Source organism: Flavobacterium hydatis, assembly GCF_000737695.1.
In the GTDB taxonomy this organism is placed as follows: domain Bacteria; phylum Bacteroidota; class Bacteroidia; order Flavobacteriales; family Flavobacteriaceae; genus Flavobacterium; species Flavobacterium hydatis.
Genome location: NZ_JPRM01000027.1, coordinates 57,672 through 115,342, shown reverse-complemented (window position 1 = coordinate 115,342; position 57,671 = coordinate 57,672). Strand labels below are relative to the sequence as shown.

37 protein-coding genes (2 of these 37 cut by a window edge) are annotated in these 57,671 nt (G+C 33.1%); 22 read left to right on the top strand and 15 right to left on the bottom strand.

The window, feature by feature from the left end; all coding sequences use genetic code 11:
- From IW20_RS16690 to IW20_RS16635, 12 genes are all read right to left on the bottom strand, one after another.
- Positions 1-1,592 carry the 5' portion of an efflux RND transporter permease subunit gene (locus IW20_RS16690; RefSeq protein WP_035625014.1) on the bottom strand. It extends 1,522 nt beyond the left edge of the window, so 1,592 of the gene's 3,114 nt are visible here — the first part of the coding sequence; the start codon lies at positions 1,590-1,592; its stop codon lies beyond the left edge, outside the window.
- A 344-nt stretch (positions 1,593-1,936) separates the two neighbouring features.
- Positions 1,937-3,034, bottom strand: a complete 1,098-nt coding sequence (locus tag IW20_RS16685) for an efflux RND transporter periplasmic adaptor subunit (protein WP_035624824.1) — start codon at positions 3,032-3,034, stop codon at positions 1,937-1,939.
- A gap of 674 nt (positions 3,035-3,708) precedes the next feature.
- Positions 3,709-5,094, bottom strand: coding sequence for a sensor histidine kinase (locus IW20_RS16680; protein ID WP_035624820.1), 1,386 nt, complete (start codon positions 5,092-5,094; stop codon positions 3,709-3,711).
- Positions 5,091-5,771, bottom strand: coding sequence for a response regulator transcription factor (locus IW20_RS16675; protein ID WP_035624817.1), 681 nt, complete (start codon positions 5,769-5,771; stop codon positions 5,091-5,093). The genes IW20_RS16680 and IW20_RS16675 overlap by 4 nt, the downstream gene beginning before the upstream one ends.
- A 320-nt stretch (positions 5,772-6,091) precedes the next feature.
- On the bottom strand, positions 6,092-8,062 hold the full coding sequence (locus tag IW20_RS16670) for a protein-disulfide reductase DsbD family protein (protein ID WP_035624814.1): 1,971 nt from the start codon (positions 8,060-8,062) through the stop codon (positions 6,092-6,094).
- A 306-nt stretch (positions 8,063-8,368) separates the two neighbouring features.
- Positions 8,369-8,851, bottom strand: coding sequence for a TlpA family protein disulfide reductase (locus IW20_RS16665; protein ID WP_035625013.1), 483 nt, complete (start codon positions 8,849-8,851; stop codon positions 8,369-8,371).
- Positions 8,852-9,000: 149 nt separating this feature from the next.
- Positions 9,001-9,360: a hypothetical protein gene (locus tag IW20_RS16660; protein ID WP_089052172.1), complete on the bottom strand. Its 360-nt coding sequence runs from the start codon at positions 9,358-9,360 to the stop codon at positions 9,001-9,003.
- A gap of 310 nt (positions 9,361-9,670) precedes the next feature.
- Positions 9,671-10,477, bottom strand: a complete 807-nt coding sequence (locus IW20_RS16655; RefSeq protein WP_035624808.1) for a hypothetical protein — start codon at positions 10,475-10,477, stop codon at positions 9,671-9,673.
- Positions 10,478-10,480: 3 nt separating this feature from the next.
- The gene (locus IW20_RS16650; RefSeq protein WP_035624806.1) at positions 10,481-11,008 is read right to left on the bottom strand and encodes a heavy-metal-associated domain-containing protein; all 528 of its coding nucleotides are present in this window, start codon (positions 11,006-11,008) and stop codon (positions 10,481-10,483) included.
- Position 11,009: 1 nt separating this feature from the next.
- Positions 11,010-11,498: a TlpA family protein disulfide reductase gene (locus IW20_RS16645; protein WP_035624804.1), complete on the bottom strand. Its 489-nt coding sequence runs from the start codon at positions 11,496-11,498 to the stop codon at positions 11,010-11,012.
- A gap of 242 nt (positions 11,499-11,740) precedes the next feature.
- The gene (locus IW20_RS16640; RefSeq protein ID WP_035624802.1) at positions 11,741-12,103 is read right to left on the bottom strand and encodes a heavy-metal-associated domain-containing protein; all 363 of its coding nucleotides are present in this window, start codon (positions 12,101-12,103) and stop codon (positions 11,741-11,743) included.
- Positions 12,104-12,264: 161 nt separating this feature from the next.
- Positions 12,265-12,621 carry a hypothetical protein gene (locus IW20_RS16635; protein WP_035624799.1) on the bottom strand — a complete coding sequence of 119 codons (357 nt, stop codon included), beginning with the start codon at positions 12,619-12,621 and terminating at the stop codon, positions 12,265-12,267.
- Positions 12,622-12,889: 268 nt separating this feature from the next.
- Between IW20_RS16635 and IW20_RS16630 the strand changes: the two genes are divergently transcribed.
- The 14 genes from IW20_RS16630 to IW20_RS16565 all read left to right on the top strand — a co-directional run bounded on the left by IW20_RS16630 (position 12,890) and on the right by IW20_RS16565 (position 42,165).
- A complete protein-coding gene (locus tag IW20_RS16630) occupies positions 12,890-14,992 on the top strand; it encodes a glycoside hydrolase family 97 protein (RefSeq protein ID WP_051885835.1) in 2,103 nt (700 codons plus the stop codon).
- 373 nt (positions 14,993-15,365) lie between these two features.
- On the top strand, positions 15,366-16,331 hold the full coding sequence (locus IW20_RS16625) for a type I phosphomannose isomerase catalytic subunit (protein WP_035624796.1): 966 nt from the start codon (positions 15,366-15,368) through the stop codon (positions 16,329-16,331).
- 487 nt (positions 16,332-16,818) lie between these two features.
- Complete coding sequence (locus IW20_RS16620; RefSeq protein ID WP_035624792.1) at positions 16,819-17,829, top strand: LacI family DNA-binding transcriptional regulator; 1,011 nt, start codon at positions 16,819-16,821, stop codon at positions 17,827-17,829.
- A gap of 311 nt (positions 17,830-18,140) precedes the next feature.
- Entirely contained in the window at positions 18,141-21,230 is a 3,090-nt protein-coding gene (locus IW20_RS16615; protein ID WP_240478503.1) for a SusC/RagA family TonB-linked outer membrane protein, read from the top strand.
- 16 nt (positions 21,231-21,246) lie between these two features.
- Positions 21,247-22,761 carry a SusD/RagB family nutrient-binding outer membrane lipoprotein gene (locus IW20_RS16610; RefSeq protein ID WP_035625008.1) on the top strand — a complete coding sequence of 505 codons (1,515 nt, stop codon included), beginning with the start codon at positions 21,247-21,249 and terminating at the stop codon, positions 22,759-22,761.
- Between the two features lie 496 nt (positions 22,762-23,257).
- Positions 23,258-25,246 (top strand): beta-mannosidase, encoded by a 1,989-nt coding sequence (locus IW20_RS16605; RefSeq protein ID WP_035624791.1) that lies wholly within the window; start codon positions 23,258-23,260, stop codon positions 25,244-25,246.
- A 316-nt stretch (positions 25,247-25,562) separates the two neighbouring features.
- A complete protein-coding gene (locus tag IW20_RS16600) occupies positions 25,563-27,839 on the top strand; it encodes a GH92 family glycosyl hydrolase (protein ID WP_035624788.1) in 2,277 nt (758 codons plus the stop codon).
- 207 nt (positions 27,840-28,046) lie between these two features.
- Entirely contained in the window at positions 28,047-30,332 is a 2,286-nt protein-coding gene (locus tag IW20_RS16595; protein WP_035624785.1) for a GH92 family glycosyl hydrolase, read from the top strand.
- 4 nt (positions 30,333-30,336) lie between these two features.
- Positions 30,337-31,797 (top strand): glycoside hydrolase family 125 protein, encoded by a 1,461-nt coding sequence (locus IW20_RS16590; protein ID WP_035625006.1) that lies wholly within the window; start codon positions 30,337-30,339, stop codon positions 31,795-31,797.
- Between the two features lie 176 nt (positions 31,798-31,973).
- Positions 31,974-32,876, top strand: a complete 903-nt coding sequence (locus tag IW20_RS16585; protein ID WP_035624782.1) for an ROK family protein — start codon at positions 31,974-31,976, stop codon at positions 32,874-32,876.
- 121 nt (positions 32,877-32,997) lie between these two features.
- A complete protein-coding gene (locus IW20_RS16580; protein ID WP_035624780.1) occupies positions 32,998-34,002 on the top strand; it encodes an isoaspartyl peptidase/L-asparaginase family protein in 1,005 nt (334 codons plus the stop codon).
- 573 nt (positions 34,003-34,575) lie between these two features.
- Positions 34,576-37,947: a hypothetical protein gene (locus IW20_RS16575; RefSeq protein ID WP_123869498.1), complete on the top strand. Its 3,372-nt coding sequence runs from the start codon at positions 34,576-34,578 to the stop codon at positions 37,945-37,947.
- A 2-nt stretch (positions 37,948-37,949) separates the two neighbouring features.
- Positions 37,950-41,552, top strand: a complete 3,603-nt coding sequence (locus tag IW20_RS16570; RefSeq protein ID WP_051885833.1) for a DUF6443 domain-containing protein — start codon at positions 37,950-37,952, stop codon at positions 41,550-41,552.
- Positions 41,539-42,165, top strand: a complete 627-nt coding sequence (locus tag IW20_RS16565) for a hypothetical protein (protein ID WP_035624774.1) — start codon at positions 41,539-41,541, stop codon at positions 42,163-42,165. Before IW20_RS16570 ends, IW20_RS16565 begins: the two co-directional genes overlap by 14 nt.
- A gap of 508 nt (positions 42,166-42,673) precedes the next feature.
- On the opposite strand, the gene IW20_RS16560 is transcribed toward IW20_RS16565, so the two are convergent.
- Positions 42,674-44,143, bottom strand: a complete 1,470-nt coding sequence (locus IW20_RS16560) for a glycoside hydrolase family 130 protein (protein WP_035624772.1) — start codon at positions 44,141-44,143, stop codon at positions 42,674-42,676.
- Positions 44,144-44,469: 326 nt separating this feature from the next.
- On the opposite strand from IW20_RS16560, the gene IW20_RS16555 reads away from it, so the two are divergent.
- From IW20_RS16555 to IW20_RS16540, 4 genes are all read left to right on the top strand, one after another.
- On the top strand, positions 44,470-45,684 hold the full coding sequence (locus IW20_RS16555) for a TMEM143 family protein (RefSeq protein WP_035624770.1): 1,215 nt from the start codon (positions 44,470-44,472) through the stop codon (positions 45,682-45,684).
- Positions 45,685-46,029: 345 nt separating this feature from the next.
- The gene (locus IW20_RS16550; RefSeq protein ID WP_035624768.1) at positions 46,030-46,500 is read left to right on the top strand and encodes an Mpo1 family 2-hydroxy fatty acid dioxygenase; all 471 of its coding nucleotides are present in this window, start codon (positions 46,030-46,032) and stop codon (positions 46,498-46,500) included.
- A gap of 81 nt (positions 46,501-46,581) precedes the next feature.
- Complete coding sequence (locus IW20_RS16545; RefSeq protein WP_035624765.1) at positions 46,582-47,490, top strand: hypothetical protein; 909 nt, start codon at positions 46,582-46,584, stop codon at positions 47,488-47,490.
- A 111-nt stretch (positions 47,491-47,601) separates the two neighbouring features.
- Positions 47,602-50,184, top strand: coding sequence for a CotH kinase family protein (locus tag IW20_RS16540; protein ID WP_035624762.1), 2,583 nt, complete (start codon positions 47,602-47,604; stop codon positions 50,182-50,184).
- A 213-nt stretch (positions 50,185-50,397) separates the two neighbouring features.
- Here IW20_RS16540 and IW20_RS16535 read toward each other — a convergent pair whose 3' ends face one another.
- On the bottom strand, positions 50,398-51,447 hold the full coding sequence (locus IW20_RS16535) for a helix-turn-helix domain-containing protein (RefSeq protein WP_051885831.1): 1,050 nt from the start codon (positions 51,445-51,447) through the stop codon (positions 50,398-50,400).
- A gap of 170 nt (positions 51,448-51,617) precedes the next feature.
- Here IW20_RS16535 and IW20_RS16530 point away from each other — a divergent pair, with 170 nt between their 5' ends.
- The 4 genes from IW20_RS16530 (at position 51,618) to IW20_RS16515 (ending at position 56,687) form a co-directional block, all read left to right on the top strand.
- Entirely contained in the window at positions 51,618-54,203 is a 2,586-nt protein-coding gene (locus tag IW20_RS16530; RefSeq protein WP_051885829.1) for a TonB-dependent receptor, read from the top strand.
- Between the two features lie 9 nt (positions 54,204-54,212).
- The gene (locus IW20_RS16525; protein WP_035624760.1) at positions 54,213-55,529 is read left to right on the top strand and encodes a hypothetical protein; all 1,317 of its coding nucleotides are present in this window, start codon (positions 54,213-54,215) and stop codon (positions 55,527-55,529) included.
- A 160-nt stretch (positions 55,530-55,689) separates the two neighbouring features.
- A complete protein-coding gene (locus IW20_RS16520) occupies positions 55,690-56,121 on the top strand; it encodes an N-acetyltransferase (RefSeq protein ID WP_035624755.1) in 432 nt (143 codons plus the stop codon).
- 2 nt (positions 56,122-56,123) lie between these two features.
- Positions 56,124-56,687, top strand: a complete 564-nt coding sequence (locus tag IW20_RS16515) for a Crp/Fnr family transcriptional regulator (RefSeq protein WP_035624743.1) — start codon at positions 56,124-56,126, stop codon at positions 56,685-56,687.
- A gap of 473 nt (positions 56,688-57,160) precedes the next feature.
- On the opposite strand, the gene IW20_RS16510 is transcribed toward IW20_RS16515, so the two are convergent.
- Positions 57,161-57,671 carry the 3' portion of an EamA family transporter gene (locus IW20_RS16510; protein WP_035624733.1) on the bottom strand. The gene runs 335 nt beyond the window's last position, so only the last 511 of its 846 coding nucleotides appear in the window; its start codon lies off the right edge, out of view; its stop codon occupies positions 57,161-57,163.

Below are 57,671 nucleotides of genomic sequence, written 5' to 3'. Positions count from 1 at the left end.
GCAAATACCTTTTTGGGAGTCTTCATTATTTTTAAAATCCGATTATGATAGGCATTCGTCAGTTTATCCAACCACTTATTATGATACATTTTTTGTGGTTTGCGATAGATAAAATATGCTAATCCCGGAATAAGCAACAACGCCACCAATAATGCTCCAAAAAGAGCATAACCAACTGTAAATGCCATTGGAGTGAATAGTTTTTTCTCTACACGTTCAAAAGCAAATAGGGGTAAGTAAGCAGTAATAATAATCAAGGTGGCAAAAAAGATAGGTCGAGCAACACTTTTTACCCTCTCTGCAACGCTTCTTTCAGTGAGTTCTTCCTCTTCATTATCCTCTCGTTTTTTCAGAATAGTTTCCATCATTACGATTGCTCCATCTACAATAATTCCAAAATCGATTGCTCCTAACGAAAGTAAATTGGCAGGAATATTGGTTAATTTCATTAAGATAAAAGCGATTAAAAGTGAAATCGGAATTGTAATAGCCACCAATAAAGCACCTCTCCAACTACCCAGAAAAACAATTAATACAATAATAACCAATGCCATTCCTTCGAGCAAAGTATGAGAAACGGTTGTAAGTGTTGTATCAACCAAATCGGTTCTGTCTAAAAAAGTATGAATCTGAACACCTTCGGGAAGGTAATTTTTGTTTAAATCATCAACAGCTTCGTTTACACCTTTTAATACAACAGATGGATTTTGGTTTTTTAGTAAAAGGATAATTCCTTCAATATTATCCGAATAATCAGCACCACGTTTGTCTGAATATCCTAGAGCACCTTTGCGCTCAAGATTTCCGTATTTTAATGTGCCAATATCATTGAGATAAATAGGAACACCATTTACCGATTTCACCACAATACGCCCAATATCCTTCAGATTTTTTACCAAACCTATTCCGCGTACAACATACGATTGATCTCCTCGATTAATAACACTTCCGCCCACATTGGCATTATTTTTTTCGATAGTTTCGGTTACTTCACTTAGTGATAAACCATATTGTTCTATTTTACGAGGATCAAGTTCCACTTGATATTGAGTAGTGATTCCACCAAAATTTGTCACATCGGCAACACCCGAAACCTGTTTTATTCTTGGGATAATCGTGTATTCTTGTAATTCGCTTAATTCTCGTAAATCATGACTTTTACTCTCAATAATGTAGCGATAAATTTCACCCGTAGGAGAGGTAAGCGGATCTAAACCAGGAGTTGCTCCATAAGGTAATTCGACATCGTTTAAGCGCTCCTGAATTCTTGTTCGAGCAAAGTAATCTTCGACACCATCATCAAAAACAATGGTTACCATAGATAAACCAAAAGTGCTTTTGCTTCGCATAACATGCATTCCGGGTAAACCATTTATAGCACGTTCTATCGGAATAGTAATTTGTTGTTCTACTTCTTCGGCTGCCAACCCCGGAACTTGTGTTACCACTTGCGAGGTTACATCGCCAATGTCAGGATAAGCTTCTACCGAGAGTTGTGTCCATGAATAATACCCAAATAAGGAGAGTAGTAAAAATAACGCTAGAATCAGCCAGCGTTTTACAATTGTTGTTTCAAATATATTTTGTTTCATTTTTTTCTTTTTAAGGTTCAAAGGTTCTTTTAAAGGCACAAAGGTTCAAAGGTGCTGAGGAACTAAGGTTCTAAGGCTGAGTGCTTTTTTATTATAGATATTTCGTCTCGGTTGTCATTTCGACGAAGGAGAAATCTTCGTGAGAAACTCCATAATCATTGTCGAGCCACTTATAGAGATTTCTCCTTCGTCGAAAAGACAATATTGGAGATAAACTTTGCGAGCTTTCCGTAAACCTTTGCGTCCTTTGCGGTTAATTTTTTCTTTAACTGATTAAAAGATTTATTGTAAAGTTTAAGGTTCTGAGACTGAATACTAGTACTGAATACTTATACTGAACACTTTTACTTCGCTTCAAGAAGATAAAAAGCCCCTTCACTTATAATTGTTTCATTTGGTTTTAATCCAGATAATACGGCTATTTTTCCTTTGTTAGAAATTCCAGTTTCTACGTAACGTCTAATGTATTTTCCTTTGGAAATCTGTACAAGCACAAAACTTTTGTCGTTAAATTGTAGTACAGATTTAGCGGGAACAAACAAAGTGTTTTCTGGGGTATCGATAAATTTTGCAGTTACATACATTCCAGGTTTCAAGGTATGGTTATCATTAAGGCATTCGATTAGAACCTGTACACTTCGGGTGGATTCATCGACCATTTCGTCGACATGGTAAATTCTCCCTACAATTATCTTGTCGGGATAGGAAGCAATCTGAATTTCGGCACCATCTAATTTTTGTATAAACCGAATGTCTTTTTCTTTGACTTGTCCTGCAACCCATACCTTTTTTAAATCGGCAACTTTTGCTTTAGGAGCATCATCTGCTTTAATGTATTGTCCCATTACAACTTCATTGGTTATAACTTCTCCTGCAATGGGAGAGGTGATTACGAGCGGTTGTCCAAAAACTAGTTTGTTTACATTTACGCCAAATATTTTTAGACTTGCAATTGCATTTTGATATTCTTTTTCGTTGACTTCAAAGTTGGTTTCAGCTTCTTCTAAATCTTTTTGTGAACCAACTCCATTACTTTTTAAATCTTGCTGACGTTTTAAGGAGAGTTTAGCAACTTGATAAGCTGATTTTGCTTGGAAGAAGTTCTTTTGCGCATCGATAAAATCAGGCGAAACCATTTCAAAAAGTGGTGTCCCAGCTTGAGTTTTCATTCCTAGTTTTAAATATACTTTGGTAACTCTGCCAGAAAAAGGAGGCGCAATTTCGGCATAAAAATTCGGAATTGCTTTTACAGTTCCAGCAGTGATTAATTCTAATTGGTAGGATACGTTTTTAATCGTTTCTAGTTTTAGTTTGGGCGCAATTGTAGATGTTGCAGGAACAATAATCGTATCGCCTTTTAGAGAATAATTTTCATTTTCAGTTGCAGTTTTTTTATCATTACAAGCGGTGAAAATTGTTATCATCATCAGAAAAAATAGCATATTCAGATATTGTAATTTTCTGTTTAAGCTTTTAAATATCTGGGTGTTGAGGTTGAGGTTTCTTTTAAGGATCATAGTAGTTTTTATTAATATATTTTACGAATTGTATTAACAAGCGATAACAGCGTTGTATCTCAAATAAAGGAGAGAAACAAGTGAAATTAAAGATTGGCGTTGGAGATTTTAATGCTAATTTTTAATCAGCATTTAATTTTTTTGGTGAAGTTTTAAAGAAGATTTTCGACATGATTTTTTGATTTTAATTCGCTGCTGCGAAAAAGTCAATGACATATCAGCAGAAGCGAAATTTATAATTTTTGTTTACAGAGAAGTGGAGGAATGTCCATTTTAGATTGTATTGAATAAATTATTTTCCGTTTATAATGCTGCAAAAATAAAACAACCCCTGAAGAGGGGCGGTTAGAGATGTTTTAGAAAAAAATTAGAATTTTATTAGAGACGGTATCTTATGAAGGGACGCGGATGACGCGGATTTACACATAGATTGCTAAAAGATTAACGTCAAATAAAGGAACGCGGATGCCGTGGATTTACAAAAGTAAAGACGCGGATAAAAACGGATTTAAAAGATAACAATAGAAAAAAATCCGTTTTTATCCGCGTTTTCGCGATAGCGAATCTGCGTCATCCGCGTTCCTTAATAGGCTCCTACTTTAATCTGTAGTATTTTTGATGTCATGGTAAAGCACAACGGTAAATATAGTACCTGATTTTTTATCAGATGTAACAGAGATAGTCCCTTTATGTAGTAAGATAATTTTTTCGGTTAAGGACAATCCAATACCATTTCCGTCGGCATAAATTTTATTTAGACCTCGGTAGAATGGTTTAAAGATATGTTTTAAATCTTCTTCTAAAATACCAATTCCATTATCGATAAATTGCAGAATAATTTTATCATTTTGGAGCAAAATATTTACTTTACTTTGGTGATTGTCTGAGAATTTACAGCCATTTTCGAATAAGTTTAGAAAGGCGACTTTTAATAGATATTCATTTCCATTAATCGAAATTTGATCGTCGTCTTCAAAATCACTTTCAAAATGAATGGAGATATTATAATCAAGATTTGCTTTTTGAACTTGCTGGCAGGCATCTAGTAAAATTTCATCAATGCGAACTTGTCTAAATGCTATTTTTGACGGATCATAACTTGCTTTGGCAAGATCAAGAATGCTATTAGATAGTTTGGCTAATTTGGTAGCATCTTGTAAGGTATTTAAAATAACAACTTTATATTCCTCGTTATTTCGTTCTTTATTAGTTGAGATTTCCAGTTCTGTAATAATAGCAGAAAGAGGTGTTCGTAGTTCATGAGAGATATTAGAAACAAACTGCTTTTGTGAATCAAAGGAGTTTTCTAAGCGGTTTAGCATCTTATTAAAAGTAGTTGCCAACTCAGAAATTTCATCTTTGCTTTCGTTTGTATCAATGCGTGATTTAAGATTTGTTGCAGAAATATTTTGCGCTTGATTTGTCATTCTAACAATAGGTTCGAATGCTTTTTTTGAAAAGAAACGACCAACCATATAAAGAAGCAAAATAGATATTATGAAAACAATAATGCAGGTTTTAAGCAAATTATGTAATTTGATATACCCAAATCCATCGTAAGCCGCAGCAGTAACAATATATTCCTTTTGCTGAAATTTATATTTAATTCCGATTATTTGCCAATCATTTTGATAAAATTGTATTTCGCTTTTTTTTGCGATTTCATCAATCATTGGTTTGGTTTCTTTTACAACATCAATGTCTACTGCATCATGATATAATAATTGAAATGAAGTTGTATAAATAGCAACTTCTACTTCGTTTAATGTTTCTCTATTATTTCTGTAAATGTTTTGTAGCGTCTTACTATTTACTTTGGCATTAAAGAACAAGTTAGCTTTTGTAATTGCTTCTTTTTTTAATAAAGCATAAAATTCTTTCTCTCTATTTTCTTTAGCAGAAATCAATATAATAGCAGCAAACACTAATAAGATAGTGGCTGTTATTAAAGTAAATAATATGGTTAATCGGGTTCGGATTTTCATTCTACTTTCAAAATAAATCCCATTCCTGATCGTGTATGAATGAGTTTTTTATCAAAATCTTTATCAATTTTTTTTCTCAGATAGTTTATGTACACATCAATAAAATTGGTGCCAGTATCAAAATGTGTATCCCATACTTTCTCTGCAATCTCTGTTCGTGATAAAACACGTTCAGAGTTTTGCAGCATATATTCTAAGAGTTTAAATTCCTTTGGAGTAAGGTTTATTTCGGTTTCATTTCGTTTTATGCTTTTGGTTTGCAGATTCATTTCAAGATCGGCATATTTCAGGATAAACCCAGTATTATTGATGTTGTTATTACTGCGTTTTAATAAAGCTCTTATACGTACCAAAAGTTCCCTCATTTCAAAGGGTTTTGTCAGATAATCGTCTGCTCCGGCATCAAAACCTTCTACTTTATCGTCGGTTGTACCCAATGCAGTTAGCATTATTATAGGTAAATCGGGTTTTACTAAACGTATTTCTTTGCATAAATCTAAGCCATCGAGTTTTGGCAAAATAATATCTGTTATAATCAAATCGTACTGATTATTAAGGGCTAACTTTTTTCCTGAGCGACCATCATAAGCGATTGTAGGTATAAAACCGTGTTCTTCAAGTCCTCTTAGGATTAGTTCGGCTACTCTTTGGTTGTCTTCTATTACTAAAATATTCATCGTTATAAAGTTACTATTTCCTTTTTTTAGTTTAGCCTTCAAATATAAAAAATAAGATACTTTTTGTGTATGACTATTTTGAAACTGATTTTATTGCAAAAAAGGCTTCCCAAAATATTTTGGGAAGCCTTTTTTTAAGGTACAAAGGTTCAAAGGTACAGAGGTACAAAGGTTCTGAGACTGTGTACTTGTACTAAATACTTTTTTAACCACTGATTTTAAAACTTAGCGTACTTTGCGTAACCCTTTGCGAACTTTGCGTTTAAATTTTAGCCACAGATTTTAAAACTTAAAAAACTTTGCGGTTAAATTCCCTAAAACTACTTTTTAAATCCCTCGATTCCAGATTTCAACCATTGCTCATATTCTGTAATATTTGGTGTATATCCAGTAGGTTTATTTAAGCTTTGCTCATTGGTATCTAGTATAATATAATACGGTTGCGCATTTGCTTTATAACGGGTAATCTGAAAATCACTCCATTTGTTCCCTATTGATTTTATCTTTTTACCAGTTTCTTTTGAGGTATATTGTTCCTCAATTGGCAATTCTCTTTTATCATCAACATATAGCGAAATCAAAACTACTTCATTATTTAGTATGGATAAAATACGTGGATCAGACCAAACGTAATCTTCCATTTTTCGACAATTTACACAAGCAAATCCTGTAAAATCTAAAAGGATAGGTTTGTTTACACTTTTGGCGTAAGCCAATCCTTTTTCATAATCGGTAAAAGCCATAATATCATGCGGACCTTTGTGCGCTCCGTCTGGTAATGCTATTGCCGATGCAGTTTGTTTGCTTGTGCCACCCACACCATAAGGAGATTCGCTATACGTCATAGGAGGAGGGAAGCCACTAATAAGTTTTAAAGGCGCACCCCATAATCCTGGAATAAGATATATTGTAAATACCAATACAACCAATCCCATAGACAATCTTCCTACCGAAATAGAAGTTATAGGAGAATCATGTGGCAAGGTTATTTTCCCGAATAAGTAGAATGCTAATGTACCGAATATCGCTATCCAAATGGCTAAGAAAATTTCTCTTTCAAACCAATGTAATTGCAATACCAAATCGGCATTTGATAAAAACTTAAATGCTAAAGCCAGTTCTAGGAATCCTAAAAATACTTTTACTGTATTTAACCATCCACCAGATTTTGGTAATGTATTTAGCCAACCTGGGAACATAGCAAATAACATAAATGGTAATGCTAATGCAGATGAGAAACCTAACATACCTACAATTGGAGCAATTCCACCTTTAGAAGCTGCTTCTACCAGTAAAGTTCCTATAATTGGTCCAGTACAAGAAAAAGAAACAATGGCAAGTGCTAATGCCATAAATACGATTCCTAATATTCCACCTTTATCCGCTTGACGGTCAACTTTATTTGCCCAAGAATTAGGCAACATAATTTCGAAAGCACCTAAAAAGGATAAAGCAAATACAACCAATAACACAAAGAAAATTATATTAAACCAAACATTGGTGGATAATGCATTTAGGGCATCGGCACCAAATATTAAGGTAATTACACTTCCTAGAAATACATAAATTAAGATGATAGAAACGCCATATATAATGGCATTTTTGATTCCTTTGGCTTTAGTTTTACTTTGTTTTGTAAAAAAACTTACCGTCATTGGGATCATCGGGAATACACAAGGTGTAAGCAATGCTGCAAATCCAGATAAGAAAGCAATAAAGAAAATCATGTACAAACTAGAATCTGATTCTTTAGGTTCTGCTTTTTTTTCTACCGTAACGGTTGCGTCTGTTTTGGTCGTTTTTTCGTTTACAATAGCTGCAGCTTGGATTTCTTTTGCTTCAAGCGTTTTAAGATTAAACTCAAAATATTTTGTTTCGCTAATGCAATTTTCTTTACAAACTTGGTAAGAAAGTTCTACTTGTATGGTTTCTTTTTCAGGATTAATTTGTTTGATTAATTGAGTAAAAATTACTTTATCTGAAAAGAAGATTTCATCTACACCAAAGATTTCATTAAAGGCTCGTTTCGTTTTGCTTTCAGTTGCTTTTCCAATAAGTTCATAATTGTTTTTGTTATCATGAAAAAGAAATTCGGCAGGTAGCGGACCATCTTCGGGAGTGAATTGAGAATACACATGCCAACCTGATTCGATAGCTCCTTTAAAAGAAAGTAAATATTCAGAGTCGGACTTTTTCTCAATTGAAGCTTCCCATTTCACAGGATTTATAATCTGTGCCTGGACTTTTGCAAAGGCAAAAATCAGTAATAATAAATATAAGATTTTCTTCATTTTATAAGTTTAATCAGAACGAATTGTTCTGGTGATAATTTGATTTTTATTTAGTGTTTTATACTGATATAATTAACCCATTGGTTGCAATTAATTTTAACACATAGAAACATAGGTTTTGTACATGCAAAAAAGACGTTTCACTTGTTTTAAATGCACATAGCTAGCCTAGCTATGTGAAAGAAATATATTTCTTTTGTTCTCTTTTTTTATACATAAAACCTATGTTTCTATGTGTTAAATAATTTTTTTAAGACCTGAACGAAGCGAATAGACGCAGTAATTGCATCCAACGGGTTGATATAATTATTTCTTTTTGATTTGAGCAATTATTTGTGCTTCCGTCGGATTGATGGCTATTAATTTTCCTGAAGTATTAAAAAGATACGTACTAGGTATTCCTTTTACTCCAAAGAGTGCTACCGATTTGGCATCAAATCCATTTGGATCAATTAATTGAGGATGTTTTAGATTATCAATCTTAATGGCTTTTAACCATTTTGCTTTATCAATATCTATGGATATCCCAACAATCTCAAAATTTTGACTTTTGTATTTATCATATAATTTCACCAAATCTTTATTGGCTATTCGACAATACGGACACCAAGATGCCCAAAAATCGACTAAAACTGTTTTTCCTGTATAAGAATTTAGTTTAACTGTTTTATTCTTATCATTCTGTAATTGGATATTTGGGAAAGAATTACCTTTTTTAATTTGTGCATTAACGGAAGTGATAGCTAATAATAAGGTTATTGCTATCAATGTATTTTTTATTGAATTCATTGTTTTTGTAATTTTGAAAGAGTTAATTCCAAGACATAACAGAAACATAACAAATACTGTTATATCCTGAATAGAATTGGTTTTTTTAATGATTTGCAGCTTTAAAATGGTTCTGAACAAAACGCATTTATGGCTGTCGCAAAAGGAATCTAGCTTATTTTTGGCGGAAGCCAAATAGAACGGAAATCTGAAGAAATAAAGATTTCTGAATAATAATAGTTTTGCTTTCTTTCAGAAAAATTAAAAAAAGAATGATTGTCTGTTTGAAAAGAAATTATTGGTGTATAATAACTACAGTAAACCACAGTGCAATCGTCAGAACTTTCTATACAACCATTAGCACATCTGTGTTCTTTTGTTTTAAAATCTGTCTCTTTACAAGAGGCTTTTAAGGATGTTTTGTTTTTAAAACATATCTTTTCTATTTTAATTCCACGTGCAAAATTAAGCGTTGGTCCCATAAATAAACCAAACGTTATAATTAATAGTATGTAGAATTTTTTAGTCATAAGAAACACGAAAATAAAATTTAATTATCAGATGGGTGTTAATTTTGATGTAAATGTTATACGTTTTAGACTTTTATAGAAATAAACCTAACAAGTTTTAGAAACCTGTTAGGCCTGGAATGAGACCTTATTTTTTTGAGTAAAACGACCTTTTACACTACTAAAAAGAGATCTCTATTTTATTTTTTCTAACTAAAGTTTTTTTGTTTCACGCAGATCTTACAGATTAAAGCAGATTAAATTTAGGTTATAAATAAATCTGCCTGTATCAGCTTAAATCTTTTTAAATCTGCGTGAAAGTCTCAAAATCTTATTTAGTCACGTTAAAAAATGTATATTCTAGTTTTAAGAAAACACCATCAGATGCTGCACGTTGCATCGAGCTATACAATTCTTTTTTGTAAGCAAGGTCTATTCTCGCCTGACTATTAATGATAAACTGAATAGATGGAACTACATCTAGATACGACTTTCCGTTTTCGGTAATTGTTTGTCCCGTAAACTCCAACATTGCATTAATATTGGTTTGTTTGTAACTCGTATACTTTTTAGGATACATTAATTTACCTACCGAAAAGGTATAGTTTACAGCATTTTTACCCAAAGCATCTGGAAAACTATAATCTGGATTATTAAGTGCACGCACATAACTTACAGATGAACTTAGCGCCACTTTATGAATTAACTGAGTTGCAACTAAACCAGCTTCGTAACCTGAATTTCCGTTGGCTAAGTCTATCGCTTCCTGATTAAAAAACGAGTTATTATAACTGTATCGTCCAAAGGCAGCCATTCTGAAATGACTCTGTAAATCATCTACAGAAAAAAATCTGTATTTGGCATAAAAACCACCACCTTTAAGACCCAATCCGTTTTCTTGGTTGCTTAAAAATGCCGAGGTACGAACCATCAGGTTTTTATTTATTCCCCAAGTAACTTCAGGTGTTAAATTGTACATAGAGCCACTTTCGTGTTTGTTATCCATGATTGATTGCCCAACACGAACCCCAATAGATCCCGCCGGAGCGTTACTAGCGGGTTCGGTTACTACAAATAATTCTTGGGCATCTATATTGTATGAAATAAAGAAGATGAAGATTAATGATAGATATTTCATTTTTTATAATGCTTTTAAGTAATAATCATCTTCATTTTCTGTAGCATAACCAGGATACTTAGAATATGATTTAACTAGTTTTTTGTACTCTTTTTGGGTTACAAAACCTTTGTCCAGCACTCTGTATTTTGCTTCAGCATGAGCTACAGGATTTTTAATATCGATAAAAGTATATGTAGCATCATCAACTTTTAGGGTTGTATTATCCTCAATTGTTGGTGTATGAAACTTGGCTGTTAAAACCAGTGAACCTACAAAGAAACCAGCTTTTTCAACTGCTTTTTTCAATACTTTAGGTTGTAATGAATTATCTTTTTTAAAGTAAACTGTAAACGTGTTTGTGTTTAAGTCTGTAGCAATGCTATCTACTTCTGTAAAAGATTTTAATTGCTTGTTTATGGCATTAGAGCACATAGAACAAGTTAATCCTGTAGCCATTATTTCGGCTTTAGAAATTTGAGAATATGATTTTACACCAGTTAATAATAGTACAAGTGTAACGGTTATGAATTTTATATTTATGGTTTTCATTTTATTTTTTGTTTTTTTTGATTTGTGTAATTATTTGCGCTTCAGTTGGGTTTATAGCAATCAGTTTTCCTGATGCATCAAAAAGATAAGCCGATGGCAAAGCATCTACTCCAAAAGTTACAGCCGTTTTAGCATCAAAACCTTTAGGGTCAATTAATTGCTGGTGCTTTAGTTTATCTTTTTCGATAGCTTTTAACCATTTAGTTTTGTCGATATCTATTGATATTCCAACGATTTCAAAGTTCTGACCCTTGTATTGGTCATATAGTTTTACCAGTTTTTTATTGGCCACTCTGCAAGGAGCGCACCATGAAGCCCAAAAGTCTACCAAAACTGTTTTTCCTTTAAAAGAATTTAGTTTAACGGTAGCATTCTTATTGTTTTGAAGCTGAGCATCTGGAAAAGAATCTCCTATTTTTATTTGAGCACTTGCTACAGAAACTGTTGCAACAAGAGTAATTAATGTGATTATGTTTTTTATTTTGAACATGATATTTTTTTTGATACTTGACTGTGTTGGGTTACATATTCTGTTTTAAGCCACAGAATATAAAGAGTAAAATGCAAACAAACTTTACAATTTGATTAACTTAATGTAGGACAAAAAGCTAACCATATAAGTAATACAAGTCCATTTAAGAGAAGTGTCTAAAACTTATATTTTCTTAAACGACTTATATGGTTTAATCTGCACCCCAATCAAACATGTTATTTAAATGATTTTGATTAAGATTATTGTGCTTTTTTAGGGCTTACTTCTCTATCATATTGGCAACATCCGTGTAGTTCATCATAAACTGTAGTTGGAGCTGTAAATTTTTCATTATCATATCCTGCATCAGCAACACGTTTTAGTATAGCATCAAGATTGGTTTTCTTGTTATCATAAGTAACAGTTGCCACTTTAGTATTTTCATTCCAGTTTACTTTAGCTTCCTTATTAACGTTTGCTGCAGTTTCGATAACTTTTTTACACATACTACAGTTTCCACTAATTTTTACAGATTCGGTAGTTTTATTTTTTATTTGTGCGCTGGCGTAAGTAACTGATAGTAATAGAGTCATTACCATCAATAATTTTTTTATTGAGTTCATTGTATGTAATTTTTTTTGGATGGATTAATCCTAAAATACAACAGAGACTATAGCAAATACAGCTATTTCTGTGAATAGAATCGGGATTAAAAAAAGTTTTTTGTTTTAAAGTCTTAAAATGACTTTGGATTAGACAGACTTATGGCTGTCAGGAAATAAATCTAGCTTATTTTAGGTGGAAGCCAGATAGAACGGAAATCTGAAGAAATAAAGATTTCAGAATAATAATAATTTTGTTTTCTTTCAGAAAAACTAAAAAGTGAATTGTTTTCTGTTTGAAAAAGTGCCATTGGCGAAAAACCACAGCCACCAGTTGCAGAACCACAAGAGTTTCCTAAACAACCTTTATCGCAATCGTGATCTTTCTTTTTAGAATCTTTTTTCTTGCAACAGTCTTTTTCTGTAGATTCTTTTTTACAACATGACATTTCTTTTTTTGTTCCATGCGCATAAGTAAGCGTTGGTCCCATTAGGAAACCAAGCGTAACAAGTAGCAATATGTAGAACTTTTTTGTCATAGTTAGGGGCAAAGATACTTTTTCTTGGCTGTCGTAGTTGTTAATTTTTTTATAAACCTTTTAGTTTGATTGATTTTTGGTACCGTTTAACGCTTGGGTTTAGGTATGTAATTGTTCGCAAGTTTTTGATTAATAATAAGATATATTCTTGTTTTTATACGGGATTAATTATTTTATAATCATAAATTTTAGATTAAGTATACAAGTATAACATTTTTTATTATGTTTGCTAAATCGATTTAGCAATTTATGTAACTTTCTTAAAATTATGAAAAATATACTTTTTATCTGCTTTTTTATTTTTGTTTCAACTGCTTTTATGAATGCTCAGGAACTTAAATCGCCCGATGGAAATTTGACTTTAGTGTTTCATTTAAATGCCGAAGGAACGCCAATTTATTCTTTGAGTTACAAGAATAAAGAAGTGATTAAGGAAAGTAAATTGGGTTTTATTATAAAATCGGATATTATGCTGAATAAAGGTTTCCAGATTGCAGAGACCAAATTTCTGTCAGAAAACAGTACTTGGAAACCAGTTTTAGGAGAACAAAAAGAAATACAAAATCACTATAACGAATTAAAAACTGACCTTATTCAGGAGAAAAGCAAACGAAAAATATCAATTTATTTCCGTTTGTTTAATGATGGTTTAGGCTTTAGATATGAATTTCCTGTGCAAGATAATTTGCGTCATTTTATTATTCAGGAAGAAACAACCGAGCTTAACTTAACTGGAGATCATAAACTTTTTTGGATTCCGGGCGATTATGATACAAACGAATATAGCTATACAACTTCTAAAATATCCGAGATGCAATCTTTGGTTTACGATGCAACACATGTTTCTCTTGCAGCACAAACCACTATCAAGAATTTAGCCACGCAAACGCCTTTAATGATTAAGACGGATGCTGGAATTTATATTAATATTCACGAAGCAGCTTTAAAAAATTATCCTGCAATGTGCCTTAATGTCGATGATAAAACATATTCGTTGAGTTCGCATCTTGTTCCAGATGCTGTGGGCAATAAAGGATATATACAAACGGGAAGTTTTACACCATGGCGAACAATTGTAGTAAGTGATGATGCGAGAGATATCTTGGCTTCAAAAATGATATTGAATCTTAACGAACCTTGCAATTTTGAAGATACTTCTTGGATAAAACCAGTAAAATATATTGGTGTTTGGTGGGAATATTTTACAGGAGGTGGATCTACTTGGGCATATTCTGATAATCAAGATGTAGTTATTGGTTCTACCGATTTCTCTAAATTAAAGCCTAATACTACACATGGAGCAAATACGAAACATATAAAAGAATATATAGATTTTGCTGCTGCAAATGGCTTTGATGCCGTTTTGGTCGAAGGTTGGAATGAAGGTTGGGAAGACAATACCGCCTTTAAGAAAGAACGTATTTATAGTTTTACTAAAGCTTATCCCGATTTTGATGTAAAAGATTTAAGCGACTATGCGAGTAAAAAGAAGGTAAAAATTGTGATGCATCATGAAACTACATCTTCAACTGCCGAATATGAACGACAACTAAATGACGCTTTAAATTTTATGGTTGATAATAATTATAATGCGGTTAAAACAGGATATGTTGGTCCAATTATCCCGAGGGGAGAACACCATGACGGACAACAAATGGTAAATCATTATACGTATGTAGCTAAAGAAGCGGCGAAACACAAAATCATGGTAGATTCTCACGAAGCCGTTCGACCTACAGGGTTACACCGAACGTATCCTAACTGGTTTGCACAAGAATCGGCACGAGGAACAGAGTTTGAAGCTATGGAAGGAATTCATCCTGATCATACTACAATCTTACCTTTTACCCGACTTATGGGAGGGCCAATGGATTATACACCTGGTATTTTTCAGGGAGATTTATCGGTTTACGGATCCAAGAAGAACAAGTTAAGTACAACATTAGTGAAACAATTGGCATTGTATGTTACTATGTACAGTCCGTTGCAAATGGCTGCCGATTTACCCGAAAATTATATGCGTTTTAAAGATGCATTTCAGTTTATAAAAGATGTTGCTTTAGACTGGGACGAAACGTATATCCTCGAAGCTGAACCTGGAGATTATATTACCATTGCCAGAAAAACCAAAGGAAAACAAGAATGGTTTGTTGGCGGAATCACAGATGAAAATCCACGTATAGCTACGATTGATTTTAGTTTCTTACCTGCAGGAAAATCATACACAGCAACGATTTACGAAGACGGAAAAACGGCAGATTACAAAACTAATCCGCAATCATATAACATTCGTAAAGTAACTGTAAATAGTAAAACTAAATTAAAGCAAAAATTAGCTGCAAGTGGTGGTGTGGCTATTTCTATAAAGTAAACATTGTTTGTGAATGGAACGCGGATGATACGGATTTCCTAAAGGAAAGACGCTGATAAAAACGGATTTTATAATCTGCTCAATCTGCTAAATCTGCGAGAGAAAAGTATAGCCACAGATTAAAAGGATTAAAGAGTTTTTTGTTTCACACAGATTTACTTCGTCTGTTCGCTATCGCTCGGGTGGCAGATTGAGCAGATTTAAGTTAGATGAAAAATAATTTGTGACAATTCGTGAAATTAGTGGCAAAAAATATAAAACAAAGTATTGTTTTAAAATCCGTTTTTATCCGTGTTTTTGCGATAGCGAATCCGCGTCATCCGCGTTCCCTTTTAGACAATCCAAAAAAAACAATAATTTAAAAAACATAAAAATGAGCATAAAAATTTACCCTTTACAATTTGAACCAATCTTAAAAGAAAGAATCTGGGGAGGCGAAAAACTAAAAACGGTTCTTAATAAACCTATCGTTTCTAAAATAACAGGTGAGAGTTGGGAATTATCTACAGTAGAAGGAGATATAAGTATTGTTGCCAATGGCGAATTAAAAGGAAAATCATTAACAGAATTAATAGATGAACAGCCAAACGAAATTTTGGGAACGTCAGTTTATAACCGATTCGGAAAACAATTTCCATTACTTTTTAAATACCTAGACGCTCGCGAAGATTTATCGATACAAGTACATCCTAATGATGAGTTGGCAAAAGAGCGCCATAATTCATTTGGTAAAACCGAAATGTGGTATGTAATGCAAGCTGATGCCGATGCAAGGATTATTGTAGGTTTTAAGGAAGATTCAAGTAAAGAAGAATATTTGGAGAACTTAAATAATAAAACGTTGGTTTCTATTCTTGATGATGTAAAAGCCAAAGTGGGTGATGTGTTTTTTCTGGAAACAGGAACAGTTCACGCTATAGGAGCAGGATTGGTTGTTGCAGAGATTCAGCAAACATCGGACATTACGTATCGATTATATGATTTTGATAGAGTAGATGCACAGGGAAATAAAAGAGAATTACATGTTGATTTAGCTTTAGATGCTATCAATTATAATAAAGTTGATACATACAAGAAATATGAAAAGACTGTAAATGAGTCTAATGTAGTTGTGGATTGTCCTTATTTTACAACAAATTTTATTCCGTTAAACGGAGGTGTGAAAGTAAATAAAAAAGGAGATACTTTTACAGTCTATATGTGTATTGAAGGAGCTTTTGAAATTAGACATGAAAATGTAGTGTATCAATATAAAAAAGGAGATACAGTTTTAATCCCTGCAGCAATGGATGCTTATGTGTTAAATGGAGAAGGAGCAATTTTGGAAATAACTATTTAGAAGTTCAGAGGAGCAAAGGTTCAAAGAGGCAAAGGTTCTGAGGTACTAAGACGCTAAGGTTCTGAGTGAGAAAGGTTCAAAGTGACTAAGATGTTAAGGTTTAAAGAAATAAACGGTGATTAAACGCTTTAACTGTCACTGAAACTGCGACTAAACACTGATACTGAATACTGATACTGAATACTGATACTGAATACTGATACTGAATACTGATACTGAATACTGATACTGAATACTGATACTGAATACTGAATACTGAAACTGAATACTGAAACTGTATACTGCGACTAAACACTGAATACTGAACAACACTAAGTAAATATGCTAATTAATCGGTAAAGACTTGTAATCACTGATGATAATACTTGGAATTGTCTATAAAATAATGTTTTATTCAAAAAAATAATTACAAAATCGTTTTAGTAACTATTTTTATATATATTTGTGATATAATTAATAACAGCTTAATAAAAAATTAACTCGCCAAATGAAAAAGATTACTATTAAAGATATTGCCACAGAGGCGCAAGTATCTATATCTACTGTATCTTTTGTCATTAATGATAAAGGCGAAAAAATGGGAATTAGTCCTGCGGTAATTAAAAAAGTGCAAGAAGTTGCAGATAAACTTAATTACAGACCTAGCATGATTGCGACAAGTCTTAGAACAGGAAAGACTAGATCTATCGGACTTATTGTTGAAGATATTTCGAATCAGTTCTTTGCAGATCTTGCCAGAGTTATAGAGGACGAAGCTAAGAGAATTGATTATAGAGTTTTTTATTGTAGTACAGGTGGTGATGATGAACGTTCAGAAGAATTGATACATAGTCTTTTGCAGGCTAATGTGGATGGTTTTATAATTACACCAACAGAAAAGTTGGAAAAAAGTATAGACCTACTTTTAAAATTGCAAAAACCTGTTGTATTAATAGATAGATATTTTCCTAACCAGAAAGTGAGTCACGTAGTAATGGATAATTACGAAGGTTCTCACTCTGCAACTAAATTTTTGTTAAGTAAAGGAAGAAAAAATATTGCAGTTGTAAATACTAATTCTGGAATGATCCAGATGAAGCTTAGAGAAGACGGATATAGAGATGCCTTGAAAGAAGAAGGTATTTATGATGATTCCCTTGTTCTTCATATGGATTACAATAGTAGCGAAGAAAGTAAAATTGCCGATATATTTAGCTTTTTTACAAAGAACCAAAAAATCGATGCTGTATTATTTTTGGCGAATTATATGGGATTAGCAGGACTTCAGGCTTTTAGAGGAATGAAGTTTAGGATTCCAGAAGATGTTTCGGTTATAAGTTTTGATGATCACGATAGTTTTAGATTGCATACACCGACCATATCAGTTATTGCTCAGCCAATTAAAGAAATAGCCGAGAATGCAATAAAATTATTGATGGATCAAATGACAGGAATTAAGCCTGTTGTTATTGAAGGAATACGTAAAAAAGGAAATTTAATAATAAGAGAATCGGTATAACATAGATACAATGCCATTTTCTAAAAAAAAAGAACAAAGGTAGCTTTGGCTTTTTTTTAGTTTTTTTACTAAATCGTTTTAGTAAGTTTTAATTTATCAAAAAGCAAAAATCACTAAAATTTTTTGATGAATTTACTATATCGATTTAGCAAAATAAAGAAAGTTTCAAATAGGTGCTAATCAATGATATTCTTGGATTAGAGGCTAGGAAAGACATATTAAAATTGAGTTCAAATTTTTTATTAATATTTAAAACAAAAACAAGTCAAACACAAAAACAAATCAAAACAAATAAACCAAAACGAATGCGTATGAAACAAATTTTAGCAGTGTTAGGAATGGTATTGTTGACCAGCTTAGGAGCTGTGGCACAAAATCGATCAGTAACAGGCGTAGTAGCAGATGCAGATAACAAGGGAATTGTTTCTGCCACAATTAAGGTAAAAGGAAAATCCATTAGTGCTATAACGGATACCGACGGACGTTTCTCAATGACAGTTCCAGAAGGAAAAATTAGTATAACAGTATCATCTATTGGTTATGTTACACGATATATTGAAGTTGGAGAGAAAGAAAATACGATTAATATTTTATTATTATCTAGTGTAGAAGAATTAAAAGATGTTGTTATTACTTCATTTGGAGTAAAAAAACAAAAGAAAAGTTTAGGATACGCAGTTGGAGAAATTAAAGGAGAAGATTTAACTAAAACCAAAGAAATTAACTTGGGAAATGCACTTCAGGGAAAAATTGCTGGGGTAAATGTTTCTGCACCAGTTTCTGGACCATCAGGTTCAAGCCGTGTAGTAATTCGTGGAGCAACTTCGGCTTCAGGACTTAACCAACCTTTGTATGTAGTAGATGGTATTCCTATTGATAATAGCCAGCAAGGGAATGCAGGAATGTGGGGAGGAGCAGATAAAGGAGATGGAATGTCATCATTTAACCCAGACGATATCGCATCTATGTCGGTATTAAAAGGTAGTGCGGCATCTGCACTTTATGGATATAGAGGTTCCAATGGTGTTATCTTAATTACAACCAAAAAAGGTAAAGCTGGAAAAGGAATTGGAGTAGATTTTAGCACAAACGCTACATTTAATACTCCTGTAAGTTTATTAAAATGGCAAGACCAATACGGAGCGGGGGCACCAGTAAATGGAGTTGCTACAAGATTTAATAATTTACAAGAACTTAGAGATTCTTACTATTTTGCTTGGGGAGATAAATATGACGGAACACCTTCACTTTCTCTTGATGGACAAACAAGACCTTACCAAGCCTACGGAAAAGATAATGTGAAAAACTTTTACAGAACAGGATTTTCTTTCAGTAATACTTTAGCAGTGTCTGGTGGTAACGAGAATACAAATTTCAGATTATCATTCGGAAACACAAAAGATGAGTCAATCCTACCAGGAACAGATTTTGGAAGAAGCAACGTTGCTTTGAGTTTAAACTCTGCAGTAAATGAAAAAGTAAGCATTGAAACTAATGCACAATACATTTCTGAGAAAAGTCATAACAGACCTTATTTGAATGATTCACCAAGAAACCCATCTTTCCCTACTACTTTTTTAACGCCAGGATCAGACATTAGATGGTTAAGTAACGGATATGATGCAAACGGAGGAGAAGCAGATTATTTTGGTTCAAATACGTACCAAACTAATCCATATTTTGCAACACAAGAAACATTAAACGATGACCTTAGAAAACGTTTTATTGGTTCTGCCAAAGTAAATTATAACATTACAAATAAAATTTACGCTAAGGCAGTAATTGGTATTGATGATATTAATTATGAATATACTGAAATCGAACCTACAGGAATCAATTATAATCCAGGAGGATCTTATGAAAACAGAATAGAAAATCGTTCAGAAGTTAATGCATCTGGTTATTTAGGATACAAAGGAGATATTACCAAAGATATTTCATTAGATGCTTTTATTGGAGCAAACCGTCAGCATAACAGATATAGTGGTATTAAAATGAAAGGGAACAACTTTATCGTTCCGTTTAAATACTTTTATGGAAATACAATGCCAGATAAAACAGAGAAATTATACTCAGAAAGTGAAGTAAACTCTCTTTTTTATTCTGCCGACATAGGATATAAAAATTTCCTATATCTAAATGTTACAGGACGTGAAGATTGGTTTTCTACTTTAAATCCTGCTAATAACAGTACATTTTACCCATCTGTTAGTACAAGTTTTGTTTACTCAGAAGTTATCGATTTCCCAGAGTGGATGTCATACGGTAAGTTTAGAGCAGGTTGGGGTAATGTAGGAGGAGCATTGCCAGAAGCGTATGCTTTAGCTTTAACATATACAGCACCAGACGGACAAACAGAGGCTCAAGGACAACCAATTTTAGGTGTTAACGGAGAAACTGTTCCTAACAAATTCCTAAAACCTTATAACGTAAGTACAATCGAGTTTGGTTTCGAAAATACATTCTTTAAGAATAGAGTTAGTACAGATTTAACTTTCTATTACAAGAAAACAACAAATGATATTACCGATGCAGATATTTCTCAAAGTTCAGGTTACAGAACAACCAAGATTAACGTAGGTGAGATTTTAAATAAAGGAGTTGAGTTTGCTGTAAATGTAAAAGCGATAAAAACAGAAAACTTTAGTTGGAATGTAGGTTATAATTTTGCTTACAACCATAGTGAAGTATTGAACTTGTCAGACAAAATTACTACCAAAACATTAGAAGGAAATAGAGATTCCAGAGCATCAGTAGTATTAGAGAAAGGGCAACCATTTGGAGTAATCAAAGCGTATGATTATTTAAGAGATGATAAAGGAAATATTTTATTAGATTCTAATGGAAAATTCATGAGAGGAGATTTAATCATCGCAGGACAAGGAGTAGCTCCAACATCTATGGGATTCTCAAATGATTTTACTTATAAAAACCTAACACTTTCGATTTTTGTAGATGCTAAATTTGGAGGAGAAATCTATTCGGCGACAAATCAGTTAGGAACACGTTACGGATTGTCAGATAAGACGCTTGAAGGACGTGAAGGAGGAATTGCTGTACAAGGTAGAGATCCTGTTGGGAACATCATAGACGAACGACTTTCTGCATATGATTATTGGAGAAGTTATAGTGATGTAACATCTAATTTTGTTTATGATGCCGATTTTGTTAAGCTAAGAGCAGTTTCTTTTAGCTACAATTTCCCAAAAGCATATCTAGCACATTCACCATTTCAATCTATTAGTTTAGCATTTTCTGCTCATAATTTATGGACAATTTATAGTGCTACGCCAAACATTGACCCAGAGTCAAATTATTCTAATAGCAATGCGCAAGGACTTGAAAGAGCTTCTATGCCTTTAACTAGAAATTATGGTGTAACCCTTAATGTCAAATTCTAATAATAAAAATAGAAAGATGAAAAATAAATATATAAAAATATTCTGTATCGCTATTGTTAGTGCAATGACATTCACAGCATGCGATGAAGGATTCGAGGATTTAAACAAGAATCCAAATGCATTAACAGATCCAGCACCAAAATCGATGTTCACACTTGCTGAAATATATATCGACGGACAAGATTATTCTAACACAAGAGGAAATAATGGATATGCTGCTCAAATAGTACAACAATTTTCTTCATTAGGAGGGCCAGGTTCTAAATATACCTACTCATCAGAGTATTCAGGATCTTTATTTGGAGAATCTTACGGAAAAGGATTGAATCAAATTTTTCAGTTGATGTCTGTTTTACCAGAAACGGCAGAAAACTCAAATATGATTCAGGCATGTAGAATTATGAAAGTATTTATGTTCCAGAAACTGACAGATACGTATGGAGAGATTCCGTATTTTGAAGCAGGACAGGGATATAACGGAAATATTTTTGCTCCTAAATACGACACGCAACAAGTCATCTACAATGATTTATTAAAAGAGTTGGATGAAGCAGGAGATGCATTAGATGCAAATAAACCTTTTGTAGGTAATGCAGATTTATTTTACCAAAGTGATGTAGCAAAATGGAAAAAGTTTGCAAACTCATTAATGTTAAGAGTTGCGATGCGTTTGTCTAAAGTAGATCCGGCAAAATCAAAACAATATGTAGAAAAAGCTTCTGCAAAAGGAGTTTTTAATTCTAATATTGATAGTGCAGTATTAAAACACGATGCAAGCCCGCAAGGAGTTAGAACAAACCCAATAACATCATCTTGGGTAAGAAATGACTTAAACGGAGGAGAATCAAATATAAAATACAGCAAAACTTTTATAGACTTATTAAAGAATACAAACGATCCGCGTTTAAGAGTTTATGCAAAATTAGAAGCTTCAGGAAATAATAATCCTGCAGATCAGCAAGGGCTTGCAAATGATGCAAAAGAGTTTCCTGGTGGAGACAAAAAACTTTTCTCAGATCCTAATACTTCTACCGTATTACGTTTAGACGCACCAACTCTAATCATGTCTTATGCCGAAGTAGAATTTTTATTGGCAGAAGCAGCAGCAAAAGGTTGGAATGTATCAGGAACAGCTCAGCAACATTACGAAGATGGAGTAAAAGGAGCAATGCAAATCCTGTCTATTTTTGGAGACAAAGTGCCAGCAGTTACCATTGCAGAGTATAACGATTATATTACAGCACATCCATTTAAAGCTACAGGAACAGAAGCACAAAAAATAGAGCAAATTATTACTCAAAAATGGATTGTTTTACTATTTAATGGTTTCGAAGCATTCTCAGAGTGGAGAAGAACTGGATATCCTGTTTTAGTACCAGTAAATGATCCTTTAGGAGAAACAGACGGTACAATCCCAAGAAGATTAATTTACGATCAATCGGAGTTAATTACAAACGGAGCAAATTACAAGGCAGCAATACAACGCCAAGGGTTGGATTTAATGACAACTAGAATTTGGTGGGATAAATAATAATTAATTTGGTTGATTAGTTAGAATAAGTCGGGTAGGAATATCCTCCCGGCTTATTTTTAAGTTTCTATTTTGATTTTTTATAAAAAAAACATTTGTTATAAAGAGGTTAATATATTGTTTTTTAGTACCTTTTTTTTCGCAATCAGAAAAATTACTTTTTGCTGAAAAAGATGGAATTACTTTCCAAAGATCTTAAAATAAATAAATGATTTTTTGAGCAATCTAAAATCTAATCCTTTCCCAACGTTTCGGGATCGGAACTAAAATCACCAATCTAAAATTAATATAAGTTTGGCAGCCGTAAAAAAGGAAATAATGTCTAGATATTTTTGTTAGTTACTCTTATTCTAGGAAATAAAACCTAAAAAGAGAAGGAGTTAATTGTGAAAACAATTACCCTTCTCCCACTGCCAACGGTTAAATTACCTTTTGCTATTTGCAAAAAGCATACTTAAAAATTAGACATAAATAATAATTTTATTACTCAGTAAAAATGGAATGTAAAAAAAGCTTTTATTGGTTTGTCGGCATCTGTCTTGCAAGTTTTTCATTTGCAGTAAATGCTCAAAATATAGATATAAAAAAAGATTGGCAATATCGGGAAACCAAAACCACAAAATGGTATCCGGCAACAGTTCCTGGAGAGATTCATACCGATTTGTTAAACAACAAATTAATCCCAGACCCATTTTATAGGGACAATGAGAAAAAACTAGAATGGATAGAAAAGAAAGATTGGGAGTATAAAACGACCTTTCAGGTTACGCCAGCAACGTTTAACAAAAAGAATGCAGAACTAGTTTTTGACGGATTAGATACTTACGCAACAGTTTACTTAAACAATCAATTGGTTTTAAAAGCCGATAATATGTTTCGTCAATGGAGAGTTGATGTAAAGAAAATAATCAAATCGGGTAATAATGATTTGGTAATCGTATTTAAATCGGCACAAAATGTAGTCGATTCGCTTGCCAAGAAAGATTTACCATTTGTAATTCCAGACAATCCTCGTGCTTATGTACGTAAAGCGCAGTACCATTTTGGATGGGATTGGGGACCAAAATTCACTACTTGCGGAATTTGGAAAACACCACGATTAGAAGCTTACGATGAAAAAACGCCTGAGAAACCGTATGTACTTAATCGTAAGATAGAGTTAGTACAACAACCAGATAGTTTAGGTAAATCATTTTACTTTAAAATCGACGGAAAGCCAGTGTACATGAAAGGCGCCAATTATATTCCTTCGGATGCATTTCTTTCTAGAGTAACCAAAAAAGAATACGAAAAAGTAGTTGGCATGGCAAAAGATGCCAATATGAATATGCTGCGTATTTGGGGTGGAGGAGTTTATGAAGATGATTATTTTTATGACTTATGCGATAAATACGGAATTAATGTTTGGCAAGATTTTATGTTCGCAGGTACAATGGTACCAGGAGATGATGCTTTTTTTGACAATGTAAAAAAAGAAGTACAATACCAAGTAAAGCGTTTACGTCATCATCCGAGTATTGTATTGTGGTGCGGAAATAACGAAGCCGACGAAGCATTTAAGAACTGGGGTTGGCAAAAAAGCATGAATATGTCCAAACAAGATTCAACGCGTTTATGGAAAGATTACGTTCGTTTGTTTCAGGATAGTATCCCAAAATGGGTAAAAGAAGTCGATAATAAAAGACCATATATTAGTTCATCACCATTATTTCATTGGTCAAAAGAAAAAAGTATTACCGAAGGAGATAGCCATTATTGGGGAACTTGGTGGGGATTAGAAGATATAGAAGCAGTACAGAAAAAAACTGGTCGTTTTGTGAGTGAATACGGAATGCAAGCGATGCCAAATTATTCTTCTATCGAAAGATTTACAAAACCAGAAGACCGATATTTATATTCAGATATTTTGCAAGCCCATCAAAAAGCAGGTAAAGGATTCATGAAATTAGATTCGTATCTAAACCGTTATTTTATTGATTCGACCAAAATAAAGAAAATGAATGTCGAGGATTATACGTATCTCACACAATGTTTACAGTATTATTCGCTTAAAAATATAATCGGCATCCATCGTTCTAAAGCACCTTATAATATGGGAACATTGGTTTGGCAACTTAATGATTGTTGGCCAGTAGCAAGTTGGAGCGTAACCGATTATTACGACCGACAACCAAAAGCTGCTTGGTACGCGATGAAAGAAGCTTATCGAGATGATATAACTCCCGAAATTGATTTGACACGTCCGATAGATTTAAAACTAGAAGATCCAAAAATCACATGGAAAGTACAAGGAAATAAATTGATTTTAAAAGCATCAAAATTTGCTAAATATGTAAATGTTTCCATAAAAGGATACACAGGCAAATGGAGTGATAATTATATCGACTTAAAAGCAGGAGAAGAAAAAACAATCACATTCGAAGGGAAAATGGCAAAACCAGAGGTTAAGGTTTATTCTCTTTATGATGTTCTTAAAAGGTACTAAGGTTCTGAGGTTCTGAGGTACAAAGGTTTCTTGTATTGCGAATAAAAAAGGTTCATAGGTTTTCTGTAGAGGTGCACCGCAGTGCGTCTTTGCTTAACATTAAAGGTTAAAGCCTTTGCGACCTCTGCGGTTAATTTTTTTGTGTTCATAGGTTTTTTGTAGAGACGCACCGCAGTGCGTCTTTGCTTAACATTAAAGATTAAAATCTTTGCGACCTTTGCGTAAATCCTTGCGACCTCTGCGGTTAATTTTTTTTGTGTTCAAAGGTTTTCTGCAAATCTTTTTCACCATAAATTCAAATAAAAAAATAGAATAGATGTTTAAAAAATATAACAAAATAGCTTTTAGCGGTATTGTAGCTTTAAATCTATTTTTTGCTAATCCTGCAATTTCACAGGAAAAGAAAGCAAAACAAACTAGTATAGATTACACCCAATATGTAAATCCATTAATAGGATCTGCGGGACACGGACATGTATTTGTTGGTGCTAATGTTCCTTTTGGAGCCGTGCAGTTAGGACCAGTAAATGTTTTTGAAGGTTGGGATTGGTGCAGTGGGTACAATTATGCAAGTAATACGATATTAGGATTCACACACACCCATTTAAGCGGAACAGGAATTGGAGATTTAAACGATATCTTGTTGTTGCCACTATCAGGAAAAGTGCCACTTACCAAAGGAACAAAAGAAGATATGGTAACGGGTTATGGCTCTTATTTTTCGCATAAAAACGAAGTAAGCAAAGCAGGATATTACAGCGTTTTGCTTGATAAATACAAAATTAAAGCAGAGCTAACAGCTAGCGAAAGAGTAGGCTTTCATAAATACACATTTAATACCACTACAGATAATCACGTTTTACTAGACCTTGCTGATGGTGTAGGATGGGACAAACCAGTAAAAACATTCATAAAAAAGATAAACGAAACAACACTTGTAGGATATAGATATTCTGCAGGTTGGGCAGCCGATCAGCGTATCTTTTTTACAATCGAATTCTCAGAGCCAATTACTAATATGGCATTGTATGATGCTACAACGGCAGTCGCAGGAAATGAAGGCGAGGCGGTAAGAATGAAAGCGGTTTTAGATTTCAAGACTTTAAAAAATAAACAAGTTTTAGTAAAAGTCGGAATATCTCCAGTAAGTTATGAAAACGCTTCCGCGAATATTAAAGCCGAGATTCCGGGTTGGGATTTTAATGCTGTAGCAAAAGAAGCGACATCAAAATGGAATAAAGAATTAAACAAGATTCAGATAAAAGCAGATGATAAAACAACGAAAGTTTTTTATACAGCATTATATCATACCATGTTTGCACCTTCAATCTTTAATGATGTAAACGGAGATTACAGAGGAACAGATAAAAAGGTATACGAAAAAGCAGGTTTTACCAATTACACAACTTTTTCACTTTGGGACACTTACCGAGGTTTACATCCATTATATACGATTACACAACCAGATAAAATTAATGACATAGTTAAATCATTTTTGGCAATCTACGAGCAACAAGGGCGATTACCAGTTTGGCATTTAATGGGTAATGAAACGAATACCATGAACGGGAATCATTCGATTGCAGTTATTGTAGATGCTTATATGAAAGGATATAGAGATTACGATACCGCATTGGCTTATGAAGCTATCAAAAAGACTGCGATGCAAACTCGTGACGGAATGGATTATATTCAGAAACTAGAATATATTCCTGCCGATAAAGTGCTAGAATCAGTTGGTAATGCTCTAGAATATGCCATCGATGATTATTGTATAGCACTAATGGCAAAATCAATGGGTAAAACTGATGATTATAACTATTTTACTAAAAGAGCCAATTTGTACAAGCTTTATTTTGATAAAGAAACCACATTCATGAGAGGGAAACTAACCGATGGAAATTGGAGAACACCATTTAATCCGCTTTCATCGGCACATCGTAAAGACGATTATGTAGAGGGAAATGCGTGGCAATACACTTGGTTAGTTCCACAAGACCCTTACGGATTAATAGAATTGTTTGGAAGCGAAGATAAATTTTTAGCCAAATTAGATTCACTTTTCTTAATAACAGATAAAGTAGAAGGCGAAGAAATTTCACCAGACATCAGTGGATTAATCGGTCAATATGCACAAGGAAACGAGCCAAATCATCATATTCTATACCTTTATGCATACGCAGGACAACCTTGGAAAACAGCCAAACTAATCCGTGAAATCGATGATAAATTCTACTCGACAAAACCAGACGGATTATGCGGGAATGAGGATTTAGGACAAATGTCGGCTTGGTACGTATTCTCATCAATGGGATTCTATTCAGTAAATCCGGCAAACGGAATTTATGTTTTAGGAAGTCCGTTAGTAAATACAGCGACAATTCATCATAAAGAAGGAATTTCATTTACATTAAAAGCTATAGATAATAGTAAAACAAATATCTATATCCAAAAAGCAGAGTATAACGGAAAACCATACACAAAATCATACATCACGCATGATATGATTGTAAAAGGAGGAGAATTAAAACTGTATATGGGAAGCAAACCATCGACAACTTTTGGAGTAAAGAAAGAAGATAGACCGCTTTAGGAAGTTTTCAGTTTACAGTCGCAGTTTTCAGTCTCCTAACAGGTTTTTAAAACCTGTTAGGTATGATCTAAGGTTTTAGTTTTCAGGCTTAGGTAGCTTTGTCAAAGTTTTAAACTTTGACAAAGCTTAGCCAATCGGGATTCACATTTTACAAAGAATAAAATACCTAACAGGTTTTTAAAACCTGTTAGGATAACAACACAGCATATGAAAATAAAGAGTTTAATTTTTTTAGGGATATTACAATGCTGCATTTTTGTAAATGCACAAGTTAAAGCGTTAGATCCAGTAGAATATGTTAACCCGTTAATGGGAACACAATCTTTGCATAGTCTTTCTAACGGGAATACCTATCCTGCAATTTGCAGACCTTGGGGAATGAATTTCTGGACACCACAAACAGGAAAAATGGGTGACGGATGGGCATATGTTTATACTGCCGAAAAGATTAGAGGATTCAAACAAACACATCAACCTTCGCCTTGGATGAACGATTACGGACAGTTTTCGATCATGCCAGTTACAGGAAAGTTGACTTTTGCAGAAGACGAAAGAGGAAGTTGGTTTAGCCATAAAGCCGAGGTTTCAAAACCTTATTATTACAGCGTATATCTAGCCGATTATGATGTAACAACCGAAATTACAGCTACGGAAAGAGCGGCACATTTTCAGATTACATTTCCAGAAAACGAACAATCTTCTATCGTAATTGATGCTTTCGATAAAGGATCTTATATCAAAATAATTCCATCAGAAAATAAAATTATTGGTTACACAACCCGTAATAGTGGTGGAGTTCCAGAGAATTTTAAGAACTACTTTGTATTGCAATTCGATAAACCTTTTGCAACAAATTATACATGGCATGATAAAGTTCTGGAAAAAGACAAACTAGAATTAAAAGACAATCATGTTGGTGCAATAGTTGGTTTTAAAACCAAAAGAGGAGAGAAAGTAAATGTAAAAGTATCATCATCATTTATTAGCATAGAACAAGCAGAATTGAATTTGAAGAATGAGTTAGGAAAAGCAACTTTTGATGAAACAGTAGCCGAATCTAAACAAGAATGGAATAAAATTCTAGGGAAACTAAATGCCGAAGGAGGTAGCGAAGAACAACTTAAAACTTTTTATTCAAGTTTATACCGCACCGTTTGTTTTCCGCAAAAGCAATACGAAATAGATGCTAAGGGAGAAATTGTGCATTATAGCCCTTATAATGGAAAAGTATTACCAGGTTATATGTATGCAGGAACAGGATTTTGGGATACATTCCGTGCCTTATATCCTTTGTTAAATTTAGTTTATCCTTCGATAAATAAAGAAATGCAAGAAGGGTTAATCAACGATTATAAAGAAGGTGGATTTTTGCCAGAATGGTCAAGTCCAGGATTCAGAAATGTAATGGTTGGGAATAATTCGGCCTCTGTAGTTTCTGATGCCTACATCAAAGGATTGCGAGGATATGATATAAACAAATTATACGAAGCATTGTTGCACGGAGCTAATAACGAAGGTCCGATGGATGCAGTAGGAAGAAAAGGAGTAGAGTATTACAATACTTTAGGCTATGTACCTTATGATGTAAAAATCAATGAAAATGCAGCCAGAACATTAGAATATGCATATGATGATTTCACCATTTGGAAATTGGCGAAAGCCCTAAACCGTCCGAAAAAAGAAATCAGTTTATACGAAAAACGAATGATGAATTATAAGAATCTTTATAATCCATCAATCGGATTGATGAGCGGACGAAATAAAGACGGAAGTTTTCCTAAAGATTTCAATCCTTTTAAATGGGGAGATGCTTTTACCGAAGGAAATGCGTGGCATTACAGTTGGAGCGTATTTCATGATGTACATGGTTTGATTGATTTAATGGGAGGAGAGAAAAAATTCACGGCAAAATTAGATGCAGTTTTTACTACACCACCAATTTTTGATGATAGTTATTACGGAGCAGTTATTCATGAAATCCGCGAGATGCAAATCATGAATATGGGACAATATGCTCACGGAAATCAACCAATTCAGCACATGATTTATTTATATAATTATGCAGGCGAACCTTGGAAAACACAATACTGGTCTCGTGAAGTAATGAACCGTTTGTACAAACCAACTCCTGACGGATATTGCGGAGATGAGGATAACGGACAAACTTCGGCTTGGTACGTTTTCTCAGCAATGGGATTCTATCCTGTTTGTCCAGGAACAGCTGAGTACGTTCTTGGAGCACCATTATTTAAGAAACTAACATTAAAAATGGAAAACGGAAAGGAACTAATTATAAATGCACCAAATAACTCAGATACCAATAAATATGTTCAGGATTTAAAATGGAATAATGCAAGTCATACCAAAAATTTCATCAATCATTTTGACGTACTAAAAGGTGGTGAATTAAATTTTGACATGAGCAGCAAACCTAATTTACAAAGAGGAACTTCAGCAAGTGCCTATCCATATTCTTATTCAACTTCAAAATAATACTATGCAATCACGTAGAAAATTTATAAAAAACACAGGGATTTTTTCAGCAGGATTATTGGCACTTCAAACTGATGTTTTCGGAATGCAATCGGATGCTTTTAATTTTGCACTAAAAGATTTTATTACCAAAAGACCACCATTGGCCGAAAGAAAATTTACAAGTAAAGCTATTGAAGCCGCAATTGTTAGAATCAAAAAACAAATAGCAAATCCAGAACTAGCTTGGTTGTTCGAAAACTGTTTTCCTAATACACTAGATACAACGGTCGATTTTGAAATTATCGATGGCAAACCAGATACTTATGTAATAACAGGAGATATTGATGCGATGTGGCTAAGAGATAGTACAGCACAAATATGGCCTTATATTCCGTTTGTAAAAGAAGATAAAAAACTAGCCGAATTGGTAAAAGGGGTAATTAACCGCCAAACGAAATGTATTTTACTTGATCCTTACGCAAATGCTTTTTACAAAGATTTTAATCAGGTAAGTGAATGGAAAAATGATATGACCAAAATGCAACCTGGTATTCACGAGCGTAAATGGGAGATAGACAGTTTGTGTTACCCAATACGATTGGCACACGGATATTGGAAGGAAACAGGAGATATAAGTTTGTTTGATAGTAAGTGGAAAGAAGCCATGCTTTTGGTATTGCAAACTTTTAAAGAACAACAACGCTGGACTGATAAAGGGCCATACAATTTCCAGAGAGTAACAGCTTGGGCTACCGATGGTGTGCCATTAAGCGGTTACGGATATCCAGTAAAACCATGCGGATTAATTGTTTCGACTTTTAGACCGAGTGACGATAGTACATTATTTGGCTATTTAATTCCGAGTAATATGTTTGCCATAGAAGTACTTGGATATCTTCAGGAAATCTTTTCTTTACCAGCATTAAAAGACAATGATTTAGTTGCTAAAGCAAAAGAATTACAAGGGCAAGTTCAGAAAGGATTAGAAGAAAACGGAATCATTGATCATCCAAAATTTGGAAAAATTATTGCTTTTGAAGTAAACGGATACGGAAGTTTCCATATGATGGATGATGCCAATGTTCCCTCATTATTATCATTACCATATTTAGGAGCTATAGAACCAGATAGTCCACTATATTTGAATACGCGTAAAGTAGTACTTTCAGAAAACAATCCATTTTTCTATAAAGGAAAAGCAGGAGAAGGCGTTGGAGGACCACACACAGGAACTGACACCATTTGGCCTATGAGTATTGTTTTAAGAGCGATTACGAGTGTAGATGAAAATGAGATTAAGCATTGTATTAGTAATTTAATAAAAACAAATGCAGATACAGGATTCATGCACGAATCTTTCCATAAAGATGATGTAACTAAGTTTACCCGAAAATGGTTTGCTTGGGCAAATACATTATTTGGAGAAATGATAGTACATACAAGTATTCATTACCCACAAATTTTAAAAGATAAAAACATTTAAAAAAAACTAAAAATATTTACCATTGAGATATTAAGAAAATTAAGTTTTTAAAATTCAAGAAAATATTTGCCATTAAGAGATTAAGAAAATTAAGTAGCCAGACTTAATAACCTTGAATTTCTTAATGGTGAAAAAATCTTAATCTCCTAGTGGTTCAATTCCAAAATAAAATAAGAATGAATAAAGAATATGCCGTTGGATTAGACATTGGTGGCACACATATTACCGCAGCAATTATAGATATTGTAGATATGAAAGTGATTGATTTTTCGCTGCATAAAGAATCATTTGACTCTAATTTGCCGGTAGAAGAAGTGATGACTATTTGGGAAAAAGTAATTAGAACTTCTATTGAAAATTCTAAAGTTGAAAACACAACAGGATTGGCGGTTTGCATGCCAGGCCCATTTGATTATAATAATGGAATTTGCTGGATAAAAGATCAATCTAAATACGAACATTTTTACGGCTTAAATGTTCGGGATTTGTTTCAGAATAAATTGAATCTTTCGAATGATTTCCCGATTCTTTTTGAGAATGATGCTGTTTGTTTTGGGAAAGGAGAAGTTTTTAAAGATGCTGATAACCTTACTAAAAAAGTAATGGCAATCACACTTGGTACAGGACTTGGAGCTTGTTTTATAGATAAAGGAGAATCGATTAGTACTGGGGATTTAGTACCAAAAGATGGCGAAATATATGACCTTCCGTACAAAGAAGGTATAGCTGAAGATTACGTTTCTGCACGTGGACTTATAGCTGGTTATTTCGCTTTAAGCGGAAAAAAACTAAACAATGGGTTAGAACTTTTTAATCTGGCTAAAGCCGAAGACAAATTAGCAATAGAAGTATTCGAAAAAATGGGAGAGGATTTAGCTGCAATTGTGCTTCCGTGGTTAGCAACTTTCTCAGCTGATAGTTTTATTATTGGTGGAAAAATTGCAAACGCAAGTGAATTTTTCTTGCCAGTTTTCAGTAAAAAAATAAAAGAAGCAGGAAGCAATGTTACAGTATCTATTTCTACAGATAATGAAAAAGCTGCTTTATTAGGTGCTACAAGTTTGCTTTATAAAGCATAGATTGGTTAAACTGTTTTAAACCATATAAGTTATATAAGTTCATTTAAAAAACTTTATTGTGCTTACATAACTTATATGGTTTAATTTTTTTAATATTATATATGGTTAAAAATATTTTAATATGACAAACTCAAATCGTCGAAATTTTATAAAAACAGCAGCAATAGCTTCGGTTGCAGTGGCATTGCAATCTTTCAATTCAGATTTAGGAGAGGAAGAAAAAATCATAGTAGCTAAGAAAGGGAAGAAGCCAATTGTACTTTCTACTTGGAAGTTTGGAATTCCTGCAAATGAAGCGGCTTGGAAAGTTTTAAAAAATAAAGGAACGGCTCTAGATGCTGTCGAAGCAGGAGTTAAAATTCCCGAAGGAGATCCAAAAGAAAGAAGCGTAGGTTATGGTGGACGTCCAGACAGGGATGGTCGTGTAACACTCGACGCTTGTATTATGGACGAAAATGCTAATATAGGTTCAGTTGCTTGTTTAGAATATATTAAACACCCTATTTCGGTTGCAAGAGCCGTAATGGAAAAAACACCACACGTAATGTTAGTTGGTGATGGAGCTTTGCAATTTGCCTTGGAGCAAGGTTTCAAAAAAGAAAATCTACTAACAGAAGAGTCAGAAAAGGAATGGAAAGAGTGGCTAAAAGACAGTAAGTACAAACCAATTGCTAATATCGAGAATCACGATACTATTGGAATGATTGCTTTGGATGCCAACGGAAATCTTTCGGGTGCGTGTACCACAAGCGGAATGGCTTTTAAGATGCACGGTCGTGTGGGAGATTCTCCAATTATTGGAGCGGGTTTGTATGTCGATAACGAAATAGGTGCTGCAACTGCCACAGGACATGGCGAAGAAGTAATCCGTATTTCGGGTTGTCATCTCGTTGTAGAACTGATGCGACAAGGAAAATCACCTCAAAAAGCCTGCGAAGAAGCCGTAGCAAGAATTGTAAAACTAACCAAGAACAGAAACAAAGATTTAAAAGATATTCAGGTAGGTTTTATTGCCTTAAATAAAGCTGGAGAATATGGTTCGTATTGTATTCAGGGTGGTTTTAACTATGCCGTTTATGATGATACAGGAAACAAATTAATCGATGCCGATTATTTCTTGAAGTAATAAAAAATATTAAATTTATAAAGACTCCTTAACTTGTTAAGGAGTTTTTTGTTTTATTGTTGTTATGTTATTAAATAATCAAATAAATCACTAAAAGTGGGTATTGTATATTGATAAATACCCAGCTATTTTAGCAAGAAATTTTTAAAAATATTTATTTCCTAAATTAAATACTACATAAGAAACACTATACAATTGTTTCTCTTAATCTAAGAACGCATAAACATGAAAAACAACTACCTACCACTATTATTGTTTAATCATTATATTATTACAATTCCATGATATCTTAAGAGGAATTTGTATAGAGACAAAAACGAATTATCATTTTGATATTTTTTGTCATAAGATGAATATTTTATCTTTTAAAGACTTTTAATTCTCCAAGTAACTTTTAGAAAAGATGTTAAAGTATTATCTTTTTGAGTAATTAAATTCAAAGAGATTAGCTTATCTAATCTAAGAATCAATTGTTTTATATGTTTAAATTTCTTCATTTCGAAGAGGTTTATATAGTTAACATATAAATGAATATGGAGAGTGATGATAATAAACAATAAAAATAAATAAAAAATGAATATAGTACATACAAGTAACAGGTTTAAATATGTATTCTTCCTATTGCTAATTTTTACATCTTTACCAATAATAGCACAACGCGATCCAGAGCCAGTAAGCAAAACTCCTATCATAGTTCCGCCACCTCCTAATAGTGCCAGTTTAGGATTATATGGGCAAGTTCCCTTAAATCAATTTACAGGAAATGGTATAATTAATATCCCTTTACATACTATTAAATCAGGTAATTTAGAATTGCCAATAGGTTTGTCGTATTCTTCAGATGGAGTAAAGGTTGATCAATATGAATCGAATGTAGGGATGGGATGGGCATTAAATGCAGGAGGTGTTATTACGAGACAAGTGTTTGATTATCAAGATAATTATCGTGGAAGAGTTAAAAAGCCAAATACGGCATATAATTCTAGTGAAATGATGGCTTTTTTAGAGCAGGCTTCTAATAATCCCGATTCTGATACCCAACCTGATATATATAGTTATAATTTTGCCGGTATTTCTGGAAAGTTTTTTTTGGATGATGATAATATTCCTGTCGAAATTGAGCCTACAGGAATTAGAATAGAAGTTACTGAAGCCTTCCTTGGTATAGGTACTAATGGTGTGAATTATAATCCTGAAGTAATTATTACAGACACAAAAGGAATTAAATATTTTTTTGGAGGCAACGGAAGTGTTGAGTCAAGTTTAGTTAGAGACCTTTCAAAACAAGGACCAAGAGCTACAAATGTTAAAACATCTTGGTATTTAACTAGGATTTTTGATCCGATGACAAACAAAGAAATTATACTTAATTACGTTGGGAATCCTACTAATATAGAATATCTTTCAGGTCTTGAGCAGAATTTAGATTACAAAGAGACAAGTTTTCATCCTTGGATATCATTAACGACTGCTAAATATAACTCCTTTTCCAATGAATGTCTTTTGAAAGAAATTATTTCGAATGATACAAAAATAACATTTTCATATTCAAAGCGATTTTCAGATAATGATTTCAATTTTATGAAGGTTGATGAAATAAATTGTTATGATAAAAAGGGTGCATTAATTAATAAAATTAGATTGGGTTATACTGAGTATGCTGGCGATTCTTACCCAAATTACAATTATCTCCCATCTGATATTAGATCGTCTCCTAATTACCTTACGAAGCGTTTTTACCTCACAAAAATTAATGAACAAAATAATTCGATTAGCCCAAAAATTCATGAATTTGAATATTACTCTCCTGAGTTATTACCAGCTCGATTCAGTTTTGCCAAAGACTATTATGGTCTCTTTAACGGAAAGAACAATACTACTTTAATCACAGAAGACATTCCTGTTCCTAATTCGGTAAAACATCCAGTTAACTCTAGTTATACCGAACTGGCAAATAGAAATCCGGACAGTAATTTCGGATATTTTGGTTTATTAAAAAAAATAACCTACCCAACTAAAGGAACCAGTACTTTAGTATATGAGCCACATGTAGATGGAAAAGTAACTGTACCAGTATTTCCTAACAAATCTAGTGTGGATATTGATCTTAAGACTTCTATAGGCGAGCGCAATGATTCTAAAAGCGAGACTATATTTTCATCTTACGATCAAACTGTTAAATTAACTACTTATGCACAATTTAACAGTTTCTGTAGAGATATAGATAGGGATTATGAGGAGCATCATGATCCAACTGGGAGTGTTAGTATTATTGATTTATCAACAAATGAACGTGTCGTTTTTGTGAATCATGAAGATACAGATTTTCCAACAGAGATAGGAGGACATTATGGTTTTCATCGGGATTCACCTGATTCAGATTCGGTAACTTTTAAACTCAAAGCAAATACAAGTTATAAAGTAACAGTTTATTTATCATCAGCAGAATGTGTTATGACGGGTGTAAGTTTTGATTATTATGAAGCTCCAGTTACGCATCAAGAAGTAGATGTACAAGTTGGTGGTTTTAGAGTACAAAAAATAATGAATAGAAATTTGTTTAATGAGCATACTGAAACAGAAAAATATTTTTACGATTCAGGAAGTTATATCTCAAGAGCTCCTCTTGCATATATCCGAAAAATAGATAGAAGTAATCCTTGTGAATATCCATCTCAGACAACTCGTTATTCCGTTTCAAGTGCAGATTTGGGTAGGATTTATTCTTGTCAAAATGCTCAATTTGGTTATGCTTCTGTAACTAAAAGTTATGGCGAAAATTTTGAAAATGGAGGAGAAGAATTTACCTATAATATTTTTCAAGATGGATTGCCTTATGTGATTCAAGGAGATGATGATAGAACAACTCCTCTTACTAATGGATTTGGATCTGGCAGATTAGTAAATCATAAAGTTTTCAAAAGGGGGGTATTAAATAGTGATATTATTCTAAAAGAAACAATAAACGAATATGTACATGATCCAGCTAAGGATAAAACAGTATTGGGGCACGTAGCCTATGTAAGCAATGAACTTTTTGGTTATGTTGTTGTTGGCGGTATGACTGGGACAGAAACTTTTTGTCCTCAAGTATCTTTAGTGAGTTCTTTTTCACTAAACGAATATTTTGTTCGCTCTCAATGGAGCTATTTAAAGAAAACTACAGAGAAAATTTTTGATAAAGATGGGTTAAATCCTGTAACAGTAGTGACTAATTACGATTATAATAATCCTTTACATTGTCAGCCTACTTCAATAGTTTCAGGTTCATCCAAAGGAGAAACTTTACAAACAATATATGCTTACCCACATGACTTATTAAGCTCAGCCCAATCTCCACAAATGCAAAAATTAGTGTCCCAAAATAGAATTGGGAAGCCAATTAAAATACAAAATTTTGTGAATAGTATAAAAATAGCTGAATCTGTTACCAAATATGAAGAGAGTGCTGCGACGGGGAATTTATTATTGCCAAAATATGTTTATTCTAATAAAGGAAATAACGACATTGATCTGAATACAAATACAGATAGAAAAATTATTTTTGATCAATATGATGATAAAGGCAACATATTACAATATACCCCTGAGGGAGGTACCCCGGTTTGTATCATTTGGGGTTATAACAAAACACAACCTATTGCTAAGTTAGAAAATATTACTTATGCAAACATTCCTTTGGGATTAATTACTGTTGCGCAAAATGCCTCTGATGCTGGTACCGAAAGTGGTTTACTAGATGCTTTAAAGGATTTACGTTCTGCTCTACCTGCTGCAATGCTAACAACTTATACTTATGTTCCATTGGTTGGAGTTAGTACCATAACAGATCCTAAAGGATATAAAATGATTTATACTTATGATACAGCAAACAGATTACAATTTGTAAAAGATGCCGAAGGTAAATTACTATCTGAAAACCAATATCGTTATAAAAAATATTAATCATGATAAAAAAATTATCTCAATATACAACTGTTTTATTGTTTTTTATAACAGCTGCCCTACATGCACAAACTGCAGTAACGATACTAAAACCAGAGCCACCAGCAACTAATTATACGGTTACAGCTGCAACAGGTCCTGTAACTCTTATCGCTACACAAAGTATTACTCTTGGTCCTAATACACACATACAAGCTGGAAGTACTTTTGTCGCCAAAGTAAGTTCTGATGCTTATATTGCTATTACTCGGAGTAAGGAAAATTATATCTTTACCCGTACTTATCAGGCTCCGATGACTGATACAACAAAAATTGCAAACAATAGTGATGTAATAGAGAACATCACTTATTTTGATGGATTAGGGAGACCTATGCAAAGTATTGCTATAAAAGCATCTCCTACCAAACAAGATCTTGTGGTTCCAATACAATATGATGATTTTGGAAGACAGGACAAAGAGTATCTGCCTTATATGGATGTTCTCGGTGCTACAGCTTCTTATCGAACAGGTACCGATGCTATTGCAAGATTAAGCTCTTATTACATAAACAATTACCCTACTGATATAAATAGCGCAAAAGCCAACCCATTCTCGCAAAAAGAATTTGAAGATTCTCCTCTTAATCGAGTATTGCAACAAGCGGCACCTGGTAAAGATTGGGCCTTAGGTTCTGGTCATGAGATAAAACTAGATTACGTAGCGAATACTGATGCCGATGCGGTTAAACTTTATGCAGTAAGTACAGCACTTGACGCTAATGGAGTTTATGTACCGACAATAACAGCCTCATCTAATTACGGTATAGGACAATTGTTTAAAACTATTACCAAAGACGAAAATTGGATAAACGGCAATAACAATACTACTGAAGAATTTAAAGATAAAGAAGGACGTGTAGTGCTTAAGAGAACTTATAATAATGGAGCTTATGATACCTACTATGTATATGATAATTACGGTAACCTTACCTTGGTGTTACCTCCAAAAGCTGAGGGTGTAATTACCGAACCTACTTTGAGTAGCTTGTGTTACCAATACCGCTATGATGATCGCAATCGTTTAATTGAGAAAAAACTTCCGGGTAAAGATTGGGAATACATAGTATATGATAAACTCAACAGACAGGTTCTTACTCAGGATGCTAATTTAAAGGCAAGCAATAAATGGATGTTTACTAAATATGATGCTTTTAGCAGGCCTGTTTATACTGGGGAATATACAAATGTTATACAAAACACTAGAGCTGCTGTTCAGGCTTTAGCCAATGGTACTACTTTATTCGAGAGTAAACAAGCCGCTGCTATAAATATAGCAGGAACGAGTGTAAGCTATACCAATGTTGCTTTCCCAAATACAGGGATTGATTTGTTGACTATTAGTTATTACGACGATTACAGTTTTGATCTTGACGGTAGTTCTGCAACTACAGTAACTAATACAAAAGGGCTTGCTACAGGAAGTAAAATACGTGTGCTAGGAACTACCAGCTGGACGACCAATGTAAATTACTATGATGCCAAAGGAAGACCTATTTATAGCTACAGCAAAAATAACTATTTAGGAACGGTAAGTACCTCGGCTAGTTTGCTTGATTTTGGAGGAAAGCTCATAGAAAACACAACAATTCATAAAAAAGGAGCTGCAGCAGAAATTAAGATAGTAGATACTTTTACCTATGATCATATGGGCAGATTGCTTAACCAAAAACAAACCATTAATAACCAAACTCCTGAACTTATTGTAACTAATAGTTATGATAATTTAGGACAATTGGACAAGAAAAGTGTGGGTGGAAAAACGGCACAATCAAGATTACAAACTATATCTTACGGATATAATATTCGAGGATGGCTTAAGAATATCAATAATGTAAATGCGCTAGGAAGTAGTTTATTTGCTTTTCAGCTTAATTACAATGACAGTACAACTGGAAAACTATACAACGGAAACATTAGCCAGACTTTATGGAAAACGGCTAATGCTGATTCTAGTCTAAAAAGTTATGCCTATACCTACGATGCTTTAAACAGGTTAACACTTGCCAATGACATTTCAACTTTAAATCCTGGTAGATACAACGAAGGTTTGATTTATGATAAGAACGGAAATATCATGAGTTTAACAAGATTAGGACATACAGATGTAAATGCTACTAATTTTGCTAAAATGGATGACTTGACTTATGATTATATAGGAAATAAACTAATTAAAGTTGAAGATTCTTCTGGTAGTACCGAAGGTTTTAAAAATGGAGCTAGCCTTCCTGTAGAATATGAATATGACCCGAACGGGAACATGAAAACCGATGCCAACAAAGGTATCTTGGCTATTGCTTATAATTATTTAAATTTACCTACTAAAATTACTTTCCCATCGGGAACTATCGATTATGTATATGATGCCACTGGTGTGAAACAACGCAAAGTAGTAAGTACGGGTACTACTACCGATTATGCGGGTAGTTTTATTTATGAGAACAATACTCTACAGTTTTTCTCTCAACCTGAGGGATATGTGAGTAATAATTCGGGAACTTTTGAGTATATTTACCAGTACAAAGACCATTTAGGAAATGTACGTTTGAGTTATGATAAGAACCTGAGTATTGTAGAAGAAAACAACTACTACCCTTTCGGTCTCAAACATAAAGGATATAATGGGGTGACTGCTGCTTTAGGGACTGCTGTAGCGCAAAAATATAAGTACAACGGGAAAGAGCTGCAAGACGATAACATTGGAGGAATTAAATTAGACTTGTATGACTATGGGGCTAGGAATTATGACCCAGCTTTGGGAAGATTTATGAATATTGACAGAATGGCTGAAAAGTTTGAAAGTCTTACTCCTTATCAATATGCCGGGAATACTCCAACCTTATTTATAGATGTTAATGGAGAATATATTTATATCAATGACCCTAATTCAAGTGAAAAATATCGCTATCAAAATGGACAAACTCAACATCAGATTGATGGTAAGTGGCAAACAATTGATGCTAATACAGTACTCCCTGATTTTGTTTTAAATGCTGTTGCTGGTCTTAATAGTTTAGAAAATAGTGGAAAAACAGGAAAAGGACTAATTGATGAATTTTCAGGAGAAAAGAAAGATGTATTTTTAAAATATAGCAAGGGTAAAAATATCGCAGATGGAAATACTATTTTTATTGACCCTAAATCCAATGAAAAAACTTGGACTCAGTCTGGTTTTCAAGAAAGTCCATTCTTCGTAACTTTAGGACATGAGTTAGGGCATGTAAATGATCCTACCAAGATTAATGATTCATGGTATAAAGATGATGTATCTAGAAGTGAGATTAGAGCAACACATATTGAAAATAAGATAAGATCTGAAGCAGGATTACCATTAAGAACTCATTATTCTTCTTTATTTAATAAACAAACGAACACTTACAGCCCTAATCCTTTATCAACAATTATTGATGGTCAAGGAAATAGTGTGTATTATAATATTTCTGGATCCAGATACCTCCATTCAAACACTACAACTCCAAAACAAATGGAAGCAAGTATTAGGGATGGAATAAGAGCAAGCGGAGGAGTAATTTTAAATTCAAGATTTAACTACAATGAATGTAATTAAAAATATATTTTTATTTTTTTTTGGGCTTTTAACCCAAGTATGTTTTTCTCAAGAAATAACAATACACAAAGTAAATCAACCTTATAAGAATTATTTCAAGAATAAAATAAGTAAAATAAAACAGGAATACAGAGATTTTCCTGAAATATCTAATCAGATTGTTGATGATGAAACATTTTTTTATAAAAGAAGAATGAAATTGAGAACTAAAATTATAGACTCATTAAATATTCTTAATAATGATAAGATAATAATAATAGATGAATTTATTGATATTAATGGAGAACAAAAGGAGTCCTCTTATTTTATTTATAATGATATATTATTGCTTCTTAATTATAAAAAAATTGAAAAAAAACAACAAGTTTATTACAAACCATATATAGTAAAGAAAACAAAAGATGAATTAGAAGAATATAATGAAAATGAGATTGCAACTGTTTATAATTACTTTGATAAAAGTGATTTTAATAAAATTCAAGGGGAAATTGAATTAAAAAAATTTGCTACATTGAATATTACTATGATTATTAATAATGAGGTTAGATTTTATTTAATTAGATCCAATAAAAACGGTTCTGAGGTAACTAAGTTTGATACTGTTTCAGATTAGGTTTCCCCAGCTCTCCAAAGTGTTCTCTTTAAAAGATTAAATATGTTAGGATATGCTGTACAAACGTCTCTTGACTTTGTAATCGCAATGATAAGACGTAATCTAAAATCCCGACGGCTCGGATATACGTGCAAACTTATTTTAGGATGAGACAAGGTAATGCATCAATTGTGTGGGTTTTGTTTTTTAAACCCGACCGCTCAGATGTGCGCAACGATAGCGCGGAAATTTTTTCCGTGCCTACAAAGAAAATCATTTAAAACAATCAAACCTTGTCAAAAATATTGACAAGGTTTTTTATTTGCTAAAATAACCTAAATCACACCAAATAGACTTTAATCCCGATAGTGAAGACTTGCAATCAGTTCAGTAATCAAAATCAAAAAAGCCATTCTATCCGGGAATGGCTTCTGTTTTTCATAAATAATTTATTAGCAGTTTCAAAATTTAAGTATTTTTTGTAGTGGGTAGTTGTCTTTAATACTTCGAGAGCTCCAAATTCAAATTCTTATTTGCTATTTTTTAAAGCAGTTATTAATTCTACCATATCTACGATGGCATAGGTCGATGAATAATCGGATACGGCGTAGGGTAATATTAAGCTGTTGTTGTGGATAATTGCACCACAAGAATACACAACATTGGGTACGTAACCTTCTCGCTCGTCTTCGAGTGGAGAGAGTAGAGGTTCTTTTAGTCTTCCGATTTCTTTGGATGGGTCGTCAAGGTCAAATAACGATGCGCCTATACAATAACGTCTCATGGCGCCTACACCGTGGGTTATTACAAGCCAGCCTTCTTCGGTCCAGAGTGGTGATCCGCAGTTTCCTATTTGGGTAAACTCCCACGTATAGCGAGGTTCTTGCAGTAGGACAGGAGTGTTCCATTGTGTGGCTCTGTCGGAATACATGATGTAGTTGTTAACGCCATCGATACGGGAAAGCATGGCATATTTGCCTTTTATTTTTCGGGGGAAAAGTGCTAGGTTTTTGTTTTGAGCACCAGCTCCGTGTAAAGGCATTACTCTGAAGGTATAAAAGTCTTCGGTTGAGATAAGTTTTGGGAGTATGGTATGTCCATTATAAGCGGTATAGGTTGCCATTACTCGATTGTTAGACCCATCATCATCGACAAAATGTACAAAGCGCGCATCTTCGATTCCTTTGCTTTCGGAGTCGGATATAGGGAATATTACACGCTCGGTAATGTCTGAATCGTGCTTGAATTGTAAATCATAAAAGGAATCGGCTAGCCAGATTATTTCTTCGAGTGCAGTTCTTCTTTCTTGGCGAATAGATGGATCACTTAATGCTATATTTACCATGCTTTTTAATACGGCATACTCAAATTCATTTGGCAAATCCTGCATAATTTGTGCAATGTATTTGTCTTGTGTATGCATCTCAGACAATTTTAGTAGAAATCGTTCTTTGTTGTATAAGCTTTTGTGCACAATCTCGGCTTTATCGATGTTATGCCCAATTTTCATTACTTGTAGGTTGTTATCTTTATCAAGTATTCCTCTCCTGAAAACAATCGATGAAATATGACCTTCGCCCGTAGCACGAAAAGAAATAATAACTCGTTTTTCGCCTATTTGTAAATCCGATTGGTCGAAATCTTCTACAATAGATGGGTTGAAAATTGCTGCCGATTCTATGGCATATTCCATTGTACAATAAGAGCCTATGAGCATTTTTCGTTCTAGAGTCATAGCTTCATAATCTATTTGCATATTCTCGATTATGCCTCTTATTTTTCCGCAATGCTTAAGAAAGATACTCGAAATATTTCGGTGGCGTCTGGCAAATTCTCGGAGTGTATGTTCTAAGGTATCTACGACCTGTTTTTCATCGAGTGTCATTATGCGTGCTATCATTTGGATTGTCCGTTCATCGCCATTCATAAAATATCGAGCAACAACTCTTTTGGAATCTGGGGTAAATCGTATATCTTTTCGGATGACAGGTACTCGCATAGTTTTATTTTTTAATTAGAATAAAATAAGAAGGCTATTTTTTAGAACAAATCAATTCTGGAAATCTGAGAATATATAAACTTCCGATTAAGAGGTTATTTCAAATTTACGAAAAAAACAACTAAAACAAGTGCAAATAATTGGTTTACAGGTGTAATGGTTTTTTAGAAAGGCAAAAAGAGATAAAATAAAATTGAACCTTTTAAAAAGAAAATTTGTGTTCTGTACTTTAAAAAAACCTTTGAACCTTAGTTACTCAGAACCTTAGAGCCTTTTAAAAAACCTTTGTACATTTGCAGCTTTAAAAAAAAGCCCCCAAATTCCATATGACACGAGAACATTATATTCCCTTTAATAAGGAATTCTTACTCGAACAACAAATCGAAACTTTCCGTGAAGATCAGAAAAAGGTTGAGGATTTTATAAAACTATTCGACATTATTGAGCATTATTATCATTATGAAGCTTTTAATCTTAACCGAAATCTAAAACAAAATTATGCTTTATTTGATCCTGATTTAAGCCCGAAAGAGCGAGAAAGTTTTATCGGAAAAAGTGATTTTTCTGTTTTTAAGGAAACTCTTGTTACTGTTCTGGAACATGGAAATTACAGACGTATTGATAAAGAAACGTTAGATAAAGCTTTTAAAGATTCAGATTTAATAGGTTTAAATCTTGCAATAGACTTTAATGCTTTTAAAGATTACGAATTGTATGTTCGAGGTCATCATAAAGCGAAAGAAAAGGTAACCAAATTTGTTTTCTGGAAGAAAGAAATTGAGATTGAATATTATGATCGTGTCATGATTTATCTTAATTATAATGACGCTGATTATCTTAAAGAGAAAAAAGTAAAATTAGGAAAAATGCCTATTGAACCTGGTTCTGTAGTTTTAAAAATCTTTAAGCGTGTTCCTAAAAACGATCTCGAAACGATATTCCCAAATGCAATCCCGAAGATGTCTACTACAGATAAATTATTGTTGTGGGTTCCTGGTATTTTTGGAGGTGTTTCGTTATTGAGTACTACCGTAATTCCGGCATTGATTAAGATGTACGGCGCATACAAATCTGGAGAGACACTTGATTTATTAAATAGTAAAGCTTCGCTAAATCAGGGTTTAATTGCCTTAGGGATATTATCTGCGTACTTATTTAGGCAGTATAGTAATTTTGTAAATAAGAAGATAAAATATTCTAAGATGCTTTCAGATAGTCTTTACTTTAAGAATCTAGGAAATAATAGCGGAGCGTTTTATTCGTTATTAAATTCTTCGGAAGAGGAAGTACTTAAGGAAACTATCTTGGCTTATGCTTTTTTAGACAGAAGCAAGAATCCTCTAACAGCAGATGAACTCGATGACCAAATAGAATCATGGTTTAAAACAAAGTTTGATACTGATTTAGATTTTGATGTACATGATGCTTTATTGAAGTTAAAAAATATTGGTCTTGGTATAGAAACAAATGGAAAATGGGAAGTTATTTCACTCGATAAAGCGCTTCTTAAGATTGATGAGTTATGGGATGGAGTTTTTTGAGGAAGGTGCAAAGGTTTTTTTGGGGAAGGTTCAAAGGTGCTAAGGTTCTGAGGCACTAAGGTTGCTTAGTTTTTGGGTAACAACGATTGTGATACATACGTAATTCAACATCGTTTGAGGAAATACTTATGGAGATTCTTCACTCCGTTCAGAAAGACAAGATTGGAGAGCTTGTTTACCAATCTACTCGTGAATATTGCTTCTCCAATTCGCTATCGTTTATCTTATCGCAAACTAAGCAACCTCTGAACCTTAGCGCCTCAGTACCTTTGAACCTCTAAAAAAAACCTTTTTTTGTTTCTTCCATAAATTTTATTAGATTTACTTGTACCTAAATCCTGAATTATGAGAACGTTAGAACAATGGTTTGATGAATATGCAGTAAGTCACCAAAACCCAAAGAATAAAGCAATACATTATGTATGTGTTCCTGCTATTTTCTTTTCGATTGTGGGTTTATTAATGAGTATTCCGAGTGGTTTAATTGCTCGTACTCTAAAACTGAATGCTCCAATACTCGAAAATTGGGCTGTGGTAGTGTTACTCTTTGTACTTGTTTTTTATATTCGATTGTCGGTTGTAATGGCTTTTAAGATTGCAATTTTTTCAACTATTTGTTTGATTGTTAATTATTATATAGGACAAGTTTTTCCGTTATGGATATTCTCTATTGGTGTTTTTGTTATTGCTTGGATTGGACAGTTTTACGGACATAATATCGAGGGTAAAAAGCCTTCTTTCTTAAAAGATCTTCAGTTTTTAATGATTGGTCCGGCTTGGGTAGTAGAGAATTTGTTTTCTAAAAAAAGGTTTTAAAAGCTACTGAGGTACTAAGAGGCAAAGGTTCAGAAACTGTTTAGGTTACGAACAAAATAATCAAAATTTTATAAATACTCCATGAACAAAATCTACATATTAATCTTTTTTGTTTTTACCTTAATTAGCTGTAAAGAAGAAGTGAAAAGGATAAGTATCCCTTCAACGAAAGTTTCTATTGAAGCACCAGAAAATTTCAAATTATCTAAAAGTATCGTCGGACTTGAAAAAGGGAATAATGCGATGATTCAGATATCCGATTTGGTAGGAGGGAACTTTGATAGTAATTCAAGAGATTTTTCTAGAAAAAGTTTTGAGGATAAAGGAGTTAAGGTTTTTGATTATAAAGAGTTTGAACTTGATGGTTATCGAGCTAAATATATCCATATGCAAGGTCAGGATAATCAGGAGGGAATGAGCATCGTTTTTGGTGATTCTACATTTTGCGATATGGTCATGGCGTTATTTCCAGCTAATGATAAAACTATTGCCGACCAAATAAAAAAAGCTCTTTTCTCTATAAAATATGACAAGAATCTTAAGATAGATTATTTGGATTTAGCTGTTTTTAAAGTAAACCCGAATAAATCGAAATTTAAATTTGCACAGGCTTCAGGGAATATGTTTACTTTTTCTACAGATGGAGTTGTTAAGAAGTCTTATGAAAATGAACCGATGTTCTTAATTGTACCTTTGCCTGCAGATTATAGTGTAACTAAAAAACAGTTATCTGAAAGTATACTCAACGGATTGACTCAGAATGGTTTTGTTCTAATCGAAGAAAAAAATATCAAAACGGAACGAGTAAATGGTTATGACGCTTACGAAATTGAAGCTTATGGTTTCTTGAAAGGGAAAAAAGCGTTAGTTTATTTACTTATTATAAGGAATATAGATAAAGCTTTGGCTCTGGAAGGAGTTGCTTACTCAGATTTTGATAATGAACTAATTCATTTTAAAGAAATCGCCCATAATGTTGTGTTTAAGTAATGGTTTAATAAAATTACCTTCAGTTATTAGTAAAAAAACTTTTGAAAGTCAGTTGTAAAATGAAATAAAGGGAACTTTGGAGTTAAAATTTTAACTTAAAACCAACTTTATATGGATCTAACTTTACGTAAACTTTTTAAAGGCTTCTTTTTATTGGTATTTGTAATTTCAATTTCTACAACAGCAAGCGCACAGATTAAGATTAATGAAGTCATGGTTAGTAATACTATGAGTTATGACCCTACTGTATATAACTTTTCTGATTGGATAGAATTATACAATCCAGCTAATGCGACTGTTAGTTTTCGTAACTATTATTTTTCTGATGATATCAATTTGCCTACTAAATGGCAAATAACAAGTTCTAAAGCGAGTATCTCTAAAGCTGGATTTTTCGTCGTTTATTTTGATGAAACTAATACAAGCACTAGTGCAAGTTTTAGATTAGAGCCAAAAGGAGGGACAATTTATATGTTTGATGCTGCTAAAAACCTTGTAGATAAAATAACGTATCCTACTTTAAACAATGGCAATATATCGTATGCCAGAACTACAGATGGTGGTAATGATTGGAGTTTTATGAGTTATCCCACTCCTAAAACGACTAATACAAAAGGGGTTCCTGCAAATAAACAGGCAGAACAACCTTTATTTAGTGAAGCAGGTGGATTTATTAGTGGAACGAAACAAATTACATTAACTAGTAAAACTCCTGGAGCATTAATTTATTATACTCTAAATGGTGATGAACCTTTTGACGCTACTACTCAGGTAACTGATGCGTCTAAAATGCTTACTGGGAAAGCTTTGCTTTATAATGGTGCGATTACTGTTACTAATGGGGTTATTAGAGCCAAAGTTTATGCTCCTGATTATTTGCCAAGTACTGTTGTTACGCAATCGTATTTACAAAATAAACGAAATATTGATTTGCCCGTTTTTTCAGTTTCTATAAATGAAAAATATAGAAATGATGGAACGTTAGGAATATGGAGAAACTACAGGAATGCAGTCATGAAAAGACCATCAAACGTAGAGTTTTTTCCAACTCAAAATGGAACTTCTAATTTTAACTATCAAATGAATGTTGAGATTTTTGCAGCAAGTCAGCGTTCCAAAGAGCATAAGCAGTTTAATATTATAGCAGACAAGAGATTTCAGGGGAATAACCGTATGAAATATGATTTTTTTAATGAAAAGAAAGGTCAAAAAAGAAAGTCGGTTACATTAAGAACTTCAGGTCAGGATGGTAGTAAAACTATGATGCAGGATGCATTAGTACACGTTCTTATAAAAGACCAAATGGATATAGATCGTAGGGCTTATGAGCCTGCCGTTGTATATATTAATGGTAATTATAATGGTTTGATGAATATTAGGGAAAGAACTCAAAAGGATTATTTGGAGTCTAATTATGGTTTGGAGACTAATGAATATGATTTGCTAGGAAAACATAATGATTATTCGACTATTCGTGCTTCTCAGGGGAACATGAATCAGTGGAATGAAATGATAAATTATCTTAAAGCTAATGACCTTAAAACTGATGCTAATTATCTTAAATACATAGATAAGTATATAGATGAACCAGAGGTGTTAAATTATTTTTTGGTACAGACTTATATCAACAATCGCGATCAGCCTAATAATAACATTAAAGCGTGGCGACCTTACGCTAATAAAACCAAATGGCGTTATATATTGCATGATGCCGATTTGGCTTTGATTAGATATTCTTCTGCAGATAATAATATAACCCGTACTCAAAAGAGTTCTACGAGCTCCATGGGATATGTTTTTTATAGTCTTTCTAAGAATGCAACCTTTAAGCAAAAGTTTGCTGGTCAGTATATTGTTCATGCTTACCAGACATTTGATCCTAGCAGAACAACTCCTATTACTGATAGTCTTGCTAAAAGGATTGAAAATGAAATAGGTTATACACATGATGTTCATTCTTCTGTTCCGGCTTTGGCAACATGGAAAAAAAATATCGAATCTATGAAAGATTATTGGATCAAGAGACAACCGTATGCTACTAAACATGTGAAAGCTTCTTTTGGTTTGAGTGGAAGTGAAATGGCTTTGAATGTTAGCAATGAGTTTTTTAAAGGTGATGTATTGCTTAATACAATTAAACTATCTAATGATTTTAAAGGTAAGTATTTACAAAGTCTTTCATATACCTTGGAGGTTAAACCTAAAGGGGGACATAAATTTAGTTACTGGGACATTACAATAGACGATGTTAATAGTAAAGAATTTAGTCCTACTTATTCGGGTGTAATACCTGCTAAAGCAAAAAGTGTTATCATTATTCCAGTTTACGATAATGATACTAGATTTTCGGAAGCTAAAAAGAGTGTTTTAAGATCTATTAAGGATGTAAATTATGAAGATGTTTTGGAAACTATAGAAGGTTCATTATTAGATGAAGAAATTTCTGAAGAGTCTATACTTTTAAATAGAAATGATGTTTTGGTTTATCCTGTACCGGTTACAGATAATATACTTAATATTGAGTCTTACGAAAATGATATTATAGAGGTTGAGTTTTATGCTATAAATGGGGCATTGATTAAAAAAATAAAAGCAGATGCAACGTCTTTCGATGTTTCTTTTTTAAACAAGGGTGTTTATTTATTGCGTATTTATACGAATAATGGAGTGGTTGTAAAAAAGATTATTAAATAAAGATTATTAATTCTTACTAAACAAAAAGGTTTAAAAAATGCGCATTGTCTTTGACTTTGCGCATTTTTTATTTCAATTGAAAATGAATTTTTGAAAATCTTAGTTCTAGCCCAGATGGTAACGGCATCCTTTTCTTTGTTTCTTTAACAAAGAAAAGATATAGTGGAAAGCTGGAAGTAGCTCCTAATAAAAATTATAAGGGTAATGTTTGGCTTAAATAATTAGCAAATCGAGTGCTGATAATTCTGTTACAAAAGGGCAGAACATACTTATTACTATTTCTTTTACCTTCATAAAACTTGAGCCAATACAATTACTCTGATTCTTGATTTGACTAGGGGGATAACCAAAGTATTTGCGGAATGCGGTGCTAAAATGATTTGGAGATTTATAACCCAACGATTCTGCTATTTGGTATATATTTAGTTCGCTTTTTAGTAATTTTTGTCTGGCTTCATTCATTTTTAGTTCGTTTAGATAACCAAAAACAGTTGTTCCAAATATTTCTTTAAAGTATTTTTTTAGTTTAAATTCATTAGTTCCTACTTTTCGGGCAAGATCTATTAAGGAGCAGGGCGCCATAATGTTTTGTGCAACTAACTCTCTGGCGTGGTGCATTCTTTCTACGTCTATCTTTGGGATTGTATGTAAAACCTTTTGCGCTTGGGTTAATTGTTCTACTTGTAGTAGTAGTAATTCCGAAACTTTTGTTTCCATATACATTCTACGAAAATGACCTGTTCTTTCGCAAGTACTGATATCTCTTACTACAGCTAAGATTTCGGGTGTCATAATCTCACTATAGTTTACTTGTTTTGCGGGATTTTCATTAGTGTAATTAGAGATAAATTCAAAATCTAATTCTAAAGAATCTACAAGTGTATTGTAAGTATCTTGCGGGATTAATATAGAGAGGTATTCTAAGGCTGTAGGTGTAGCAGGAAGTTTAGCCAGTTTTGTACCTGCTGGTAAGTAATGAATTTGGTGATGCATCATATTGGCACATCCTTTCATAAAAAAGAACATTTGAATGACTGGTTTGTCTGTGTAATATTCGATTTTTATAGGTTGTAATAAATCTACCTCGATAAAGTTTATAAAAAACGATCCTGCTAAAGTTTGACTATCTTTTATGCTACCATATTGTGAATCATTGAATGTAATAACATCTTCAATAATTTCGTAAGTCTGGTCATTTTCTTCAAAAAATGTCTGGTCGCAGAGCTTGTAATCTGTGTCTTTTATCGTGGTTTTGAGTTGCATTCTAATTCTTACTATGTTGGTTACAAATATACGTTTATATTCGGTATGTGTATTGAGTCTAAATAAAAACAATCCCTTTTGTGTAAGTTATAATCCCTTATTGAAACCCTTGCCCCGAAAGACTAGAGGTAATTTTGCACGCAAATAAACAATACCAATTTTACTTTTTAATGCGTTCCAAAAACTACATCGATTGTTTTATAACAATCAAGAATATAATAACTGCTTGTATCATAAATGTATATGTTGAGGTATTCGGGTTCAAGGAAAAACTTTGCTTTGGTGCTAATGGAGATATACAGGCTTTAGAAAAGAGAAATTCCTTATACCAATCTTTAAAATATAGTTTGTTTTTTCTTGGGATGTTTTTTTTGTCTTCTGGTGTATTTGCACAAAACGGAACTCTTTCGGGAGTTTTAAGACTAGAAAACGGAACTCCAATTTCTTATGCAGCAGTTGCTGTTAAAAACACAAAGAATCAGGTAATTACTGATGACGAAGGGAAATTTGAATTTAGAGGCCTTGCTTACGGGCAGTACGAGATTGAGGTAAGTTCTATCGAGATTACCAGAAAAAGTATAAATGTAGCATTTAAAGGTAACAATGAAAGAATTATTCTGGTTGTTGAGCCTTCGGCAAGTTTAGGCTTAAAGGAAGTTGTTATTAATGTTAAGACAGAGAAGAAAGAAGTTGAAACTAAGGGGTTTGCTGTAAATGTTATCGATACTCAAAAAATGGCTATGCAATCTTTGCAAACCAATGAGTTACTGGATCGCTCGGCTGGAGTTCGTATTAGGCAAGATGGAGGATTAGGATCTAGAATCGATTATAATATTAATGGTTTGTCAGGTAATGCTGTAAAGGTTTTTATTGATGGTGTTCCTGCATCAAACTTCGGTTCTTCTTATTCTTTAAATAGTATTCCTCCAGCATTAATAGATCGTATTGAAGTTTATAAAGGGGTTGTTCCTGCCAATCTTTCTGAGGATGCATTGGGTGGAGCAATTAATATTATTCTTAAAAAGAAGACTAGAAACACGCTTGTAACTTCTTATTCTTTGGGATCTTTTAATACACACCAATGGAATATTGCGGGTAATTACCGTAAAGAGAATGGATTAACAGTTGATGCTTCGGCATTTTATAATTATAGCGATAATAATTATGAGGTGTGGGGGAAAAGTATTGCTTTTAAGGATTATACTGGACAAACTAAGACTGACCAACGTGCAAAACGTTTTCATGATGCTTATAAATCATCTGGAGTAAAGTTTGAAGCTGGTTTTACAGATGTTAAATGGGCGGATAGGTTTATGATTGGTGGTATTTTATCTAAAGATTATAAAGAAGTTCAGCATGGTATTACAATGGATAATGTGTATGGTGACCGCCATACCAGACGAAATTCTAGTATTGCAACATTAACTTATAGTAAGAATGATTTTTTTGCAAAGGGATTGTCATTTAAAGTTGATGCAAGTTATTCTTATTTAAAAAGACAGGCTATAGATACTGTAGGCGTTATGTATGACTGGACTGGAAAACCAATAATGTATCCTGATGGAACTTATGTAAAATATAGTAGTGGGGCTGAAGTAGCAAGTGCTAAAACTCTTGGCATTAACACTGATAAGACTTTGTTTGTTCGCACAAACTTAGGATATACAATAAATAGTAATAATACGATTTATGCCAATTATATGTATAATAATTTTATACGTGGTATATCGGATGAATTACAGCCTTTGGGTCTGCAATTACTTGAGAATACTAGGGATTTAGAAAAAAATATCATTTCGTTTACGTATGAGAATTTAGCCTTTTCTAAGAAATTGAGAACTAATATTTTTTACAAGCATTATTTTCAGAAGGCAACTTCAAATGAACCTTATAGGAAAGATATTGTTACAGGAGTGCCCAATTACGAAATGAGAGTATTTACCAAAAAATCTGATTTTAGCGGTTATGGTATTACTTTATCTTATGAACTAAATCCCAATTTGTATTTGTTAGGATCTGCTGAGAAAGCGATGCGATTACCAAGTCCTAACGAATTGTTTGGTAATGTTAATGATAATTTACTTGCGCCGGCAGGTGAGCTTAAACCTGAAACGAGTTACAATGTAAACATTGGGGTAAACTGGTCTGGATTAAAATTTGGCGAGCATTCTATTAGATTAAATACGTCTCTTTTTTATAGAGACACTAAAGGGATGATTAGGGAATCTATAAGAGCAGGAAGTTTTACTTACTCACAATTTGAAAACCTTGAGAATGTTATGTCTCGTGGTATAGATGCTGAGATTATTTATGATTATGCCAAGAAGTTTAATCTCTCATTTAATGTATCAAAGTTTGAGTCTTTATTTAATACTCAATTTGATGCCAATGGAGCTCCATACTTGTTTTACCGTATGCAAATAAGAAACGAGCCTTCGTTTAAATTTAATATTAATGCAGTTTATTACAAGGATGATTTATTTGCAAAAAATGATAAGGCTTCTATTTATTATAACATCAGTTACGTAGATGAATTTCTTAGAAACTGGGCAAATGTAGGAGGAAAGAACTTAGACTATATTCCGACACAGTTTTCTAATAGTTTAGGAATCGCTTATACTTTTCCTTCTAATAGATTCACGATTAGTGTAGATGCAAAAAACATATTTGATCAACAGATATTTGACAATTTTGGTTTGCAAAAACCAGGCAGGGCATTTTTTGCCAAATTAACGTATTCATTAACTTCAAAATAAATAATCGCAATGAAAATTAAATTTAGAAATTTAAAAAGTACATTACTATCAGGTGCTTGTGCAATAGCACTACTAAGCTCATGTAGTAGTAATGATAATGATGGAGATACTTCTACATTACCAGGGGTAAAAAAAGACTTTCAGTTGGCATTTGCTAGTGGTTCTGGTAGTATTTCTGGTACTTATCTTCAGGGGAGCTCTGATATTTCTCAAGGAGAGATTTCATTTTCAGGAAAAGGATATTCAATGACTTCATCTCGTACAGCAAGAGTATTTACTTCTACAGATGGTTCTATTGTTTACAGCCTTAATTATACAATTGGTACTATCGATAAGCTAACGTACCATGGTGGGGATAATTATAAAACAATAACTACTTTTGATTCTTCTATTCCATTGGGAGCTAAAGCTGTACGTTTTACTAAAATGAGTGACAAAGAAGGTTCTGTACATAATATTACTGCAAAAGCAGTATATGACGAAACTAATAAGACAGAATATTTAAAGCACAAAATGACTGTAGCTATTGGTATTCTTAATTTAGAAGCCATGAATTTTGGTAGTAATTTTAAGAAGGATATTGATGTAGTTCTTCCTGGAACTTTGGCTAGTGAAGGTTACTTTATTGATCGTATCGATTGCCCAGTTGTTTTTGGTAATAAATTGTATTACGGTACTTCTGTGAAAAAATTTAATGCAGCAACAGGTACTAATGGAGTTACAGATAAGACTTTTACTCTTGTACTTGATTATCCAGCTTTGACTAATGCAACTGTAATTAGTACTTCGCATGTAAAAGGAGCTACAAACGGTTATCGTACGCCAACGCAACACTTTAATGAAGCTGGCGAAATCATGCAAATGGTAAGTAACGGTAAGGAGCTTAATATCGTAAAAATTAAGGATGGTAAATATGATGAAACCTATAAATATAGTGTAAGCGGATTGTTAGGTAGAGAAGCTTCTAGTAATGGTTGGTTTTATGCTGGTAACGGAATTGGTTATATTCCTTATGAAAAAATAGGTGACGAAAAAATTCAGATTGGTGTTAATCCAAGTGGTGAGCCAACATATTCTGCAGCTTGGGGATTAGCAAGAATTGACATGAAGAATAATACAATTGTTAATTTAAACGTACCTAAAGGATTATGGTTGTCTCAATACCAAAATTCGGTTGTGAGAGATGGAAAATTCTACATTGCTTTGACTCCAGTTGGTGTTCAAGGAAATATTTATGTATTTGATGTAAATTCTCTAAGTCCAGATGGAACTGTAGGTGCAAAAGTAACAGCAGGTGCAGATCAATATTATATCGGAATATTTTAAATTTAGTTAAATAGATTGTCAAAAAAAGCAGTGGTTTTTAAATCGCTGCTTTTTTTTTGCTCTATGAATATGTAACTAGTTTTTTATATTTCTTATCCTAAGTAAAGTATTTTTGATTAAATCGAAAGTATTTTTGCTTCACAATTAAATATTTATAAAAATGATACGAGAGTTTAAAGAAGAGGATATGCCAAGAATAATCGATATATGGTTAACAGCTTCTATAATTGCACATGATTTTATAGAGCAATCTTACTGGGAAGAGAAAACGGAAGATATGCAATCTATTTATTTACCTTCTAGCAAGACATTTGTTTATACATACGAAGATTCTAATAATGTGCTAGGGTTTATTTCTTTAATAGATAATTATATAGCGGCTATATTTGTTGCACCAACTTGTCAGGGAAAAGGTATCGGAAAGCAATTAATTTCCTTTGTAAAAGAGAAACATAATAAGCTTGAATTGGGCGTATATAGTAAGAATCTAAATTCTATTTCTTTTTACAAGCAACAAGGATTTCTTATCTTGGGAGAAAAGATAGAAGAACATACAGGAGAAACTGAACTGATAATGACTTATACCAAATAATAATGTTTATAGATTCTATTGATATTCCTTTATCAGAAGGCATTTCTGATGAGTCACTGCGATTGATTAAATCTACTTTAACGGAGGTTAAATTTAATAAAGGACACCTTTTGATAGATGAAACTAAACTAGAGAAGAATGCCTATATTATAAAAAAAGGAACTATTCGTTCGTTTATAAGAAAAGCCGAAAAGGAAATTACGTTTTGGTTTGCTCAGGAAGGAGACATTATTAATTCTAGTTTCGGATATTTATATAGTAAAAAAGGGTACGAGAATTATCAATTGTTAGAAGATTGTATTTTATACAAAATTGATATTTCGGAAATGAGAGTGCTATATGCTACCAATTTAGAAATATGCAATTGGTCTAGAACAATTACCGAAATAGAAGCCATGAAGTTAGAAAAGAGATATTTAGATTATATTCTTTTAACTCCCGAAGAAAGATATCTAGATATACAAGAGAACAAACCTGACTTATTTCAGCGAGTTCCCCTTAAAGAAATAGCTTCTTTTATAGGTGTATCTCCAGTTTCTTTAAGTAGGATAAGGGCGAGGATCTAAGGTGCTAAGGTTCTGAGGAACAATGATTCAAAGATTTTTTAGTAAGGCACAAAGATACTAAGGCACAAAGGCTCAGAGGTTGCTTGGTTTGCGTATGAAATACTGCAAAACACAATATTATGTCCCTGAGCTTGCGAAGGACGTAAAGTTATCTAAAATCTAAAATCTAAAATCTAAAATCTAAAATCTAAAATCTAAAATCTAAAATCTAAAATCTAAAATCTAAAATCTAAAATCTAAAATCTAAAATCTAAAATCTAAAATCTAAAATCTAAAATCTAAAATCTAAAATCTAAAATCTAAAATCTAAAATCTAAAATCTAAAATCTAAAATCTAAAATCTAAAATCTAAAATCTAAAATCTAAAATCTAAAATCTAAAATCTAAAATCTAAAATCTAAAATCTAAAATCTAAAATCTAAAATCTAAAATCTAAAATCTAAAATCTAAAATCTAAAATCTAAAATCTAAAATTACTTCTTCGCAGTCATTGTAGATCCGGCTGAGGCTATTACTACAAATGCTACAGCTAGAATTTGGCTAAAAGTAAGGTGTTCTTGCAAAAAGAAAAAAGCACAAATTGATGCAGCAGCAGGTTCTAAACTCATTAAGATACTAAAAGTACGCGGAGGGAGTTGTCCCAATGCTTTCATTTCTAAAGTAAACGGAATTGCGCTCGATAAAAGTGCAAGAGCAACACCCATTCCTAATAAACTTGGTGTAAGGTTACTTAATCCGTTTTCCATAATCCCAAAAGGAACAATAAGTATAGAGGCAAATAACATTCCTGTAGATACAGCATCTCCATCTTTCATAACTCTCGAAACTTTTCCTCCTAATACGATATAAGTAGCCCAAAAAGCTCCTGCTAATAACGCAAATAAAACCCCAACTAAATCTATACCATCGCTAGACCACGGTGCAATAAGGGCAATTCCTATTGCTGCAAGTAATATCCATAAGTAATCGACTAAACGTTTAGAA

Coding starts and splice junctions, on each gene's coding strand:
- IW20_RS16570 (WP_051885833.1), top strand. CDS start 37,950: ATGATAAAAAAATTATCTCAATATACAACTGTTTTATTGTTTTTTATA.
- IW20_RS16530 (WP_051885829.1), top strand. CDS start 51,618: ATGCGTTCCAAAAACTACATCGATTGTTTTATAACAATCAAGAATATA.
- IW20_RS16515 (WP_035624743.1), top strand. CDS start 56,124: ATGTTTATAGATTCTATTGATATTCCTTTATCAGAAGGCATTTCTGAT.
- IW20_RS16605 (WP_035624791.1), top strand. CDS start 23,258: ATGGAATGTAAAAAAAGCTTTTATTGGTTTGTCGGCATCTGTCTTGCA.
- IW20_RS16590 (WP_035625006.1), top strand. CDS start 30,337: ATGCAATCACGTAGAAAATTTATAAAAAACACAGGGATTTTTTCAGCA.
- IW20_RS16640 (WP_035624802.1), bottom strand. CDS start 12,103: ATGAACTCAATAAAAAAATTATTGATGGTAATGACTCTATTACTATCA.
- IW20_RS16675 (WP_035624817.1), bottom strand. CDS start 5,771: ATGAATATTTTAGTAATAGAAGACAACCAAAGAGTAGCCGAACTAATC.
- IW20_RS16565 (WP_035624774.1), top strand. CDS start 41,539: ATGAATGTAATTAAAAATATATTTTTATTTTTTTTTGGGCTTTTAACC.
- IW20_RS16550 (WP_035624768.1), top strand. CDS start 46,030: ATGAGAACGTTAGAACAATGGTTTGATGAATATGCAGTAAGTCACCAA.
- IW20_RS16535 (WP_051885831.1), bottom strand. CDS start 51,447: ATGCAACTCAAAACCACGATAAAAGACACAGATTACAAGCTCTGCGAC.
- IW20_RS16525 (WP_035624760.1), top strand. CDS start 54,213: ATGAAAATTAAATTTAGAAATTTAAAAAGTACATTACTATCAGGTGCT.
- IW20_RS16575 (WP_123869498.1), top strand. CDS start 34,576: ATGAATATAGTACATACAAGTAACAGGTTTAAATATGTATTCTTCCTA.
- IW20_RS16545 (WP_035624765.1), top strand. CDS start 46,582: ATGAACAAAATCTACATATTAATCTTTTTTGTTTTTACCTTAATTAGC.
- IW20_RS16595 (WP_035624785.1), top strand. CDS start 28,047: ATGAAAATAAAGAGTTTAATTTTTTTAGGGATATTACAATGCTGCATT.
- IW20_RS16645 (WP_035624804.1), bottom strand. CDS start 11,498: ATGTTCAAAATAAAAAACATAATCACATTAATTACTCTTGTTGCAACA.
- IW20_RS16635 (WP_035624799.1), bottom strand. CDS start 12,621: ATGACAAAAAAGTTCTACATATTGCTACTTGTTACGCTTGGTTTCCTA.
- IW20_RS16665 (WP_035625013.1), bottom strand. CDS start 8,851: ATGAATTCAATAAAAAATACATTGATAGCAATAACCTTATTATTAGCT.
- IW20_RS16660 (WP_089052172.1), bottom strand. CDS start 9,360: ATGACTAAAAAATTCTACATACTATTAATTATAACGTTTGGTTTATTT.
- IW20_RS16650 (WP_035624806.1), bottom strand. CDS start 11,008: ATGAAAACCATAAATATAAAATTCATAACCGTTACACTTGTACTATTA.
- IW20_RS16655 (WP_035624808.1), bottom strand. CDS start 10,477: ATGAAATATCTATCATTAATCTTCATCTTCTTTATTTCATACAATATA.
- IW20_RS16580 (WP_035624780.1), top strand. CDS start 32,998: ATGACAAACTCAAATCGTCGAAATTTTATAAAAACAGCAGCAATAGCT.
- IW20_RS16630 (WP_051885835.1), top strand. CDS start 12,890: ATGAAAAATATACTTTTTATCTGCTTTTTTATTTTTGTTTCAACTGCT.
- IW20_RS16685 (WP_035624824.1), bottom strand. CDS start 3,034: ATGCTATTTTTTCTGATGATGATAACAATTTTCACCGCTTGTAATGAT.
- IW20_RS16540 (WP_035624762.1), top strand. CDS start 47,602: ATGGATCTAACTTTACGTAAACTTTTTAAAGGCTTCTTTTTATTGGTA.
- IW20_RS16670 (WP_035624814.1), bottom strand. CDS start 8,062: ATGAAGAAAATCTTATATTTATTATTACTGATTTTTGCCTTTGCAAAA.
- IW20_RS16520 (WP_035624755.1), top strand. CDS start 55,690: ATGATACGAGAGTTTAAAGAAGAGGATATGCCAAGAATAATCGATATA.
- IW20_RS16610 (WP_035625008.1), top strand. CDS start 21,247: ATGAAAAATAAATATATAAAAATATTCTGTATCGCTATTGTTAGTGCA.
- IW20_RS16615 (WP_240478503.1), top strand. CDS start 18,141: ATGAAACAAATTTTAGCAGTGTTAGGAATGGTATTGTTGACCAGCTTA.
- IW20_RS16555 (WP_035624770.1), top strand. CDS start 44,470: ATGACACGAGAACATTATATTCCCTTTAATAAGGAATTCTTACTCGAA.
- IW20_RS16585 (WP_035624782.1), top strand. CDS start 31,974: ATGAATAAAGAATATGCCGTTGGATTAGACATTGGTGGCACACATATT.
- IW20_RS16625 (WP_035624796.1), top strand. CDS start 15,366: ATGAGCATAAAAATTTACCCTTTACAATTTGAACCAATCTTAAAAGAA.
- IW20_RS16620 (WP_035624792.1), top strand. CDS start 16,819: ATGAAAAAGATTACTATTAAAGATATTGCCACAGAGGCGCAAGTATCT.
- IW20_RS16680 (WP_035624820.1), bottom strand. CDS start 5,094: ATGAAAATCCGAACCCGATTAACCATATTATTTACTTTAATAACAGCC.
- IW20_RS16600 (WP_035624788.1), top strand. CDS start 25,563: ATGTTTAAAAAATATAACAAAATAGCTTTTAGCGGTATTGTAGCTTTA.
- IW20_RS16560 (WP_035624772.1), bottom strand. CDS start 44,143: ATGCGAGTACCTGTCATCCGAAAAGATATACGATTTACCCCAGATTCC.